Source organism: uncultured Corynebacterium sp. (genome assembly GCF_947253065.1).
Classification (GTDB): domain Bacteria; phylum Actinomycetota; class Actinomycetes; order Mycobacteriales; family Mycobacteriaceae; genus Corynebacterium.
Window position 1 is genome coordinate 1 of record NZ_CAMXWS010000005.1, and the last position, 57,386, is coordinate 57,386.

General features: G+C 60.2%; 54 protein-coding genes and 1 pseudogene (1 of these 55 running past the window's edge). 46 read left to right on the forward strand and 9 right to left on the reverse strand.

Annotated elements, in window-relative coordinates:
* The 11 genes and pseudogenes from Q0X21_RS02195 to Q0X21_RS02245 form a co-directional block, all read left to right on the forward strand.
* A pseudogene (locus tag Q0X21_RS02195) lies at positions 1-182 on the forward strand (MFS transporter); the annotation flags it as partial.
* Positions 183-235: 53 nt separating this feature from the next.
* Entirely contained in the window at positions 236-874 is a 639-nt protein-coding gene (gene hisH / locus Q0X21_RS02200) for an imidazole glycerol phosphate synthase subunit HisH (RefSeq protein ID WP_297850062.1), read from the forward strand.
* A gap of 9 nt (positions 875-883) precedes the next feature.
* Positions 884-1,630 (forward strand): bifunctional 1-(5-phosphoribosyl)-5-((5-phosphoribosylamino)methylideneamino)imidazole-4-carboxamide isomerase/phosphoribosylanthranilate isomerase PriA, encoded by a 747-nt coding sequence (gene priA, locus Q0X21_RS02205; RefSeq protein WP_297850063.1) that lies wholly within the window; start codon positions 884-886, stop codon positions 1,628-1,630.
* Positions 1,631-1,636: 6 nt separating this feature from the next.
* The gene (locus Q0X21_RS02210) at positions 1,637-2,446 is read left to right on the forward strand and encodes an inositol monophosphatase family protein (protein WP_297850064.1); all 810 of its coding nucleotides are present in this window, start codon (positions 1,637-1,639) and stop codon (positions 2,444-2,446) included.
* Between the two features lie 7 nt (positions 2,447-2,453).
* Positions 2,454-3,230, forward strand: coding sequence for an imidazole glycerol phosphate synthase subunit HisF (hisF, locus tag Q0X21_RS02215; RefSeq protein WP_297850065.1), 777 nt, complete (start codon positions 2,454-2,456; stop codon positions 3,228-3,230).
* On the forward strand, positions 3,230-3,619 hold the full coding sequence (gene hisI, locus Q0X21_RS02220) for a phosphoribosyl-AMP cyclohydrolase (protein ID WP_297850066.1): 390 nt from the start codon (positions 3,230-3,232) through the stop codon (positions 3,617-3,619). The genes hisF and hisI overlap by 1 nt, the downstream gene beginning before the upstream one ends.
* A 3-nt stretch (positions 3,620-3,622) precedes the next feature.
* Positions 3,623-4,297 carry a TIGR02234 family membrane protein gene (locus tag Q0X21_RS02225; RefSeq protein ID WP_297850067.1) on the forward strand — a complete coding sequence of 225 codons (675 nt, stop codon included), beginning with the start codon at positions 3,623-3,625 and terminating at the stop codon, positions 4,295-4,297.
* 100 nt (positions 4,298-4,397) lie between these two features.
* Positions 4,398-5,237, forward strand: coding sequence for an indole-3-glycerol-phosphate synthase (locus Q0X21_RS02230; RefSeq protein ID WP_297850068.1), 840 nt, complete (start codon positions 4,398-4,400; stop codon positions 5,235-5,237).
* Positions 5,238-5,287: 50 nt separating this feature from the next.
* Entirely contained in the window at positions 5,288-6,265 is a 978-nt protein-coding gene (gene lgt / locus Q0X21_RS02235) for a prolipoprotein diacylglyceryl transferase (RefSeq protein ID WP_297850069.1), read from the forward strand.
* 83 nt (positions 6,266-6,348) lie between these two features.
* A complete protein-coding gene (pyk, locus tag Q0X21_RS02240) occupies positions 6,349-7,776 on the forward strand; it encodes a pyruvate kinase (RefSeq protein ID WP_297850070.1) in 1,428 nt (475 codons plus the stop codon).
* 27 nt (positions 7,777-7,803) lie between these two features.
* Positions 7,804-10,242 (forward strand): excinuclease ABC subunit UvrA, encoded by a 2,439-nt coding sequence (locus Q0X21_RS02245; protein ID WP_297850071.1) that lies wholly within the window; start codon positions 7,804-7,806, stop codon positions 10,240-10,242.
* On the opposite strand, the gene Q0X21_RS02250 is transcribed toward Q0X21_RS02245, so the two are convergent.
* From Q0X21_RS02250 to Q0X21_RS02260, 3 genes are all read right to left on the reverse strand, one after another.
* A complete protein-coding gene (locus Q0X21_RS02250; protein WP_297850072.1) occupies positions 10,235-12,622 on the reverse strand; it encodes a glycogen/starch/alpha-glucan phosphorylase in 2,388 nt (795 codons plus the stop codon). The two genes, Q0X21_RS02245 and Q0X21_RS02250, sit on opposite strands and share 8 nt — an antisense overlap.
* A 98-nt stretch (positions 12,623-12,720) precedes the next feature.
* Positions 12,721-14,046: an amidohydrolase gene (locus Q0X21_RS02255; protein ID WP_297850073.1), complete on the reverse strand. Its 1,326-nt coding sequence runs from the start codon at positions 14,044-14,046 to the stop codon at positions 12,721-12,723.
* 60 nt (positions 14,047-14,106) lie between these two features.
* Positions 14,107-15,447 carry a DUF4921 family protein gene (locus tag Q0X21_RS02260; protein ID WP_297850140.1) on the reverse strand — a complete coding sequence of 447 codons (1,341 nt, stop codon included), beginning with the start codon at positions 15,445-15,447 and terminating at the stop codon, positions 14,107-14,109.
* A 64-nt stretch (positions 15,448-15,511) separates the two neighbouring features.
* On the opposite strand from Q0X21_RS02260, the gene Q0X21_RS02265 reads away from it, so the two are divergent.
* On the forward strand, positions 15,512-15,907 hold the full coding sequence (locus Q0X21_RS02265) for a hypothetical protein (RefSeq protein ID WP_297850074.1): 396 nt from the start codon (positions 15,512-15,514) through the stop codon (positions 15,905-15,907).
* Here the strand turns inward: Q0X21_RS02265 and Q0X21_RS02270 are convergent.
* Entirely contained in the window at positions 15,877-16,986 is a 1,110-nt protein-coding gene (locus Q0X21_RS02270; RefSeq protein WP_297850142.1) for a glycerate kinase, read from the reverse strand. The genes Q0X21_RS02265 and Q0X21_RS02270 overlap by 31 nt on opposite strands.
* 257 nt (positions 16,987-17,243) lie before the next feature.
* On the opposite strand from Q0X21_RS02270, the gene gdhA reads away from it, so the two are divergent.
* The 8 genes from gdhA to smc all read left to right on the forward strand — a co-directional run bounded on the left by gdhA (position 17,244) and on the right by smc (position 27,222).
* Positions 17,244-18,590 (forward strand): NADP-specific glutamate dehydrogenase, encoded by a 1,347-nt coding sequence (gene gdhA / locus Q0X21_RS02275; protein WP_297850075.1) that lies wholly within the window; start codon positions 17,244-17,246, stop codon positions 18,588-18,590.
* Positions 18,591-18,677: 87 nt separating this feature from the next.
* Complete coding sequence (locus tag Q0X21_RS02280) at positions 18,678-19,424, forward strand: DivIVA domain-containing protein (protein ID WP_297850076.1); 747 nt, start codon at positions 18,678-18,680, stop codon at positions 19,422-19,424.
* 47 nt (positions 19,425-19,471) lie between these two features.
* Positions 19,472-20,050, forward strand: a complete 579-nt coding sequence (locus tag Q0X21_RS02285; protein ID WP_297850077.1) for a DUF177 domain-containing protein — start codon at positions 19,472-19,474, stop codon at positions 20,048-20,050.
* 11 nt (positions 20,051-20,061) lie between these two features.
* Entirely contained in the window at positions 20,062-20,820 is a 759-nt protein-coding gene (rnc, locus tag Q0X21_RS02290; protein WP_297850078.1) for a ribonuclease III, read from the forward strand.
* A 6-nt stretch (positions 20,821-20,826) separates the two neighbouring features.
* Complete coding sequence (mutM, locus tag Q0X21_RS02295; protein ID WP_297850079.1) at positions 20,827-21,681, forward strand: bifunctional DNA-formamidopyrimidine glycosylase/DNA-(apurinic or apyrimidinic site) lyase; 855 nt, start codon at positions 20,827-20,829, stop codon at positions 21,679-21,681.
* A gap of 71 nt (positions 21,682-21,752) precedes the next feature.
* A complete protein-coding gene (locus Q0X21_RS02300; protein ID WP_297850080.1) occupies positions 21,753-23,303 on the forward strand; it encodes a sodium:alanine symporter family protein in 1,551 nt (516 codons plus the stop codon).
* A gap of 10 nt (positions 23,304-23,313) precedes the next feature.
* Complete coding sequence (locus Q0X21_RS02305; RefSeq protein WP_297850081.1) at positions 23,314-23,598, forward strand: acylphosphatase; 285 nt, start codon at positions 23,314-23,316, stop codon at positions 23,596-23,598.
* Between the two features lie 165 nt (positions 23,599-23,763).
* The gene (smc, locus tag Q0X21_RS02310) at positions 23,764-27,222 is read left to right on the forward strand and encodes a chromosome segregation protein SMC (protein ID WP_297850082.1); all 3,459 of its coding nucleotides are present in this window, start codon (positions 23,764-23,766) and stop codon (positions 27,220-27,222) included.
* Here smc and Q0X21_RS02315 read toward each other — a convergent pair.
* Complete coding sequence (locus Q0X21_RS02315) at positions 27,219-27,737, reverse strand: hypothetical protein (protein WP_297850083.1); 519 nt, start codon at positions 27,735-27,737, stop codon at positions 27,219-27,221. The genes smc and Q0X21_RS02315 overlap by 4 nt on opposite strands.
* A 115-nt stretch (positions 27,738-27,852) precedes the next feature.
* On the opposite strand from Q0X21_RS02315, the gene ftsY reads away from it, so the two are divergent.
* The 3 genes from ftsY (at position 27,853) to ffh (ending at position 31,835) form a co-directional block, all read left to right on the forward strand.
* Positions 27,853-29,604, forward strand: a complete 1,752-nt coding sequence (gene ftsY / locus Q0X21_RS02320; protein WP_297850144.1) for a signal recognition particle-docking protein FtsY — start codon at positions 27,853-27,855, stop codon at positions 29,602-29,604.
* A gap of 345 nt (positions 29,605-29,949) precedes the next feature.
* Complete coding sequence (locus Q0X21_RS02325) at positions 29,950-30,039, forward strand: P-II family nitrogen regulator (protein ID WP_297850146.1); 90 nt, start codon at positions 29,950-29,952, stop codon at positions 30,037-30,039.
* 173 nt (positions 30,040-30,212) lie between these two features.
* Positions 30,213-31,835 (forward strand): signal recognition particle protein, encoded by a 1,623-nt coding sequence (gene ffh / locus Q0X21_RS02330; protein ID WP_297850084.1) that lies wholly within the window; start codon positions 30,213-30,215, stop codon positions 31,833-31,835.
* Positions 31,836-31,896: 61 nt separating this feature from the next.
* Here the strand turns inward: ffh and Q0X21_RS02335 are convergent, their stop codons facing one another.
* Positions 31,897-34,167 carry an acyltransferase family protein gene (locus Q0X21_RS02335; protein WP_297850085.1) on the reverse strand — a complete coding sequence of 757 codons (2,271 nt, stop codon included), beginning with the start codon at positions 34,165-34,167 and terminating at the stop codon, positions 31,897-31,899.
* A 391-nt stretch (positions 34,168-34,558) separates the two neighbouring features.
* Here Q0X21_RS02335 and rpsP point away from each other — a divergent pair, with 391 nt between their 5' ends.
* The 12 genes from rpsP (at position 34,559) to Q0X21_RS02395 (ending at position 44,107) form a co-directional block, all read left to right on the forward strand.
* A complete protein-coding gene (rpsP, locus tag Q0X21_RS02340; RefSeq protein WP_297850086.1) occupies positions 34,559-35,080 on the forward strand; it encodes a 30S ribosomal protein S16 in 522 nt (173 codons plus the stop codon).
* A gap of 93 nt (positions 35,081-35,173) precedes the next feature.
* Positions 35,174-35,953 carry an SDR family oxidoreductase gene (locus Q0X21_RS02345; RefSeq protein WP_297850087.1) on the forward strand — a complete coding sequence of 260 codons (780 nt, stop codon included), beginning with the start codon at positions 35,174-35,176 and terminating at the stop codon, positions 35,951-35,953.
* A 67-nt stretch (positions 35,954-36,020) separates the two neighbouring features.
* Positions 36,021-36,521 carry a ribosome maturation factor RimM gene (rimM, locus tag Q0X21_RS02350; RefSeq protein WP_297850088.1) on the forward strand — a complete coding sequence of 167 codons (501 nt, stop codon included), beginning with the start codon at positions 36,021-36,023 and terminating at the stop codon, positions 36,519-36,521.
* A 7-nt stretch (positions 36,522-36,528) separates the two neighbouring features.
* A complete protein-coding gene (trmD, locus tag Q0X21_RS02355; RefSeq protein WP_297850148.1) occupies positions 36,529-37,692 on the forward strand; it encodes a tRNA (guanosine(37)-N1)-methyltransferase TrmD in 1,164 nt (387 codons plus the stop codon).
* A 130-nt stretch (positions 37,693-37,822) separates the two neighbouring features.
* A complete protein-coding gene (gene rplS, locus Q0X21_RS02360; RefSeq protein ID WP_297850089.1) occupies positions 37,823-38,170 on the forward strand; it encodes a 50S ribosomal protein L19 in 348 nt (115 codons plus the stop codon).
* A 165-nt stretch (positions 38,171-38,335) separates the two neighbouring features.
* Complete coding sequence (lepB, locus tag Q0X21_RS02365; protein WP_297850150.1) at positions 38,336-39,025, forward strand: signal peptidase I; 690 nt, start codon at positions 38,336-38,338, stop codon at positions 39,023-39,025.
* A gap of 8 nt (positions 39,026-39,033) precedes the next feature.
* The gene (locus Q0X21_RS02370) at positions 39,034-39,687 is read left to right on the forward strand and encodes a ribonuclease HII (protein ID WP_297850090.1); all 654 of its coding nucleotides are present in this window, start codon (positions 39,034-39,036) and stop codon (positions 39,685-39,687) included.
* Entirely contained in the window at positions 39,677-39,982 is a 306-nt protein-coding gene (locus tag Q0X21_RS02375) for a DUF2469 domain-containing protein (RefSeq protein WP_297850091.1), read from the forward strand. The genes Q0X21_RS02370 and Q0X21_RS02375 overlap by 11 nt, the downstream gene beginning before the upstream one ends.
* Before the next feature lie 82 nt (positions 39,983-40,064).
* A complete protein-coding gene (locus Q0X21_RS02380; protein ID WP_297850092.1) occupies positions 40,065-40,439 on the forward strand; it encodes a YraN family protein in 375 nt (124 codons plus the stop codon).
* Positions 40,426-41,952 carry a YifB family Mg chelatase-like AAA ATPase gene (locus tag Q0X21_RS02385; RefSeq protein WP_297850152.1) on the forward strand — a complete coding sequence of 509 codons (1,527 nt, stop codon included), beginning with the start codon at positions 40,426-40,428 and terminating at the stop codon, positions 41,950-41,952. Before Q0X21_RS02380 ends, Q0X21_RS02385 begins: the two co-directional genes overlap by 14 nt.
* Entirely contained in the window at positions 41,949-43,103 is a 1,155-nt protein-coding gene (gene dprA, locus Q0X21_RS02390) for a DNA-processing protein DprA (RefSeq protein WP_297850093.1), read from the forward strand. The genes Q0X21_RS02385 and dprA overlap by 4 nt, the downstream gene beginning before the upstream one ends.
* Before the next feature lie 107 nt (positions 43,104-43,210).
* A complete protein-coding gene (locus Q0X21_RS02395; RefSeq protein WP_297850094.1) occupies positions 43,211-44,107 on the forward strand; it encodes a tyrosine recombinase XerC in 897 nt (298 codons plus the stop codon).
* Here the strand turns inward: Q0X21_RS02395 and Q0X21_RS02400 are convergent.
* A complete protein-coding gene (locus Q0X21_RS02400) occupies positions 44,070-44,582 on the reverse strand; it encodes a M23 family metallopeptidase (protein ID WP_297850095.1) in 513 nt (170 codons plus the stop codon). The genes Q0X21_RS02395 and Q0X21_RS02400 overlap by 38 nt on opposite strands.
* Before the next feature lie 313 nt (positions 44,583-44,895).
* Between Q0X21_RS02400 and rpsB the strand changes: the two genes are divergently transcribed.
* From rpsB to Q0X21_RS02420, 4 genes are all read left to right on the forward strand, one after another.
* Positions 44,896-45,723, forward strand: a complete 828-nt coding sequence (gene rpsB, locus Q0X21_RS02405; RefSeq protein ID WP_297850096.1) for a 30S ribosomal protein S2 — start codon at positions 44,896-44,898, stop codon at positions 45,721-45,723.
* A 231-nt stretch (positions 45,724-45,954) separates the two neighbouring features.
* Positions 45,955-46,773, forward strand: a complete 819-nt coding sequence (gene tsf / locus Q0X21_RS02410; protein ID WP_297850097.1) for a translation elongation factor Ts — start codon at positions 45,955-45,957, stop codon at positions 46,771-46,773.
* 200 nt (positions 46,774-46,973) lie between these two features.
* Positions 46,974-47,657, forward strand: a complete 684-nt coding sequence (gene pyrH / locus Q0X21_RS02415) for a UMP kinase (protein ID WP_297850154.1) — start codon at positions 46,974-46,976, stop codon at positions 47,655-47,657.
* A complete protein-coding gene (locus Q0X21_RS02420) occupies positions 47,658-48,587 on the forward strand; it encodes a DMT family transporter (RefSeq protein WP_297850098.1) in 930 nt (309 codons plus the stop codon). It begins immediately after the preceding gene.
* Here the strand turns inward: Q0X21_RS02420 and Q0X21_RS02425 are convergent.
* The gene (locus Q0X21_RS02425) at positions 48,570-49,670 is read right to left on the reverse strand and encodes an amidase (protein ID WP_297850099.1); all 1,101 of its coding nucleotides are present in this window, start codon (positions 49,668-49,670) and stop codon (positions 48,570-48,572) included. The genes Q0X21_RS02420 and Q0X21_RS02425 overlap by 18 nt on opposite strands.
* An 86-nt stretch (positions 49,671-49,756) precedes the next feature.
* Between Q0X21_RS02425 and frr the strand changes: the two genes are divergently transcribed.
* Genes frr through rlmN form a run of 3 tightly spaced genes read left to right on the forward strand, consistent with a single transcriptional unit; the run spans position 49,757 to position 52,380 of the window.
* Positions 49,757-50,314: a ribosome recycling factor gene (frr, locus tag Q0X21_RS02430; RefSeq protein WP_297850100.1), complete on the forward strand. Its 558-nt coding sequence runs from the start codon at positions 49,757-49,759 to the stop codon at positions 50,312-50,314.
* 3 nt (positions 50,315-50,317) lie between these two features.
* On the forward strand, positions 50,318-51,220 hold the full coding sequence (locus Q0X21_RS02435) for a phosphatidate cytidylyltransferase (protein ID WP_297850101.1): 903 nt from the start codon (positions 50,318-50,320) through the stop codon (positions 51,218-51,220).
* Positions 51,221-51,270: 50 nt separating this feature from the next.
* A complete protein-coding gene (gene rlmN / locus Q0X21_RS02440; protein ID WP_297850102.1) occupies positions 51,271-52,380 on the forward strand; it encodes a 23S rRNA (adenine(2503)-C(2))-methyltransferase RlmN in 1,110 nt (369 codons plus the stop codon).
* Positions 52,381-52,445: 65 nt separating this feature from the next.
* On the opposite strand, the gene Q0X21_RS02445 is transcribed toward rlmN, so the two are convergent.
* Positions 52,446-52,847 carry a DUF2631 domain-containing protein gene (locus Q0X21_RS02445; RefSeq protein ID WP_297850103.1) on the reverse strand — a complete coding sequence of 134 codons (402 nt, stop codon included), beginning with the start codon at positions 52,845-52,847 and terminating at the stop codon, positions 52,446-52,448.
* A gap of 149 nt (positions 52,848-52,996) precedes the next feature.
* Here Q0X21_RS02445 and dxr point away from each other — a divergent pair, with 149 nt between their 5' ends.
* The 4 genes from dxr to Q0X21_RS02465 form a co-directional block, all read left to right on the forward strand.
* Positions 52,997-54,148: a 1-deoxy-D-xylulose-5-phosphate reductoisomerase gene (gene dxr, locus Q0X21_RS02450; protein ID WP_297850105.1), complete on the forward strand. Its 1,152-nt coding sequence runs from the start codon at positions 52,997-52,999 to the stop codon at positions 54,146-54,148.
* 18 nt (positions 54,149-54,166) lie between these two features.
* A complete protein-coding gene (locus Q0X21_RS02455; protein WP_297850106.1) occupies positions 54,167-55,378 on the forward strand; it encodes an RIP metalloprotease in 1,212 nt (403 codons plus the stop codon).
* A 31-nt stretch (positions 55,379-55,409) separates the two neighbouring features.
* The gene (gene ispG, locus Q0X21_RS02460) at positions 55,410-56,573 is read left to right on the forward strand and encodes a flavodoxin-dependent (E)-4-hydroxy-3-methylbut-2-enyl-diphosphate synthase (protein ID WP_297850108.1); all 1,164 of its coding nucleotides are present in this window, start codon (positions 55,410-55,412) and stop codon (positions 56,571-56,573) included.
* A gap of 62 nt (positions 56,574-56,635) precedes the next feature.
* A protein-coding gene (locus Q0X21_RS02465; protein ID WP_297850109.1) for a penicillin-binding transpeptidase domain-containing protein crosses the window boundary here: on the forward strand, positions 56,636-57,386 show its start. 1,079 nt of this gene lie beyond the right edge of the window; the window shows 751 of its 1,830 coding nt (coding positions 1-751); the start codon lies at positions 56,636-56,638; its stop codon lies beyond the right edge, outside the window.

Genomic DNA, 57,386 nt, shown 5'->3' on the forward strand with positions numbered 1-57,386 from the left:
CTTCTGCTGTGTGGAATGTCGGCTTTGATGGTGGTCAAGGTGTCGGTTCGTTCGTCTTCGGCGGCATTATCGCTGGAGTTGGTGCGCCAGGTGCCTTCACTGCCTCGGCACTGGTTATCGTCGCAGGCATTGTGATGACTACCGCGGACTGGCTCATTGGCAAACGCCGCCTCGGCCGGTAATGGCAACGGTGCTGACGTAACTGGGTGAGACGGGAGCGCTACACTTTCCACTCATGAGCAACGTGGTGGCACTCCTTGATTACGGCGCAGGAAATCTTCGATCAGCACAGCGTGCGCTGGAGCACGTTGGCGCAGACGTTGTAGTCACGCGAGATCCGCTGATCGCGGTGGAAGCTGACGGACTAGTAGTGCCAGGGGTCGGTGCATTCGACGCGTGCATGCGTGGGCTGAAGGACGTCGCTGGACCACGGTTGATCGGGCAGCGCTTGGCGGGGGACCGACCGGTATTGGGCATCTGTGTTGGCCTGCAGGTGATGTTTGAAAAGGGCGTTGAGCACGGCATTGAGGCGGAAGGCTGTGGGGAGTGGCCGGGGGTCGTCGAAAAGCTTGATGCACCGGTGCTTCCGCACATGGGCTGGAACACCGTCGATGTGGCAAGTGGTTCTGAAATGTTCGCCGGACTCGATGAGGATGCACGGTTCTACTTTGTGCATTCCTACGGTGTGCAGAAATGGGAGATGGCGGAGGATGAGTTCATCGCCGCCCCCAAAGTCTCCTGGTCGGAGCACGGCAATTCGCGCTTCGTCGCAGCCGTGGAAAACGGTCCGTTGTGGGCGACACAGTTCCACCCGGAGAAGTCCGGGGATGCCGGGTTGACGTTATTACAGAATTGGGTCGGTCATCTGAATTAGACTGCGCATATGAGTTTCACTGTTCTGCCCGCAGTAGATGTCGTCGACGGCCAGGCGGTCCGCCTTGACCAGGGGGAAGCTGGTACGGAGAAGAATTACGGAGCGCCGCTGGATGCGGCACTCCAATGGCAAGCAGAGGGCGCGGAGTGGCTGCACTTCGTGGACCTGGATGCGGCATTTGGGCGTGGTTCGAACCACGAGCTGATGGCAGAAATCACGCGTGAGCTGTCCATCAATGTTGAACTGACCGGTGGAATTCGTGATGATGCGACTCTTGAACGTGCGTTGGCTACTGGCGCGAAGCGTGTGAATATCGGCACCGCTGCGCTGGAGAACCCTGAGTGGGCGGCAGCGGCGATCAAGAAGCACGGTGATGCGATCGCTGTGGATATTGCTGTGCGCGAAGAAGCAGGGCAGTGGCGCACCAAGGGGCGTGGTTGGACCTCTGATGGCGGTGACCTGTGGGAGGTTCTCGAATATTTTGACGCGGCTGGCTGCACGCGTTTCGTGGTCACCGATGTGAGCAAAGACGGCACCTTGGCGGGGCCGAATGTTGAATTACTCCGCGATGTCTCCGCAGCCACCGATGCTGCAGTGACCGCCTCCGGTGGTGTGTCTTCGGTTGCCGATATTGCAGAGATCGCTCGCTACGCTGACGAGGGCATCGACAGCGTCATCGTGGGAAAGGCGCTGTATGAGAAGCGCTTCACGCTGCGTGAGGCACTGGAGATCGCAGCGAATGCGGGGGACAAGTAGAGCGCAATGCAGGCAGACGAGTTGAACAGGTTCCTCGGCGTTGCCGAGGAAGCAGCGGATGTCGCCCGCTGGCAGTTCGTCGAAGGTCTCGGGGCAGCACCTGCGCTGTACAAGAGCACTAATGATTTCGCCACAGAGGTAGACCTGCAGATTGAAACGACGCTGCGCAAGCACCTCGTTGAATCCACTGGCATTCCGGTGCTGGGTGAAGAAAAAGGCGGCCAGGAACAAAGCCGCATCCTATGGGTGGTTGACCCGATCGATGGAACGGCAAATTTCTCTTCCGGTAATCCGAATTGCGCGGTACTGATTTCGCTCGTCGTCGATGAGCAGCCCGTGGTGGCAGTGACGGATTTGCCGTTGCTGAATATGCGGCTCACAGCTGTTGAAGGGTCGCGCGTGACATTCAATGGTGCCGTGTTACCGCGTATCGACGAAGTCGCGCCGGTTAGCAATCAAATCGGCGTCGGCTCTGTCGGAACGGAGGACTCCGACAGGGTTCCGCCCGATAGTCGCTTGAAGCTGCTCAAGGCATTGCAATACGAGAAGATGCGTCCACGCATCAGCGGCTCAGTGGGGCTGGATCTCGCATTCGTCGCGCAAGGAATTTTCGAGGCAGCGGTGAGTTTCTCGCCGTTCCCCTGGGATAATGCCGCCGGCGTGCTGTTGTCACGTTGCGCAGGTGCGGTGGTCACCGACATCGACGGGGAGCCGTGGTCTTTGGGGTCACTCGGCGTGATCGCTGGGTCCCCTGACGTGCATGAAACGGTGCTGCGTACGATGAAGTCCATTCAGCGTGACGCCGGAAGGAAGTGATGTGGCGATGGCCGTAGCAACCAGGGTGATTCCATGTCTGGACGTGGATAACGGCAGGGTGGTCAAAGGTGTCAATTTTGAGAATCTGCGTGATGCCGGCGACCCCGTGGAATTAGCAAAGCTTTATGGCGAGCAAGGCGCAGATGAGCTGACCTTTTTGGATGTCACCGCTTCGAAGCAAGGGCGTGGCACGATGCTGGACGTCGTGCGTCGTACAGCAGACCAGGTGTTCATTCCGCTCACCGTCGGTGGTGGCGTGCGCACGGAGGAGGATGTGCGTGAGCTGCTTCGTGCCGGTGCCGACAAGGTCTCGGTGAACACGTCCGCGATCGCGCGGCCGGAGTTGCTCAAAGAGTTGTCCGAGGTTTTCGGCGCGCAGTGCATTGTTCTTTCTGTCGACGCGCGCCGGGTGCCGGAGGGCGGTACGCCGCAGCCTTCCGGTTTTGAGGTGACCACTCACGGTGGCACGAAGTCCGCTGAGCTAGACGCGATCGAATGGGCAGTCACGGGTGAAAAGCTCGGAGTGGGGGAGATCCTGCTCAATTCGATGGACGGGGATGGCACGAAGGAAGGCTTCGACATCGAGCTGATTAAGCGCGTGCGCGAGGCGGTTTCGATTCCGGTGATCGCATCTGGTGGTGCCGGCAAGGCTGAACACTTCCCGCCAGCTGTCCAGGCCGGTGCGGATGCAGTGTTGGCCGCATCCATTTTTCACTTCCGCGAGGTGAGCATTGCGCAGGTCAAGCAAGCGCTTGCCGACGCTGGGTGTGAGGTGCGCAGGTAATGGCACAGCAACCCGCAGATGAACTCCGCCCCGAAGACGCCGAACTGACTGCTGATCTTCGTTCACGGGTGCACTTCAACGATGCAGGGCTTGTCCCCGCGATCGTCCAAGCTGCCGGTACCGGTGAAGTTTTGATGATGGCGTGGATGGATGACCACGCATTGGCATACACATTGGCGACTCGGAAGGGCACCTATTTCTCCCGTTCCCGGCAGGAGTACTGGGTCAAAGGATTGACCAGTGGGAATACTCAGCATGTGACAGAAGTTCGGCTCGACTGCGACGGAGACACAGTGCTGATGAAGGTGGAACAGCGCGGTGGTGCGTGCCATACCGGTGACCGCACGTGTTTTGATGCTGATCTGCTTCTCGCCCAGGAGGAAGGATAAGCAGTGAGTGATTCGTCTGCGGAGAAGCGCTTTGCCCGTATCGGTGCATTGCTGATGGGACTCGGAGCTTTGGTGCTCTGGCTGGCATCGCGAGTGACCTGGATGACGGTGAATTATTCCGATGACCGGACCGGCGATGGATCCGTCGATGTCAATGGTGCGACGTGGTCGACTGAGGTCACCGCTGTTGTCTTAGTGCTGCTCGCCGCGTCTGTCGCGGGGTTGGCACTGCGTCGGTTGGGGCGTCGTCTTGTCGGTGCGGTCGGTGCAGTGCTCGCTGCAGCTGTGGTTGTTCCGCCGTTGGGCGTTCTGTTTGGCTCACCGGATCCGGAGCGTGCCAAGGCACTTCTCACGCTGGGTGGCGAGGAAACCACGATCGGCAGCACCGTCGGTGAGACTGCGATTCCGGAATGGGCGACCATCTCCAGTATCGATGTGGCAGCGCTCGGCCCAGCCGTTGCTGTGTTGGGTGCGCTGGTGGCTGTCGCTGGTGGTGTGCTTTTGGCTGTGCGTCCTGGTCAGGATGCTGCGACGGTGAATAAGTACGAGAAGGCTTCGCAGCGCCGCGAGAAGATTGAACACGACCTGGAAGCCGAACCTGATTCGGGGCGTGTGCTGTGGGATGCCATTGATGCAGATATGGATCCGACGGATTCTCCGTCGCAGTCGAAAGATTAGAGACATTGACTAGTCAGGGATGATGCGGTCTTTGGCGATTACATTCTTGTGAAAGTCGCTTGATTTCGTGGACTGAACGAGACCGGATAATCTCATAAGCATGACCGCGGCGCAGGACAAGGCTCAGCTGGTCACCGACGCGACACTCAATCCAGTTGTCGCGGGTGTGCTGGCTGATGTTGCGGAGCGCGAAGCACAAATTCCGTTCAAGGAAATCAAGGCTCGTTCGCGCGATATGCCTGAAACCAGAGATGTTCGTGCCGCACTTTTAGGCCCCGGATGCGGGATCATTGTTGAGATCAAACGTACGTCGCCAGTCTTCGGGCCCACGGGCGTGATCAATTCCATGGCGGATCTCGGCGCGGAGATTGAGGCTGGGGGAGCCGCACTCATCGCATGCCAGACGGAGCGCCTGCGTTTCGATGGCTCGTTGAACGACATGGAGCAGGCCCGCAATGCCACGAGGCTGCCGATGGTGTGCCGCGATGTGATCGTTGACCCGTACCAGATCCATGAGGCCCGCTGCTACGGCGCCGATATGGTGCCGCTGCAGGTGGGACTGCTGGAACAAGCTCGTCTAGAAAGCCTTTTGGACCGCGTGGAATCCCTTGGCATGGTCGGTATGGCCGAGGTGCGCACGATTGAAGAGGCTGATCGGGCATTGCATGCGGGGGCTTCTGTCATCGGTGTGAATTCGTGGACTTTTGACACGAATGATTTGAACCGTGAGGCATTTGGTGAAATTGAACCGGGCCTGCCGGAGAGCGTTCTGCGGATCAGTCTTGGCGGTGTGCGCAATGCGCGGGATGTGATCTCGGCGGCGTCGATAGGCGCGGATGCGGTGCTTGCTGGTGAAGCCGTGATGACAAGCACCAATGTGACCGCTGCAACGCGACGGCTTGTGGCAGCGGGGCAGCATCCCGCCTGCCCATCGCGTTGAATGTGCGCGGGCTATCGCCAAGAGCGCGTTAATCAGGCAAACTGTCTTGCGTGGTTACACAGATCCTGGCTAATTTTCCGTCGCCCCCGCAGGGCGTGTGGCACCTCGGGCCAATCCCGATCCGTGCGTACGCACTGTGCATCATCACCGGCATTATTGTCGCGCTGGCACTAACCCTGCGGCGCTACAAAACTCGCGGTGGGGATCCTGACATGGTGTGGGATGCAGCGATTGTGGCGATCCCAGCTGGCATTATCGGTGGGCGTTTGTACCACGTGATTACGGATCACGACAAGTATTTCGGCCCTGGTAAGGACCCGTGGCAGGTATTCAATTTCTCCGCTGGTGGTTTGGGCATCATGGGCGCGGTCGCGCTGGGCACGCTCGCGGTGTGGGCGCTGTTCAAATTCAAAAAGGTGCCGCTCGCGCCTTTCGCTGATTCTGTGGCACCTGGCATCATCTTGGCGCAGGCAGTCGGGCGTTTGGGGAACTATTTCAACCAGGAGCTCTACGGTCGCCCAACGGATGTGCCGTGGGCGCTGGATATCTTCTACCGCGTCGATGCCAACGGTAATTTCGCTCCGCTGACGGGGCGTTCAACCGGGGAGATCGTCACCAGTGTCCACCCGACATTCCTCTACGAGATGCTGTGGAATCTCGCAGTGTTTGCGTTCTTGCTGTGGGCGGAGCGTCGTTTCCGTTTGGGGCATGGCCGCGTATTTGTTCTCTATATCGCGATGTACAGCTTGGGGCGTATCTTCATGGAAACGATGCGTGATGATGCCGCGAATACGATTTTCGGTCTCCGCGTGAATTTCGTTGTTTCATCTGTGATTTTCATCGCAGCCATTATCGTGTTCTTCCTTATGCGTCGTGGTCGGGAAACCTCGGAAGAGGTCGATCCGCGCGAGGGGAAAGAGCAAGGATTAGCTGCGTCGGAAGATACGGAGACTGCGTCTGACGGCACCGCAACGGCGGTTGCTGGGGCGTCTGCGCGCAAACAGGCGCAAAAGCGAAAGCAGAAGTGATTCGGTAGCGTGGGGTCCGTATCCAATCCTTAACCGGCCAGTTGAGAATGTGAGCTGGCCGCACAGATTAGAAGAAGGAAGCTGTGGATAGACGCACCAAGATTGTTTGCACTCTCGGACCTGCAGTAGCCAGCAAGGACGCAATCGTTGGACTCGTGCGTGACGGCATGAATGTCGCCCGCCTGAACTTCTCGCACGGTGATTACCCGGACCACGAGCAAAACTACAAGTGGGTGCGCGAAGCAACCGATGAGACGGGCCATGCAGTCGGTATTCTTGCCGATCTTCAGGGCCCGAAGATTCGTCTGGGCCGCTTCGAGGGCGACGGTAAGACTTACTGGGAGACCGGTGAGACCGTCCGCATCACGGTCGATGATGTCGTGGGTACGCATGACCGTGTGTCCACCACGTACAAGAATCTTGCAGAGGACGCGAAGCCGGGCGACCGCCTGCTCGTTGACGACGGCAAGGTGGCCTTGGTCTGCAAGGAAGTCGACGGCAACGATGTCGTTTGCGAAGTGACTGAGGGCGGCCCTGTTTCCAATAACAAGGGTGTCTCCCTGCCGGGCATGAACATCTCCGTTCCGGCGCTGAGCGAAAAGGATAAGGCGGACCTGCGCTTTGCTTTGAAGCTCGGTGTGGATTTCATCGCGCTGTCGTTCGTGCGTTCCCCGTCGGATGTGGATCTCGTTCACGAGATCATGGATGAGGAAGGCCGTCGCGTCCCCGTGATCGCCAAGCTGGAGAAGCCAGAAGCAGTTGATGCGCTTGAATCGATCATTCTGGCTTTCGACGCTGTCATGGTTGCCCGCGGTGACCTGGGCGTGGAGATCGCACTTGAGCAGGTGCCGCTGGTGCAGAAGCGCGTGATCCAGATTGCGCGTGAGAACGCCAAGCCGGTGATTGTGGCTACGCAGATGCTCGATTCGATGATCGATAATTCGCGTCCGACTCGTGCAGAGGCATCTGACGTTGCAAACGCGGTGCTTGACGGCACGGACGCTGTGATGCTCTCCGGTGAGACGTCGGTCGGTGTGGACCCGCACAATGTGGTTCGCACCATGGACCGCATCGTTCGTGTGGCCGAGTCGATGGGCTCTGTCCCGCCGCTCAACCATATTCCACGTACCAAGCGTGGCGTGATCTCTTATTCGGCGCGCGATATTGCAGAGCGCCTGAACTCTCGTGCGCTCGTCGCGTTCACCAGCTCGGGTGAGACCGCACGTCGTCTGGCACGTCTGCATTCCCACCTGCCGCTGTTGGTCTTCACTCCGAACCAGGAGGTGCGCTCGCAGCTCGCACTAACGTGGGGTGCGGAGACCTTCCTGTGCCAGAAGGTGGACAACACGGACGAGATGATGGAAGTCGTCGATGCCTCGCTGCTTTCGATTGAGAAGTACAAGGAAGGCGACACCATGGTCATCGTGGCTGGCACCCCGCCGGGAGTCGCTGGCACGACGAACATGATTCACGTGCACCAGCTGGGCGAGGACACGCGCAAGCCGCGCTAAGGACGAGTCCTCGTTACGCTGGAGGGCATGCCTGAAAACACTGAGATTTCTCAGATCGCTGCCGGAATCCATGTCAGGGATGCCCACCTGCACAATTTGAAGAATGTCGACGTAGACATTCCCCGTGGCACGCTCGTCGCAGTGACGGGTGTGTCCGGTTCCGGCAAATCTTCTCTCGCTTTTGGCACGATCCATGGTGAGGGGCAAAGGCGCTACCTCGAATCAGTGGCGCCTTTTGCGCGCCGTCTCATCGGTTCTGCCGTTGACCCACAAGTCAGTGAGATCGAAGGCCTGCCGCCGACGGTGGCTTTGCAGCAATCCACCTCTGGCGGTGGTGCGCGATCCACTGTGGGGACGGTGTCTGCTTTGTCGAATAGTATTCGCCTGCTGTACTCACGCGCCGGGGATAACCCCAAGGGTCTGTACTCCGATTCGTTCTCGCCGAATACGCCGGAGGGCATGTGCCCAACGTGTCAGGGAACGGGCATCGTGCATGAACCGACTGAAGAGTCGATGGTGCCGGACCCCACACTGTCGATTGAGGATGGCGCGATCAAGGCCTGGCCGGGTGCATGGGCAGGGAAGAATTTTCACGACATCCTGCAAACACTGGGCTATGACTTGGATAGCCCGTGGCAGGACTTGTCCAAGAAAGATCGTGACTGGATTCTGTTCACCGATGAACGCCCAGTGGTGACGGTCAAGCCGTTGCGTGGCGCGGATCAGATCCAGCGCAATTATCAGGGCACGTGGCGTTCAGTGGCCAGCTATTTGACCAATACGCTCGCCGAAACACAGTCGGACACGCTGCGTAAGCGAGTGCTGTCCTACATGGAGTCGCGCACGTGTGAGACGTGCAACGGCCGTCGCCTCAACCCTGAGGCACTCAAAGTGACGTACGCGGGTTTGCCTATCGACGAACTCGGGGCCCTGCCGTTAGATCGCGTTTATTCCGTGCTTTCGGGGCAAGAACCTGAGGAGAACTCAGCAGAGGATCTGTTGCTCAAGCAGATCTTGCCCGCGCTGCAGTCTGCGCTGGACCTCGGGTTGGCGCATTTGAGTCTTGACCGCCCGGCGCCGACGCTTTCGGCAGGAGAGTTGCAGCGTATTCGGTTGGCTGCGCAGCTGCGCTCGGGGCTCTTCGGCGTGGCATACGTGTTGGATGAGCCTTCGGCAGGTTTGCACCCAGCGGAGCGTGGTGCAGTGCTTGATATTTGCCGTCGTTTCATTGACGCAGGCAATTCGGTACTGCTCGTCGAGCATGACATGGAGCTAGTTGCGCAGACCGATTGGCTCGTCGATGTGGGACCCCTGGCGGGCGTAAAGGGCGGTGAGGTGGTCTACTCCGGTCCCACCGCGGACTACGACTTGGATACACCGACGGCGAATGCGCTCAATCACCGCGCGCTCACGCTGAATGACGCACCTCGCGACGCAGCTGGAACGCTTTTGCTCGAAGGAGTCCAGGCACGTTCTATTGATGGGCTTGATGTGGACTTCGGTCTGGGTCAATTCACCGCTGTTGCGGGTGTCTCCGGTTCTGGTAAATCCACACTTGTCAGTACCGTGCTCGCTGGGATTTTGCGCGAGGCTGCCTCAACCGTTGCGGATGATGAGGACGACAGCGCGCAGGAGACAGGGGAGTGGAGTGTGAATAAGCACTCCGGCTTCGACACAGTGAGCCGCGTCGTGCAGATCACGCAGAAGCCGATCGGCCGCACCCCGCGTTCAACACTGGCTACCTACACCGGGCTTTTCGACGGCGTGCGTAAACTCTTCGCATCCACACCCGAAGCGAAGAAGCGGAAATGGACGGTCTCCCGATTCTCCTACAACGTCAAGCAGGGGCAATGTCCGACCTGTGGTGGCGCCGGCAAGATCGAAGTCGAGCTGGTGTTCCTTCCGGGGGCGTACACCACATGCCCGGATTGTCATGGTGCCCGCTACAACGACGAGACCCTCGAGATCACTTGGGCTGGTCGCACGATCGCCGACGTGTTGGCTCTAACCGTCGATGAAGCCGCGGAGGTATTCGCTGAGGAACCGAAGATTCTTCGCGCGGTGGAGACCCTTCAGGCGGTCGGTCTGGGCTATCTGACCCTTGGCCAGGGCGCGCCAGAGCTTTCAGGCGGGGAGGCACAGCGCATCAAGCTCGCCACAGAGTTGCAGCGCTCCCGCAACTCGCGCCGGGGCCACACGGTGTACCTGCTGGACGAGCCGACAACGGGCCTGCACCCGGCTGATATTCAACTCTTGGTTACAGAGCTCAATGGACTTGTCGACGCAGGGCAGACCGTGATCGTCGTCGAGCACGACCTCTCGGTGATTGCGCAAGCCGACCGTGTCATTGAGATGGGGCCAGGTGCGGGTGCTGAAGGCGGAAAGATCATTGCTGAAGGAACGCCAAACGCCCTGGCGCAGCATGAAACTGCGACAGGGCGTGTGCTGAACGCGCGGACTAGTTGATCGGCGTCGGCTCGATCTTCCAGACCTCGTTCGCGTAATCACGGATCGTGCGGTCAGAGGAGAAGCGGCCGGATTCGCAGATGTTGATCCAGCACATACGTGCCCACTGCAGTGGGTCGGAGTAGTACTCCTTAGCCATGCGGTCGCGGGTCTCCTTGTAGGAGTCGAAGTCACCCAGGACGTAGTACGGGTCCGGGGTGTTCCAGCCACCGTCGATAAGCAGGGAGTCGCGCAGATCGGAGAACGCGCCGGTGTGGTTGTCGTCCAACGTGCCGTCGATAAGCGCATCGAGCACGCGCTTGATCGCCGGGTTGTTCTCGTAGACCTCGGTCGGGTTGTAGGACTTCTTCAGCTCCGGCAGTTCCTCTTCGCGAGCGCCGAAGATGTAGGCATTGTCCTCGCCGACAGAATCGACGATCTCCACGTTCGCGCCGTCCATCGTGCCCAAGGTGAGCGCGCCGTTCATCATGAACTTCATGTTCGACGTACCGGAAGCTTCCTTGCCGGCGGTGGAAATCTGTTCGGAGACGTCCGTGGCAGGAATGATGTGCTCGGCAGGCGAGACGTTGTAGTTTTCAATGAACACAACGCGGATGTACTTGGATACCTCTGGGTCGTTGTTCACCAGCTCGCCGATGGTGTTGATCAGCTTGATGATCGCCTTGGCTCGGACATAGCCAGGAGCTGCCTTCGCACCGAAGATGAACGTGCGCTTCGGCACATCCTTCTCACCATCCTTGATGCGGAAGTACAGGTCAAGGATGTACATGGCATTGAGCAGCTGACGCTTGTACTCATGCAGGCGCTTGATCTGCGTGTCGTAGATCGACTCCGGATCAATCTCCACATCTTCGTGGACGCGGACCCAGTCAGCGAAATCCTTCTTATTCGCTGCCTTGATCTCGCTGAGCTCCTTCATCACCGCATCATCTTCGGCGTAGTGCCGCAGCTCCTTGAGCTTGTCCATGTCGGTGACCCACTCATCGGAGCCGACCAGGCGGTCGAGCAGCTCAGACAGGCGCGGGTTGCACATGCGCAGCCAACGACGCGGGGTCACACCGTTGGTCTTGTTGTTGAATTTCTGCGGGTACAGCTCGTACCAGTAGTTCAACGTGTCGCGCTTGAGGATGTCGGTGTGGATCGCAGCGACACCATTGATGGAGTAGGAGGCATAGCACGCGATCCACGCCATGTGGACCTTGCCATCGTGAACAGGGGAGTAGTGGTGGATCGTCTCCGGCTCTAGGCCACGGGACGCCATGTCCTCGCGGTAGCGGCGGTCGATCTCCACCACGATTTCCCAAATGCGGTTGAAGAGCTGCTGGAAGATGGACACATCCCAGGTCTCCAGAGCCTCCTCGAGCACCGTGTGGTTGGTGTAGGCGAAGGTCTTGGTGGTGACCTCCCAGGCATCTTCCCAGGACATCCCGTGATCGTCGAGAAGCAGGCGCATCAGCTCCGGAATGCCCAGCACCGGGTGGGTGTCATTGAGCTGCACGGAGTTGTACTTAGCAAAGTCGCGCAGGTCCTCGCCGTGGTGCGCGATGTAGTTGTCGATCATCTCCTGCAGTGAAGCGGAGACGAAGAAGTACTGCTGGCGGACACGCAGCACCTTGCCCTCGTAGGTGGTGTCATTCGGGTACAGCACACGCGTGATGTCGTGGACTGCCTCGCGCTCCAGGATTGCGTCAGCGAAACGCTGGGAGTTGAATGCGTCGTAGTCGAACTCTCGCATCGGGGATGCGTCCCACAGGCGCAGCGTGCCCACGTTGTCTGTGCCATAGCCGGTGATCGGCATGTCATAGGGGATCGCGCGGACGTGCATGTCATCGAATTTCACGATGCGCTGCTGGGAGCCACGACGGACGATGAAGGGGTAGAAGCTCTCCTTCCATGCATCCGGGTGCTCCTTCTGGAAGCCGTCTTCGATTTCCTGACGGAACAGGCCGTAGCGGTACAGCAGGCCGTAGCCGGTGACCGGGTAGTCCTGCGTGACAGCCGAGTCCAGGAAGCAGGCAGCCAGGCGGCCCAGGCCTCCGTTGCCGAGCGCTGCATCGTGCTCAGCCTCCAAGACGTTCAGGAAGTCCTGGCCGTTTTCTTCTGCAGCCTTGATCGCGTCATCGACGAGACCCAGGTTGGTCAGGTTGTTCAGCAGGGCACGGCCCATCAGGAACTCAGCGGAGAAGTAGGCCTGCTGGCGAGTAGCCGAGTAGGCCTCGCGGGTGGCATCCCAGTTATCGGAGAACTGCTCCATCGCAGCCAGGGACAGGCCCGTCCAGAACTTCTTGCGAGTGGAGGCCTCTGGAGTGGAACCAGAGACGGAACGGACGTGACCACCAACAGTGTCAATGAATGCTGGTGGGTGAGCTGGCAAATTCATGCGTTGAATACCTCACGTAGTCAAATCGTTGGATCATCTGAAAAGGATCGCTAACGATCGCCACTCTACCGTTAAACCACTTCCGGCTGCGTTCGCAGCTACCTGGCCAGCGGACGCGTGGCGGGAGTGTGCTCCGGAATCGCCAGATAGGTCAACACTGCCGCCGCAGCTGCATTCGTTGCAGCATTCACTGTTGGTTCGTACTCCGGAAGGAATGTCGGCATGTGGTTGACGGGAACATCCGTGATCACGCGATTTTCTGCGACAGCCTTGTCCCAGACGGTGCGGGGAGTGGAGCCGATCAGCCAGAAAATATATGGCACGCCGAAGGCCAGTGGAATATTCGCGAAATCTTCCGACACAGTAGATGGCTCAGCATCCACAGAATCCGGGCCGAAGACTTCATCGAAGGTGGAGCGCACCGTCATGAATGCGCCACGGTCATTGTCCAGCAGCTCACCGTGGGCGAAGTATTCGAAGTGTGGCTCTTCCTTGATCCCGGAGGCATCGCATTCAGCGATGACGACGCGTTGGATGGCTTCGTAGACCTTGTTCTTTACTGCGTCGTTGTAGAAACGGCAGTTCACGACCAGCTCAGCGTGGTCCGGGATGATGTTATTAGTTGTGCCTGCCTTGACCTGGCCGACGGAGACCACAGCGAAATCACTGGGATTCACTTCACGGCCGACAATGCCCTGAAGGCGAAGAATGATGTGAGCGGCGGTGTACGTCGGATCGATAGCGGCGTGCGGCATCGAACCGTGTGCACCACGGCCGGGGATGCGGATCCGGATGGAGTCGCAGGCAGCGAACTGGGGGCCGGGCTTGGTCTGCACCTGCCCAGCACGACCAGGCATGACGTGCTGACCCAAGCAAATGTCCGGGCGGGGGATGCGATCGGTCAGCCCATCGGTGACCATCGCGGTCGCGCCCTGGCCGATCTCCTCAGCGGGCTGGAACAGCGCGATGAAGGAGCCTGCCCAATGCTCACGGTTGTTATCCATGATGTCGCACAGACCGAGCAGCGCGGTCACGTGCATGTCGTGGCCGCAGGCGTGCATGAGGCCTGTAACGGTGCCGTCGTCACGCGTGGCGGTGTCTTTTGATGCGTATGGTGCGCCGGTGGTTTCGGTGACGGGCAGGCCGTCGAAATCGGCGCGGAAAAGAACCGTGGGCCCTGCTGAGCCGCTGATTGCTTCACCGTTGTGGAATACCGCGACAATGCCGTAGCCGCCGATCGGTGCGATCACACGGCAATTGAAACGCTCCAACTCTTTCAGGATCCGTGCATGAGTGTTCTTCTCCTGCATGGACAACTCGGGATGGGCGTGCAGGTGCTCGTACAGCTCACGCTGCCATGCGGGATCCACCGTGTAGTTCTGCAGGATCTCCTTGATCGCGCTCGGATCGGCATGGACAGGCATGGGGACCGGGGCCTCCTTGAAGGATGAGAAAAATAGTTAGCACTTCTGGTGCATTCAACGTTATCGATTCAACACTGGGTTGTAGCGCAACGCATTAACCACCGGGGCACACTCGGTAGCAATGCGGATATCGGCAGCCACCTTTCCTTCGTCGCGAAGTTTGTACAAGCGGCTGACCATGCGGTCGCGAATATCGTACGGCGACAACGTGTTCACGTAGACCTTCGTTCCACCTTCAAAGCCTGCGAGAGTGGACACGCGCCACTTAATGTTGATGCGCCACGGCATCGGCAAATCCAAGTCGATCGGCTTGTGGTGCCACTCCTCATTGCACGGAACTTCTGGGCCGGTGCCGGCGTGCGCAGCGTGGAGCAGGTCAGCCATGCCGTTAACTTCTTCTTCTGCTTGAAGCCACGGCTCCGGCGTAGCGGACTTGGAATAGACGCTGATGGTGGGGTAGCGGTGGCCAATTCCCGCGCACATGATCGCCTGGTCATTCTCGGCGATGATCAGGTTGTGGTAGCTCGAATAATTGATGCCCCACTCGTTGTACATATTCGGATTTTGTCGCAGTTTCGCGATCTCCAGGTCGGCCTGGACACCGCGTTCGTCGATAGCAACGAGCTGCTTGTGAAGGTGATCGAATGATGCGCCAGCGGGGGCGAGCCAATTCTGGAACACCGATACATATGGCGCGTAGCGGTTGCGCTCGTAGAGATCACGCAGGGAATCGATGGTGAAGGCGATGAACGCGCGGTGCTCATCCAACGGGAGCGTGCCGGAGGATGCGAGCTGGCTTGAATCGGACGCATCGTCAACAAAGTGACGCCGTGCAATGATCACATCATGCCCGCCACCGAAATATGCCGGCACGTGGGCAAGCAATTCGTCTTCGCTCGGATTGCCATCGTGTCCCGATGCCTTTAACCGCGTGCGCACAATATCAAAAACATGGCGCCGCCCGGCATCGTCGGCGAGGTAACGCTCCATATGGTCATGCCGCGACTCGTCCATGCTGAAGCCGTAATTTTGCGCCCAGTAGTCATAAGAGACGATCTCGAAAAGATTAGGCACGCGTCGAAACGCAGCTTCAGTGCAGCCAAGCTCGTGGGGGAGAAGGTCACGCAGGATTTCCCATTTCCCGTTCGTGCGCACCATGCGCGATTTTTCAGGCGGCGTATTGAGCTGCTTATCGACGCAGAAATTACAGCTCGCCGTGAAATCATGCGGTTCGAGTGCATGTGGGTCAGTCTTCGGCACCTTGAGAGGGCGATTGCCGCGTCCCGGCACAGTCCACACCTGGGTTCCGGAGAATGGATTGAGCTGCTTGATGGTGCCATCTGCCATCGTGGTCAGTGGCGTGCGTGATACCGACAGCGAGGCTGCCTCGAGATGAGACATGGGATTCGGTGTGGGAATGGTCGTCTCTGTCATAAGACTCAAGGCTATTAGCTAGTCTGTCTGCATGCCGACGATCCAGTTTGACGTGCTTGTTCCCGATGATGCAGCAGGCAAGCAAGTAGAAGATGCTTTTGCCAGTGCAGTTGAAATCCTGGTCCGCCATGAGCGACTGACCTCTGGTGAGGTGACTCGTGATGTGGCGCCGGATGTCCGGGAGGACACGCTTGCGCAATTACGTCAGGCCTTTGAGGAAGAGCGAGGCGAGGAGCCAGGGGATGCGATCGTGCAGCGCTACCTCATCACCGCCGAGGGGGCGAGTTCGATGAATCAACTGGCCATGGGGCTTTCCCGCGTGCTCACCCCGAAGGCGGAACTGCCCAAGGACCCAGTGGCGTTGGAGCGCCAGCTGGATTTTGAGCTGCCTGCTGTTTATCCCTGGGCTGTTGAGGTATTGAGGTAGTCCACCGCCGCCTGCGCACCAGCTTGGACAAGTTGGGCACGGACATCTGGGAACTCTGACTGTTTGCCCAGCTCGACTGCTAAGACGCCTTCCGGGACATCAGTCTCAAATGTGCCTGCGACAATCGCTGCAGTCGTACCGGACTCAGCAGCTAGGTCCGTGATCACCGACGCGACCTTGCCTGCGACGGACTGCCCGTCATATTTGCCCTCGCCAGTAACGACAAAATTGGCTGCGGCGATTTTTTCCTTCAGCCCCTGCGCAGCCGCAACGGTGCGTGCGCCGGAAACGACGCTGACATGCTCAGTATTACCGTGCATGAGTTCAGACAGCCACGTAATGCCGATCGGCAGGCCGCCTGCTGCCCCGTAGCCAGGCTGAGTCGGATCCACACCGGTCACCTCGCAGAGGTGCTGTAGCGCCGCATCGACCTTCTCAACATCCTCAGGCGAAGCCCCCTTCTGCGGGCCGAATACATGAGCTGCGCCCTGGGGGCCGGTGGCAGGGAAGGCGGTATCAGACAGCAAGAGCCAGTCGACGGAGGCTGCCGGGATATTCACCTTCGCAGTGTCGAAGCTGTCCAGCTCGCCGAGCGCGCCACCACCATGACGCAGGGGATGGCCATCGGCATTGAGCGGGTTCGCGCCGAGCGCGACCAAAATGCCTGTGCCACCATCGATCGTTGCGGATCCGCCCAGACCAAGCACGATGCGGCGTGCGCCACGCGTTTGCGCATCGGCGATGAGAACGCCGGTGCCATACGTATCACCGGTGAGCGGAACTGGATTGTCCTTCACCGCAGGTAAACCGCTTGCGGCAGCGACATCAATATAGGCCGTTTCTTCAGTGGCGTTATAGACATAGCTTGCTTCGGTCAGGCGGCCCGCAGCATCGGTTGTGGGCAGTGTGATGGTTTCGCCACTAAAGAGCCCAGCTGTTCCCTCGCCCCCATCAGCCATGGCAATGTGTTCAATGTCACAGTCTACGATGATCGAGCGGATTCCTTCCGAGATCCACTCGGCAGCATCGGCTGCGCTGGCCGATCCCTTGAAAGAGTCTGGTGCGACGACTATCCGCATAGTTTCCGCATCAGCGACAAAATTCGCTGGTAAGCCCGCAGTTTCTTCGTCAACGGAAGAAGTGGAGGAAATTGGGTCAGTGTTCACCATGGCTGGCGTGCTCCTTTGTTTTCCAGTGGGCGAAGAGATGTCGACAAGTTTGTCCGATTCGCTAAGACGCTATCAATTTGGCCAGATTGATTTGTGATATAGGCCTCATATCGCCTTGACCAGACTATAGTTTCGTAGTTGTTGAGCAGTCAGAAGAAAGGATTGATATGACATCCAGCGAAGACCAGATCTCGGGCTATTACAACAAACTTCTGAAGCGCAATGCCGGCGAACCGGAATTCCACCAAGCGGTCGCCGAAGTTCTTGATTCCCTGAAGATTGTCCTGAATAAGGATCCTCACTACAACGACTACGGCCTCATTGAGCGTCTCTGTGAGCCCGAGCGCCAGATCATTTTCCGTGTTCCGTGGGTCGGAGACGACGGTGAAGTTCGCGTCAACCGTGGCTTCCGCGTCCAGTTCAACTCCGCGCTCGGCCCCTACAAGGGTGGCCTACGTTTCCACCCAAGCGTGAACCTAGGCATCATCAAGTTCCTGGGCTTTGAGCAAATCTTTAAGAACTCCTTGACCGGCCTGCCGATCGGTGGCGGCAAGGGCGGCTCTGACTTTGACCCGAAGGGCAAGTCTGATGCAGAGATCATGCGTTTCTGCCAGTCGTTCATGACAGAGCTGCACCGCCACATCGGTGAGTACCGCGATGTTCCCGCTGGCGATATCGGTGTAGGAGGCCGTGAGATCGGCTTCCTCTTTGGCCAGTACCGTCGCCTGACCAACGAGCACGAGTCTGGTGTCCTTACCGGCAAGGGCCTGACCTGGGGCGGTTCCCTGGTCCGCACCGAGGCAACCGGCTTCGGTGCCGTCTACATCACCAACAAGATGATGGCAGCCCACGGTGATTCCCTCGACGGCGCCAAGGTCATTGTCTCTGGTTCCGGCAACGTGGCTATCCACGCGATCTCCAAGGCGCAGGAGCTTGGCGCAACCGTCGTTGGATTCTCTGATTCCTCCGGTTGGGTAGAAACGCCGAACGGTGTTGATGTTGAGCTGCTGAAGGAGATCAAGGAAGTCCGTCGCGGTCGCGTTAGCGAGTATGTCGAAGAGTCCGAAGGTGCAACCTTCCATGATGACGGTTCTATCTGGGACATCAAGGCCGATGTCGCTCTGCCATGTGCGACCCAAAACGAGCTCGACGGTGAGCATGCACAGAAGCTCGTGGATAACGGCGTCAAGTATGTTGCCGAGGGTGCGAATATGCCGTCTACTGCTGAAGCAATCGAGATCTACCGCAAGAACAACGTCCACTTCCTGCCAGGCAAGGCAGCGAATGCTGGTGGCGTGGCAACCTCTGCACTTGAGATGCAGCAGAATGCTTCGCGTGACTCGTGGAATTTCGAGTACACCGACGCACGCCTGAAGGACATCATGGAGAACATCTTCCGCCACACTTCGGCTACTGCAGCTGAGTACGACCATGAAGGTGACTATGTTGTCGGTGCAAATATCGCTGGCTTCAAGAAGGTTGCTGACGCAATGTTTGCGCAAGGCGTGGTCTAAGCCCGCCTAGATTTTCCTCCGAGACCTTTTCGGACACGCGCCCCGGCTTGCCGGGGCGTTCGTTGTTTCGCCAGTACTGTTGGGCTCATGTACCGCGTATTTGAAGCTCTCGATGAACTGGTCAACACCGTCGAACAAGCCTACGGCGTTCCGATGACGTCGAATTGCATGGTTCCGCGCAACGAAGTGCTCGCGCTTCTCGATGACATCCGTAATGCCTTCCCCGTCGAGATCGACGACGCGCAGGATGTTCTGGATAAGCAAGATGAAATCCTTCGCGGTGCTGAGGACCGCGCTGATGCGATCATTGGAGACGCAGAAGCGGAGGCCCAGCGCCTGGTTACTGATGCTCACAATGAATCCGAATCTATGCTGAGCGATGCTCAGCAGCGTTCGACGTTGATGGTTTCCAATGCTGAAGAGGATGCGGATAACACCGTCTCTCGCGCACGTGAAGAGGCGGAGCAGATGGTGGAGCGTGCTCGTCGAGAAGCCGAGCGCCTTGTTGCAGACGGTAACGAGTCCTACGACCGTTCCGTGGCTGAAGGCCTGGAAGAGCAGCAGCGCCTTGTCTCCGAGGCTGAGGTCACCCGCCGTGCCGATGAAGAGGCACACCGGATCGTGGAATCTGCCCACGCCGAGTCCAGTCGCCTGCGCGGTGAGTGCGATGAATACGTGGACGGCAAGCTTGCCGAATTTGAGGAAACTCTGAGTGGTGTACTGCGCACCGTCACCTCCGATCGTTCCGCTCTGCGCCACGGCGCCGGCGCTTCCGGCCGCTACGAGCGTGAGGTGCGCGGCGACCGCGGTGAGCGTGGCGGCTACGCACGCTAACTCTCCCGGCGCTCGGGCAATGACCGCAATGTATTGTGGGGTGCGTTATGGCTACTAACCCGTTTGTTGTGGATGTGTCGGAAGCCCTGCATGGCGATGGACTTCCGGTGACCACCACCCAGACCGGCCCGGCGCCCTCGCGCATCGGCCCGGAAATGATCGCCATCCCCGAAGGCCAAGAGGTTTCCATCGAGTCGACCATCACCCCGCTTGGCGGGGGAGTGCTCGTCGATGCAACCGCTACTGCCCAGCTCAAAGGCCAGTGTGTGCGCTGCCTGCGTGAGCTGACCCCGACGGAGGAGATTCGTGTCTCGCAGGTCTTCTCAGGCTCCGATGACTTCATTACCGGCGATGCTGCTGATGAGGAAGATGATGGTTCTGGCGACGATGTCGCGCAGATCATCGATGACACTGTGAACCTCGAGCAGGCTTTCATCGACGAGGTGGGCTTGAATCTGCCGTTCAACCCGGTCTGCGAGCCGGCTTGCCCCGAGGATTCGGATGTCCCCGCCGCTGACGGTGTGTCGGGTGAACGGAACGACCTGGTGGATCCGCGCTGGGCTGGGCTGGAGAAATTCCTCACGTCCGAAGACAGCGACGATGCTGGTTCTTCTTCCGAGAAATAGCTGGAGGGGACGTGCCACGCGCAAAGAAAAATAAGATCCCTGGCGATCAGGCTTTGGCCCAGGCATTCGCCGCGGTTGATCACACCCCGTTGCTGGAACAGCTCGGTGTGGAGATCAACCCGGACCACCTGTGCTTGGCGTTGACGCACCGTTCGTTCGCGAATGAGCACGGGACGTTGCCGAATAACGAGCGCCTTGAATTCGTCGGCGACGCGGTGCTCGGGTTGACTATCGCGAATGCCCTGTTCGAGAAATTCCCTTCCCGCCCCGAGTCGGATTTGTCGCCGATGCGTGCGCGCATCGTGTCGCGCTATGGGCTCGCCGAGGTTGCTCGCGAAATCGGGTTGGGAAATCACGTTTTGCTGGGCAAAGGCGAAGAAACCACAGGTGGCCGCGACAAGGACTCGATTCTTGCAGACACGACTGAGGCTGTGCTCGGCGCGATTTACCGCCAGCATGGCTTCAACACCACGCGCGATGTGATCTTGCGTCTTTTTGAAGACAAGATCGACAACGCTCACTGGATCCAGGACTGGAAGACCGAGCTGCAGGAGCGTGTAGCCGAGCTGGGTGGGCACCCGCCGGTATACACAGCCACGGCCGAAGGTCCCGAACACGAGCAGGTTTTCACCGCGCAAGCGCTTATCGACGGCACGTCGCGCGGCACTGGCCGTGGCCACAACAAGAAGACTGCTGAGCAGAATGCGGCACGTGAAGCCTTCTTCTTCCTCAAGGATCACCCCGAGACGATCGCGTTGCGGAAGGGGTAAGGGGGAGTGCCGGAACTCCCAGAGGTGGAAGTAGTCCGTCGTGGACTCGATGTTCACGTGGTCGGTTCGACATTCCGCAGCGTTGAGGTGCTTCACCCGCGCGCAGTACGTGACAATGATGTCGATCTGGCAGAGATCCTTCCTGGACTGACCATTACCGGCACTGATCGCCGCGGAAAATTCTTGTGGCTCACGCTTTCCGACGGCGCAGCCCTGCTTGTTCACCTCCGCATGTCCGGCCAGATGCTCGTGGGCGACCCCGGCATGGTTGATAGCCCGCACCTGCGGATCCGGGCTGAGATCAAAGGACACGAAGGCGTGAAAGAGCTCGCCTTCGTGGACCAGCGCACGTTCGGGTCGTGGCAGTATGTTCCGCTGACCACTCCGGAGCCAGGAGCAGGTAGGCCAGTTCCGGTGACGATCCCGCACATTGCACCGGATCCTTTTGAGCCAGAGTTCGATGTGGTTGCCACCGCCAGAAGAATGCGCACAAAGAACGTGGCAGCGAAGACTCTTCTGCTTGACCAATCTGTGGTCAGCGGCATCGGTTCGATCTATGCCGATGAAGCAATGTGGGCAGCAGGGGTCAAACCGATTCGCAAGGGCAGAGCTCTGCGCCAGCGTGATGCCGTGGCATTGCTCGAAGAGTCCCGGGCTGTGATGGCCCGTGCACTCGAAGCTGGTGGCACCAGTTTTGATTCGCTCTACGTCAACGTCAATGGTGCGAGCGGATACTTCGCACGTTCTCTGAATGCTTATGGCCGGGCAGATGAGCCTTGCGCACGGTGCGGCACCCCGATCGCTCGGACTGTGATCAATGGCCGGTCGAGCTATTACTGCCCGAGCTGCCAAACACGTTGATGTCACCCGAATCCTAGAAATCGGCCCCCGGAAATAATGGGGCCAATCACATGCCGTATAGAATTTTCGGCATGGAAAAACTCGAGTCGTTTGTGGCAGACTCTGTCAACGACAACCTCTGGAAAGTCATCCCATTCCTGCTTCTCGCAGCGGGCATCTACTTTGGCCTTCGCACGATTTTTGTGCAGGTCCGCATGGTTCCGGACATGTTCAAGGCAGTGGCCGAAAGCCCGAAGGGCAAGGACCGCGACGGGCGCGACCTTGATGAAGAATATGGCGGCATTTCTGCCTTCAAGGCATTCACCATTTCGGCTGCCTCACGCGTGGGCACCGGCAATATTGCCGGTGTTGCGCTGGCTATCACCATGGGTGGCCCAGGTGCAGTGTTCTGGATGTGGATCATCGCGATTGTCGGCGGTGCCACGGCTTTCGTCGAGTCGACGCTGGCTCAGCTGTGGAAAACCAAGGACGCGGACGGCAACTACCACGGTGGCCCTGCGTACTACATCACCCGCGGCTTGGGTGAGAAGTGGAAGCCACTGGCAGTGATCTTCGCGCTGGCGATCTCGATCACCTACGGCTTCATCTACAACGCGATTCAGACCAACTCCATCGTGGAGGCAGTCGGCGGTTCTTTGAATAATGACTCGAATACGTTGAAGACGGTCGTTGCACTTTCCCTCGCTGCTGTGACTGCTTTGATCATCTTCGGTGGTGTGACCCGCATTGCGAATGTAACTCAGGTGGTCGTGCCGTTCATGGCAGGCGCCTACATCATCGTTGGCATCCTGGTGCTTGTTGTGAACTACAGGGAGATCCCGGGGATGTTCTCGCTCATCGTTGAGCACGCTCTGGGCATCAAGGAGATCGCTGGTGCGACCGTCGGTTATGCATTCATGAACGGTATGCGCCGCGGTCTGTTCTCCAATGAGGCTGGCCAGGGCTCTGCACCGAATGCTGCGGCAACGGCTACCGTTTCGCACCCGGTCAAGCAGGGGCTTGTTCAGACCCTTGGCGTGTACTTTGACACCCTCGTGGTGTGCACGATTACCGCGTTCATCGTCCTGCTCGGCCCGGCTCCGATTTACGGCGAGGAAATTCAGGGCGCGGCACTGACCCAGTCGTCGCTGTCTGATTCGGTTGGCGCTTGGGGCACGCACTTTGTCACCTTTGTTTTGTTCTTCTTGGCATTCTCTTCCGTGCTCGGCAATTACTATCTTGCGCAGGCGAATGTGGAGTATCTGACCAAGAAGAAGTCGGTGCTGACCGCTTTCCGCATCGGTGTTGTCGGCTTTGTCATCTTCGGTGCATTCGGTTCCCTGCCGCTGGTGTGGGCGCTCGGCGACACGATGACGGCCACCATGGTGTTCATCAATCTCATCGCGATCATCCCTCTCGGTGGCATTGCCTTCAAGCTGCTCAAGAACTTCAGCGAGCAGCGTGCCCAGGGCATTGATCCGGTCTTCCACCGTGACATGCTGCCGGAGCTGAAGAATGTCGAGTTCTGGGACGGCTCCGACCCGGTCACTCGCCGCAGCGCCGAGGACCGCGTCACCGTTGACGAAGCACGCCGCGATGGTGCTGCTGAAGATACCGATGAGGGTGGTCTGACCCGCATCTAAGATGGTGCCCATGAGCACCACACGCATGACAGCTTTTGTCACCGGCCACGTTCAGGGCGTCGGCTTTCGCTGGTGGACCCGCAGTCGGGCCCTCGAACTCGGTTTGGCTGGTTATGCGAAAAACCTGCGCGACGGCAGGGTGGAAGTAGTGGCGGAAGGGGAGCGGCAGGACGTCGATAAGCTTCTTGTTTTGCTTGAGGAGCAACCTTCGTCCGCCGACCGCCCTGGATCGGTGAGCGTTGTCGTGCCGCAATACTCCGAACCGAAGGGCGCAACTGGTTTTGAGGAGCGGTAGAAACTACCGCTTCAATAAATCAAGCACCAAGGCAGGCAGCCCCATGCGCCGCGTGACATCTGAGGAGGGGGACAGCTGGGGGTCGGATTCTTCAGAACTGGACTCACGGTAGTCATCGCTGCGCAGAGGCGAGCAGCCTAAAGCTCGTTGGGTAAGATCAGCACAATGCACCTGACTTCGCTGACGCTCAAAGGATTCAAGTCCTTTGCGTCTGCGACGACGATGAAATTCGAGCCGGGTATTTGCGCGGTTGTCGGACCGAATGGCTCAGGAAAATCGAATGTGGTTGACGCGCTCGCGTGGGTGATGGGCGAGCAAGGCGCGAAGAATCTGCGCGGCGGGAAGATGGAAGATGTCATCTTCGCTGGCGCGGGGGAGCGCAAGCAGCTTGGCCGCGCGGAGGTGACGCTGACCTTCGATAACACGGATGGTCGCTTGCCCATTGAATATTCCGAGGTTGCTATCACGCGTCGTATGTTCCGCGACGGCGCCAGCGAGTATGAGATCAATGGCTCCAAAGCACGCCTGATGGATATCCAGGAGCTGCTCAGCGATTCGGGCATTGGCCGCGAGATGCACATCATTGTCGGCCAGGGCAAGCTCAACGAGATCCTCGAATCGCGTCCGGAAGATCGTCGCGCGTTCATCGAGGAAGCCGCGGGTGTGCTCAAACACCGTCGGCGCCGAGAGAAGGCGCAGCGCAAACTCACCGGTATGCAGGCGAACCTCGACCGCCTCACTGACCTCACCGACGAGCTCGGCAAGCAGCTCAAACCACTTGCACGCCAAGCAGAGGCCGCACAGCGCGCGGCGACGGTCCAGGCGGATGTCCGCGACGCACGCTTGCGCCTTGCGGGCCACCGGGTGGTCACGCTGAGAGCATCGCTTGACGACGCTTCCCGTACCGCCCACCTCCAAGCCCAGCAAGTTGAAACCGTGACCGAACAGCTGACTGAAGCGGAGACGCACCAGTCTGAGGTTGAAGAATTGCATCAGGTAGCCTCCGCGAATTCGGAACGGGCGCAGCAATTGTGGTTCGGGCTGTCCTCACTCGCTGAGCGCACATCGGCGACATTGCGTATCGCTACTGAACGTGCGTCCCACGTCGGTGACACGACTGAGTATCGTGGCCAGGATCCTGATGAGTTGATTGCGCGTGCTGAACGTGCAGAACAGCAGCATGCGGAAGCGCACGCGGAATTTGAAAAGGCAGAGGCCCACCGCAAAGAGATCGCGCAGCGGGTCGAAGAGCTCGCCGAAAAAGCTCGCGCTGCTGAGGCTGAACACATGGCGCAGGTGCGCGCGATTGCTGACCGTCGTGAAGGCGTCGTGCGCTTACTCGCCCAGGAGGAGAGCCAAGTAGCAGCGGTGGAATCCGCAAAGCAGGAGATTGAACGGCTCGCCGCTGCCGCGGAGGAAACCAGAGCCCGTGCCCAGGAAGCGGACGCGGAAGCCCAAGCAGCTGCAGAAAAGGTCACTGAGATTGCGCGTGGACGTGAACCACTCGAGAACGCACATGTTCGTGCCACCGCCGAGACCGATGCTGCTGAGCAGCGCCTGGAGCAGCTCCGTGCGGAGCAAAAGGCGAGGGAGAAGACCGTCTATTCGCTCTCCGCACGCATTGCCACGCTGAGTGAGACTGCGCCGGTCGCGGAAGCAGCAGATGTCCTGGGTGAGAACTTCTCGCCCGTTGCGGACCGCATGAAGCCGAATCAGGGCGTGGAAAAAGCCCTCGCCGCGGCGCTCGGGGCACATGCCGAAGCACTCGCCGGAAATATCGACGATAAAGCTCTCGCAGAAGAGCTCGGTAATGCCTCCCGCGTGGTGGTCGTCGATAGTGCTTCGGGCGGACAGTCTTGGCGCCTCGACGGAAAGCCTCCCGCTGGCACGACCTGGCTCCTTGATCACGTGAACCTCGACGATGACGTGGTCGGCCCAATTACTCGCATCCTCGTCGATGTTGTGCTTGCCGACGATGTTGCTTCTGCGCGCCGGGCCGTTGCCGATGATCCGCGCTTGCGTGCTGTGACTCCAGACGGTGTCATTGTCGGTGAGGGCTGGCTGGCAGCCGGTTCCGGCGGAGCATCCAGCGTGGAGGTGGCAGCTCAGATCGAGGCGGCCACGACAGAACTCGAAGAGGCACAGGCAAAGCTCGATGAGCTCTCCGGCACCTTTGAAGGCGCGAAGATCGCAGCTGAAGAAGCTCGCGTGGCAGCGGCATCCGCGAAGGCCGCGTTGAAAGAGCACGACGCGCAGGCTGAATCCTGGAAGCGCGATCACCAGCGGTTGGTCAAGCAAGCGGAGCAGGCAAAGAAGCAGCACGAAGCTTCAGCGAAGCAGGCGAATGAGGCGGATATTCGGCTTAGTGGACGTGAGAAATCACTCGCTGAGACTCGCGATCGACTTTCCCGCGTTGAGCGCCCGGATTCCGATGAGGAAGCTGATGCGACAGCACGTGATGAAGCGAATGCTGCACTGACGCAGGCGCGCTCGCAGGAGATGGAGGCGACGCTTAACGCGCGTTCGGCGCAACAAGCGGTCGATAATGTCGCGGGTAGGGGAGCGGCGCTGCGTCGGCAAGCTGAACACGAGCGACAGGCAAAGGCCCGACATGACGCAGCGATGGCACGTAAGCGTGCACAAGCGCAGCTCGCGCAGGCCGTCGCGGAACACGCACGGGATCTCGCCGCGCGTATCGCAGAATCGCTCGAGCACGCCACCGAGCGTCGCGATACCCTCGCCACGGACGTGAAACAGCTCGCCGCCCGCCAGTCCCAGGCGCGCGATAAAGTCAGCGCGCTACGGCAACAGCTTGCCCGGCTCGGCGACACATCGCATGCCGCGGATATCGCGCGCGAGCAGGCACAAGTGCGTATCGACGAAGCCGAAACCAAGATCGTCGAACAGCTCGGAATCGCCATTGATGATCTGTTGGCCGATTACACGCCTGCCGAGGATTTCAACGAGGCAGAAGAAAAGAAGCGCCTGAAGAAAGCGGAGAAAGATCTCGCCGCTCTGGGCAAGGTCAACCCTCTCGCGCTTGAGGAGTACAAAGCGCTCGAGGAACGCTACAGCTTCTTATCCACCCAACTCGCCGATGTGGTCCAGGCAAGGAAGGACTTGGCTGGGGTGATCGATGACGTCGATAAGCAAATCTTGCAGCTTTTCACTGATGCCTGGCACGACGTCGAACGCGAATTTCCGCGCGTGTTCCAAACCTTGTTCCCGGGCGGCGAGGCGCGCCTTCTGCTCACCGACCCATCCGACATGCTCACCACCGGCATTGAGATTGAAGCGCGCCCGCCCGGTAAAAAGGTCAAGCGTCTGTCGCTTTTGTCCGGCGGCGAGAAATCACTCACCGCGCTGGCGATGCTCGTGGCTATTTTCCGCGCGCGTCCCAGCCCGTTCTACGTGCTCGATGAGGTCGAAGCGGCGCTTGATGATGTCAATCTTCGTCGCCTCATCGCCCTGCTTGAAGAGCTCCGAGAGGACTCGCAGCTCATCGTGATCACGCACCAGAAGCCCACGATGGATGTCGCGAATGTGCTCTACGGCGTGACCATGCGTGGCGACGGCGTCACCCGCGTCATCTCCCAGCGCATGAACCCCGCGCCACGCGATTAGTGCGCCGGGCGAAGCTTCAGGCCCTTGCCCGCTTTGCCCAGGTACGCGTGCGTGCCATCGACGTAGAACGTATTGCCGCGAACCAGCGCCCCGCGCACTGCGGAATCATAAAGCTCAAGCTCAATCGGGCACCCCTTCATGGTCACGGGGCGGTCTTCAAACGTGTACGTTGCACGCTGCTTATCCACGACGAGCGCCACCCCGAACCCATTGCACGCCCCGCCTTGGACGAGGTACGTATCTTGGTGCGACGCTTCGTCACTGCGCGAAAAAGCAATCGTGTCGCCCATCGGCTGCGATGCCGTCTGCCATTGACCGCGGAGGATCTCCTCGACCTGCTCAGGAGTGGCCTTCTGCGCATTCGCAGGCAAGGGAACCACAAGTTCTGTCGACTCAGCTTCTTTCGGCGATCTGAACGCGCCGAAACCAGCCGCAGCAGCTAGCGCAACAACCAATGTGGTGATCACCGAGATGGCGATGGCGAAGATGGGGTTTTTCAGCACGTTCAGATTCATAACCAGTAGCCTAGTCTCTTCATGCTGGTCATCGCGTGATATTGCATATTCTGCTGGGGCGGGGGGGATCCGAAGGCAGACTGTTCGCACGATCGGTGGCACACTGGTGCGCATGATGAATTCAACTGTTCTGTGGGTCGTCGTCGCCGTCGTCGTGGTGCTCCTCGTCGTTGTGGGCATCCTCGTCGTCGTTGGCAACAACCGAAAGAAGTCGAAGACTGTCTCCTTTGACAAGAAGGAACTGGATGGGCAGAAAGAGCTCACCCAGCAGGAGAAATCCGGCAATTACCAGGCCAAGGGTGGCTTCAACTTCGCTCCCGCCGGCGCGCCGACCTCTGAAAAAGAGCCCGTGCGTGTCGACGAACCGTTGAACCCCAACACCCCCACCGAGACCGAGCAGATCGCCCCGACTCCCGATGCCGACGTCGATCCCGTCGCTGCCGGCGAGACCGAGACCGAATTGATCGAACCCGATCCGGCAGAGGTCGAACCACTTAATGCGGAAAAGCCCGCTGAACCGGAGACACCTGAAGAGTCTGAAGCGCCTGCAGAACCAGTAGCGGACGAGGCACCGGAAGAGCCAGCAGAACCTGTCGTGGAAGAAGCACCGGAAGAGAAGCCGGCAGAGGTTGAGCCGGAGTCTGCGCCGGAACCGGAGCCACAGCCTGAGCTTGATAGCGAGGCTGAGGCGCAGGAAGCCGCAGAAGCAGCGCAGTCTGCGGTTGATGCGGCTGAGGAAGCCCGCGAGCAAACCCCGGCGCCGACCGGTAAGACTGCAGCAGCTGCTGGGAGCGCAGCGGCCGCCGGCGCGGCTGGTGCAGCTGTCGCCGGTGCGGAGTCCGAAAAGGCTGAAGAAGCAGCAGAAGAGCCTTCGGCGGAAACGGAAGAGACTGAAGCAAGCGTTATCGAGACCGAACCGGTCCCAGAGGAGAAGCTGGACGATATTGAGCCGGCAACGGGGCGCATCGGCAAGCTGCGTGGCCGCCTGTCCCGCTCACAGAATGCGATTGGTCAAGGCCTACTGGGCATTCTCACCGCGGGTGACCTTGATGAGGATGCGTGGGAGGAGATCGAGGACACGCTGATCATGGCGGACCTCGGCGCAGAACTGACCATGAAGGTCACCGAATCGCTGCGCAAGAAGATCGCGGAGCGCGGTGTGTCCACCGAGGCCGAGGCACGCGCAATGCTGCGTGAAACCCTCATCGAAGCAGGCAAGCCGGAACTGGACCGCTCGATCAAGGCAATGCCGAACGATGGCAAGCCCGCTGTCATTCTCGTCGTGGGTGTCAACGGCACGGGCAAGACCACGACTACGGGCAAGCTCGCACGCGTACTCATTTCTATGGGCCACAGTGTTGTGCTCGGCGCCGCGGATACATTCCGCGCGGCAGCGGCCGACCAGCTGGAAACATGGGGTCGCCGCGTTGGCGCTTCCACGGTTCGTGGCAAGGAAGGTGCAGACCCAGCATCGGTGGCTTTCGACGCAGTCAAGACCGGTGTGGAGCAGCAAGCAGATGTCGTGCTCGTCGATACTGCTGGTCGCCTGCACACCTCGACTGGTCTGATGGATCAGCTGGGCAAGGTCAAGCGCGTCGTCGAAAAGAAATCGCAGGTCGACGAAGTCTTGCTGGTGCTTGATGCCACCGTCGGCCAGAACGGTCTGACCCAGGCGCGTGTGTTCAAGGACGTCGTGGAAATCACCGGTGTGGTGCTGACCAAACTGGACGGTACTGCCAAGGGTGGCATCGTGTTCCAGGTTCAGGAAGAGCTCGGTGTGCCGGTCAAGCTCGTCGGTCTGGGTGAGGGTGCAGATGACCTGGCACCGTTCGAGGTAGAAGGCTTCGTTGACGCCTTGCTGGGCTAAAAACTTTCAGAAGCAAACAGAATATTAATGCGGCATAGAGAGTGATCTGTGTCGCATTTTTTTCCGCCGAATCTCACTGGGGCTCTAGGTTTACGGTTATTTCGGTCAAAACGACCACAACCGAAAACCCAAAGAGATCTTGTGAGGTGATGAAGGTGATACCCGATCAAACTGCCACGATGGCAGGAAACGCAAGCTGGGTGCTTGCATCAGCAGCGGTGCGTACATCGTCGGGGCAAATGGTTATGCAAACGTCATTGACATTGTTTTCCAGCTCGCATTCGCGGTGATTTCAGCTGCGATTATTTCGGCGCGATCGCGAGCCGCGTCAAGATCAAGCTTGAAATCGTTGTCACCGACGAGCAAGAAAAAGCCGCAGTGGACGCGATTCTTCAGGCTGCTCACACTGGCGAGGTCGGCGACGGGAAAATCTAGGTCACTCCTGTTGAACGGGTGATTCGGGTGCGCACGGGGGAGACGGACGAGGACGCGATCGTCGATTAGCACCGTGCTTAAGCCCTTTGCTTATCGGCTCCGAACACCGGCACGCTAGGGTATAGGGAAGATTTTGTAAAACCTCTACCGTCCTTCCAAGGAGCGTGCCACTCGTGTTCGAGTCATTGTCCGACCGCCTGCAAACAGCGCTCAAAGGTCTGCGCGGCAAGGGCAAACTCACGGAAGAGGACATCAACGCCACCGCCCGTGAGATTCGCATCGCCCTGCTCGAGGCCGATGTCTCCCTGCCCGTTGTCCGTGCATTCATCAAGCGAGTCAAAGAGCGTGCACTCGGTGCGGATGTCTCTGAAGCGCTGAATCCGGCGCAGCAGGTCATCAAGATTGTCGACGAGGAACTGACCAATATCCTCGGCGGTGAGACCCGCAGGCTGAACCTGGCAAAGAACCCGCCGACAGTGATCATGCTGGCTGGTCTGCAGGGCGCTGGTAAGACCACCCTGGCCGGAAAGCTGGCGCTGCACCTGTCCAAGAAGGGGCACACCCCGATGCTGGTCGCGTGTGACTTGCAGCGTCCGGGGGCCGTGCAGCAGCTGGAGATCGTCGGTAAGCGTGCTGGCGTTCCTACCTTCGCGCCGGACCCGGGCACCTCCCTGGACTCCAGCGAGCACGAAATGGGCACCTCGCACGGTGACCCAGTCGATGTGGCGAAAGCGTCCATTGAGGAAGCACGCCGCACGCAGGCTGACGTGGTCATCATCGATACCGCAGGTCGCCTTGGTATCGACGAGACGCTCATGACCCAGGCTCGCAATATCCGCGATGCCGTCAACCCGGATGAAGTTCTTTTCGTCATCGATTCCATGATTGGTCAGGACGCGGTGTCAACCGCGCAAGCCTTCGCTGATGGCGTCGACTTCACTGGTGTCGTGCTGACCAAGCTCGACGGTGATGCCCGCGGTGGCGCCGCCCTTTCGATCCGTGAGGTCACCGGCAAACCGATCCTGTACGCGTCGACGGGCGAGAAGCTCGAAGACTTCGACATCTTCCACCCAGACCGTATGTCCAGCCGAATCCTCGGCATGGGTGATCTGCTTTCGCTCATCGAGCAAGCAGAAGCAACGATGGATCAGAAGAAGGCGGAAGAAGCCGCCATGAAGCTGGGCTCGGGCGAACTCACGCTCGAGGACTTCCTTGATCAGCTCCTCATGATTCGTCGCATGGGGCCGATCGGCAATCTGCTCAAGATGATGCCGGGTGGCAAGCAGATGAACGAGATGGCCGACATGGTCGACGAGAAGCAGCTCGACCGCATCCAGGCCATCATCCGCGGTATGACGCCAGCTGAGCGCGAGGACCCGAAGATTCTCAACGCTTCACGTCGCAAGCGCATCGCTAACGGTTCCGGTGTCACTGTCGCTGAGGTGAACAAGCTTGTCGAGCGTTTCTTTGAGGCGAAGAAGATGATGGGCAAGATGGCCAACCAATTTGGCCTCGGCGGGATGCCGGGCATGCCGGGAATGGGCGGCCGTTCCGCGACGAAGAAGAAGCCGAAGGGCCGCAAGGGCAAGAACGGCAAGCGCAAGCCCGCGAAGCGCGGTGGCGGCGGCCCGAAGATGCCGGGCATGCCGGGAATGGGCGGTATGCCAGGAATGCCGGGCATGGACCCCAACGCGATGCGAAAGATGCAGGAGCAGCTTCCGGCAGGCATGGAAGGCATCGATTTGAATAACCTTGATTTCAACGAGGCCATGAAGCGCATGGGGAAGGGCAAATAAAAGCCCGCTTATCGACGTAACGCCCGACCGCAACACGCGGCCGGGCGTTTTCTGTTGCGCCTTATTGGGCGCCTAGTTCAGGAAGAATCTCTGGGTTTTGTTCCAGACTTGGCTCACCGACGCCACCGGCATTCGGGTCAGCGACCGGTTCCTCCGGCAGATCGGCCTTGTCCGGGTCGACCTCCGTCTCGGCTGCTGCATCGCCGACGTTGATGCCCAGCTCAGTGAAAATTTCCTGCAGCTTCGCCCACAGCAATGGGGCAGTGGAAGCCGCGAAGGCATTAGAGACATGGTTCTGGTCGCGGTAGACGTAGATATTGCCGATGATCGGCGGGCACAGCTCTTCCTCGCAGTACCAATCAGCGGTGTCCAAACCCCACTGCTTGTTTTCGGGGAACAGGAACTGGGGCATGGGATCGCCTTCACCGAAGACGGTCGAGCGCAAAGTCGAGCACGCCTCGATGACATTACCAGCAATCATGCACTCATTCGGGTCCATGTGGGCGCCTTCGCGGCTGAAGACCCATGGGTTATCGCGCAGGCCGAGGAATGGGATGTCATTCGCTTGGAGTTCTTCCCACACCGTTGCGTAAGAGAACGGAACAATATCTGGGCCCGGGCTGCCTTCACCGGCGCGACCTTCCGGACGGGTGGCGGTAGAAATCGCCAGGTCGGGGTTGATTTCCACGATCTTTTTGAACGCGTTGCGGGACCATTCGGCGCACTCGGGGCTGACGGTGTCGGCGTCGTCAAGCACCATGGGGCAGGCCTGACGGACGAAAGGAATGACCTTGAAACCGTGCTCCTTGCCCAGCTCATCCAGCGGGACCAGCCACGGTTCGGAATGTGAACCGCCGAAGAGAACCACGGTAGTCTCAGCTTCCTTGTCGCCGTAAATGCAGTCGGCCCCCGGCATGAGATCAGATGGCTGGTCCATGAAAATCATGCAGCCATCGGTCACGGTCGGCGGGTAGATATCCGCGATCACCGTCGGATCCGGCTTCGGCTTCGCGTTGGGCACCTCGGCACCAAAGTGAGCCATGGCGCCCGGGTATGTATCCGACGCCAAATTGAAATTAGCGTTGTTCACCTCGCGTGCCCACAGCGGCTGAATGGCCAACACGCCAGCGATGATCGCGGCGATCAAAGCGCCACCGACGGCACGTCCACGACCCTCTGAGGTGGACAGGCTTGCACGTGCAGCCTTGACCGGCTTGTCACCTGCCTTCGGGCGCTTGCCGTGCTGACGCAGCGGATCCTCCACCAGCGTGTAGGTGAGGTGCGCCAGACACAGAGACAGCGCGATGACCAAGATGCCAAGACCGATCGTCGGGGTCGGGCGACCCGACTTCACCGTGAACAAGATCAGCAACGGCCAGTGCCACAGGTACAGCGAGTACGCGATCTTGCCCAGCCACAGGATTGGGCCCGAAGAAAGGACACGCGCCACCTTATGGTCGGGTCCGCTCATGACCACCAGTGCAGCACCGAGCAGCGGCAGCAATGCAGCCGGGCCCGGGAATGCCAGGGAGGTCGAAATAACGATGCCGGTCACAGCGATTGCTGCGACACCGAGGCCAGCTGCCACACCGCGGGCCTTTTCAGGGATCACATTCGCCAACGGCAGCATTGCAAGGAGGGCACCGAACGCCAGCTCCCACATGCGCGACGGGAACGCGTAATAGTTCTCAGGGGTGCCCACCAAACCGAAACGAGAGGCATACGCGAACGACGCCACAGCAGTCACCGCCAAAACGACGATGATGCCGCGACGCAGAATCTTGTTGCTCACACCCAGCCGGGAAGCAAGGAAAGCCACGATGATGCCGAAGGTGATAGCAACGACATAGAACTGTCCCTGCACACTCATCGACCACAAGTGCTGCAGCGGAGAAGTATCAGAGCCCGCAGCTGCATAATCAAGGTTCTGCGCTGCCAATTCGTAGTTTTGGTAGTACAGAATCGACGCAGTGAACTGGCGTGCCAGCTCATTGCTCATGATCTCTGGGGTGAGTAGACGGATTCCGGCATAAATCGCCGCAAGCACCAACGCCAAAGCAGGCAACAGACGACGCGCAGTACGCCAGAATGGCCACCACGGATTCAACGATGGGTTCGGGCGCATTGCGTAGCGCAGCTGGGAGCCCATGAAGAAGTAGCCTGACAACAGCAAGAACACGTCCACGCCACCGGACACGCGTCCAACGAAGACGTGGAACAGCACTACGAGGGCGATGGCAAGGCCACGCAAACCGTCAAGATCATTGCGGTAGACCTGTTTCGGCGCTGGCTTCGTGTCCTGTGATTGCTGGGCGGTAACCGTTGTCGTCATTGCGTCAATAATCCGTAGAAAACTAGAAAATCCGTGGAGTTGGTAAATGCGAAAGAACGGCGACGGGCCGTGCCGAAAAGCACGCCGATTAGTATTCACCCTGTGTCGTTCTGTGCAGACCTTACCGCTGAATAATGCAGAACCTGTTATCCCGCACGTCGTTTTGGCGTGGGACTAAAAGCGGGGGTAGAGTATCTCGGGTTGAAGCACGCCCACTGAACGTGAGTGTGCCGCAACAGAAGCTGCGTTAGCGCCGGACCCGGCAGGGAACCATCACATGGACCCGTACCGACCGGCCAGTCACACGCAGGTGAAATTGAAGGGTTGAACCGGCTCGTCGATAAGCGGCGAGCGTCTGCACTGCCCAGTGACCAGTAAAGGACTTTTAAACATGGCTGTAAAGATCAAGCTGCAGCGCGTGGGCAAGATCCGCAACGCCCAGTACCGCGTTGTTGTTGCTGATGCCCGCACCCGTCGCGATGGCCGCGTCATCGAGAACATCGGCATCTACCACCCGAAGGAAGAGCCGTCCCTGATCAAGATCGATTCCGAGCGCGCTCAGTACTGGCTCGGCGTTGGCGCTCAGCCGACCGAGCCCGTTGCTGCACTGCTCAAGGTGACCGGCGACTGGCAGAAGCACAAGGGTGAGGAAGGCGCCGAGGGCACCCTCAAGGTTGCCGAGGAGAAGCCGTCCAAGCTTGACCTGTTCAACCAGGCTCTCGAGGAAGCTTCCAACGGTCCGACCGCTGAGGCCATCACCGAGAAGCGCAAGAAGGCCAAGGAAGAGGCAGAGGCTAAGGCAGCTGCTGAGGCTGAGGCTGAGGCCAAGGCTGCCGCTGAGGCAGAGGCCGCTGAGGCTGCTGAGGAAGAGGCAGCTGAGGAAGCTCCGGCCGAGGAGTCCGAGGAGAACTAAGCTCCTGTAGCTCCTCGCCCAAACGGGTGATCACCCCTTTTAGCTGCGTACACTGGAAGAGAAAGTGTTGCACAGCTAGAAGGGGTGTTTTTCATGTCTCGTACATATCTGGTCACTGGTGGTACCGGTGGAATCGGTGGTGCGACGGCAGAGCTGCTGCGCTCCCGTGGGCACAAGGTGATCACTGCGGATCTCAAGGGCGCAGACATCAACTGTGACTTGACGTCCGAAGCGGGCCGCAAGGAGCTCGCAGAGAAGGCTCGTGAGCTCAGCGGTGGGCAGCTGAATGCTGTCATCGCAAATGCTGGCATGCAAGCCTCGACGCCGAAGACCGTCCAGCTCAACTATTTTGGCGCCATCGCCACGGTGGAGGGCGTGCGCGATCTGCTCGCCGCTTCCGACAATCCGCGCGCGGTGATCACCGCTTCGATGGCTTCGCTGCAGGACACCGACCAGCAGCTTCTCGACGCATTGTTGGCCGGCGACGAAGCCGCCGCCACCGAGCGCGGCCAGGCATTGGCAGATCAGGGCCCGGAGGCTGGGTACGCGAATTATTCGGCCTCGAAGCAGGCGATTGCTCGTTGGGTGCGTAAAAATGCGCCTACGGAGCAGTGGGCAGGCGCTGGCATCGCACTGAACGCGATCGCACCGGCTGTGGTCGTCTCGCCGATGACTGAGCAGTTGCGTAATACCGAAGAAGGCCTGGCACAGCTCGCTCAGGTGCCCATGCCGTTGAATGGTTGGACTGAGCCGATCCAGGTAGCCAAGCTGCTGGCGTGGCTGACCAGCGAGGAGAACACACACCTGTGTGGCCAGGTCGTGTTCGTCGATGGTGGCTTTGATGCAACCGTTCGTGGTGATTCGACCTGGTAAACACCACGTACGCTAACTGCCATGCGCCGAGCCAAGTGAAGGTTCGGCGCTGGTAGCCTTGGCTGCCATGGAATTGCTGATCGGCCGGGTAGTCAAGTCCCATGGCGTGAAGGGGGAGGTCGCCGTTGAGGTGACCACAGATGAACCGGAGGTACGGTTCGCGGTCGGGGAGGTCCTTACCGGCCGGCAAGCGGGCAAAGAGCGTGAGCTGACCATCAAGACAGTGCGCGCGCATCAGCAGCGTTTGCTCGTCAGCTTCGAGGAAGTGCCGGACCGCACGCAGGCAGATTCCTTGCGCGGCATGAAATTCTTCGCCGCACCGCTTGAGCGCGAGGAGGAATCCGACGAGTACTACGACCATGAGCTCATCGGGCTTAACGTGCTTCACGACGACGCACAGGCCGGCACCGTCACCGGCATCATGGACACCCCGAACCGAAAGATCCTGGAGATCGATTACCAGGGCAAGGATGTTCTTGTGCCTTTCGTGATGGAGTTCGTCCCGGAGATTGATCTGGATGAGGGATATTTGGTGATCACCCCGCCGGAAGGGCTGTTGGATGTCTGATCACTCGTTGCGGATCGACGTTGTCACGATCTTCCCGGAGTACCTTGACCCGTTGCGTCACGCGCTTTTGGGTAAGGCGATCGAGCAGGGAATTCTCTCGGTCGGAGTGCATGACCTGCGAGACTGGGCGACCGGAAACCACAAATCCGTGGATGCGCCGCCGCTCGGTGGAGGGCCAGGCATGGTCATGTTGCCGGAGGTGTGGGGCAATGCTCTCGACGATGTTGCCTCCGGCCGTGCCGGTACGGAATTGGAAACAGCCGCGGCGCACCGGAATGACAAATTGCGGCACGACGATGTCGCAGAGATCGCACCCCGCCCATATGACGCACCCATGAGTGACAATGCGGACAAGCCTTTGCTGCTCGTCCCGACGCCGGCAGGCAAGCCTTTCACCCAAGCTGATGCGCAGGCATGGTCGCGCGAAGAGCACATCGTTTTCGCGTGTGGCCGCTATGAAGGTATCGATCAGCGGGTCTTCGAGGACGCGCAGAAGAAATACCGCGTCCAGGAAGTCTCCATCGGTGACTATGTGCTCATTGGTGGGGAAGTAGCGGTGCTCGTGATCGCGGAAGCTGTCACGCGCCTTATTCCTGGTGTGCTGGGCAATACCGAGAGCCACGAAGAGGACAGCTTTTCGGACGGGCTGCTCGAAGGGCCGTCGTACACAAAGCCGCGACAGTGGCGTGGCCTCGATGCGCCGGAGATTCTGCTTTCGGGCGACCACGGCAAGATCGCACGCTGGCGGCGCGACCAATCTTTGGAACGCACCCGACGCGTGCGACCCGAGCTGATTGAGAAGGCGAGGGAAGAAGGGGCCCTGGACGCAGATGACCTGTTCACTCTTGACGCAGCCGAGCTATCAACAGATATCGGTGTGATCATGAATGTGGTGACGTGGGAAAAGAACCAATCCAAGGTGGCCAAGAAGCTTCGTCGTGCCGGGTATTTCGCCGACACGATCCAGGTTGAGCTTATGGACACGCGCTGCGAGCCAGACAACGTGCTGGTCAACCAGTACCACGCCACTGAAGACGGTCCGTTGCTTGATCCTGTGTACCGCGTGGTCGTTGAGGGGCGCACGACGTTGAGCCCGCAACAAGCTACAGCGGCAGTGGTGAAAGCTCTTCCCGGTGTTGAGCATTGGTACGGGACGACGCGCCGCAAATAAGCGGATTTGGGAAGCTACCGGCTCGTATGCAAGAATGTCTGGGTCATGTAGCCGACATGAACCAGTTGAGCGCCCCAGGAGGGGAAGTGCCGCTAGGGTCCTCTGTCCAAATCTGAAAAGGAATTCTGCCATGTCCAACGGCATTATCGACAAGGTCGACGCAGGCCAGCTGCGCGACGACATCCCGGACTTCCGTCCCGGTGACACCCTCGGCGTTCACGTCAAGGTTATCGAGGGCAACGTCACCCGTACCCAGCTCTTCGAGGGCTTCGTAGTCCGCCGTCAGGGCGGTGGCATCCGTGAGACCTTCACGGTACGCAAGATCTCCTTCGGTATCGGCGTTGAGCGTACCTTCCCGGTTCACTCCCCGAATATCGACCGCATTGAGGTGCTGCGTCGCGGCCGTGTCCGCCGCGCGAAGCTGTACTACATGCGCGATCTGCGCGGTAAGGCAGCCCGCATCAAGGAGCGTCGCTAAGCGACGCGTCACGCCCCCTCCCGTTCCACTTTTCGTAAGCGAACGGGAGGGGGTGTTTTGTTTTTCGCGCTGATAAAGTGATGTGCCGTGACTTCTAACCCGCAGTACCGTCCCCGTCCCGCACGCCGCAAGCGTGCAGAGGAAGAAAGCACCACCCCCTGGTACATCGAGATCCCCGTGGTCATCCTGTTGACCTTGGCGTTGATCTTTGTGCTGCAGACTTTCGTGGGTCGCGTCTACCTCATTCCGTCGGCGTCGATGGAGCCGACGCTGCACGGTTGTGACGGCTGCAACGGTGACCGCATTTTCGTGCAGAAGCTCAGCTACTACTTCTCCGACCCGGAGCCAGGCGATGTCGTCGTCTTCGAGGGCACGCCGTCATGGAACACAGATTATGTGTCTAACCGTTCCGATAATTCGTTTGTGGCCGGGCTGCAGCAGCTCGGCTCGTACGTGGGCTTGGTCGCGCCGGATGAGAATGACTTGGTGAAGCGCGTCGTGGCTACAGGTGGCCAGACTGTCTCGTGCCAGGCGGGCGACCCGTCGGTCATGGTCGATGGAAAGCCGACGGACCAGTCCTTCATTCTTGACCCGCCCGCAAATCCGGCTGTGGGTGAGGATGGCTCCGCGGAGTGCGGCGGCAAGTTCTTCGGTCCGCTCACGGTGCCGGAAGGAAATATCTTCGTCATGGGTGACAACCGCACCAATTCCGCTGACTCGCGTTACCACTCAGGTGATGAATTTCAGGGCACGATCCCCGTGGACAATGTGCGCGGCAAGGTCTCCTTCATTATTCTGCCGTTGACCCGCATCGGGCCGGTGAAGAACGGCGACGTCGAACTCCAGCAGCAGTAACGTCGCATATGCGCAGGCTCAAACAGCTGCGCACCTACGAGGTCGCGCTGGACAAAGCAGGTCTCGGGCCTGTCGCGGGGATCGATGAAGCAGGGCGCGGCGCATGTTTCGGTCCCATCACCATCGCGGCGTGTGTCCTCCCGCCGCAGCCGATCGCAGCGCTTGAAGGGCTCACCGATTCCAAGAAGCTCACGCCGAAGAGGCGGGAGGAGCTTTATGAGGTGGTCGTCGATAAGGCGCTCGCGCACACTGTCGTGCATATTTCCGCAGCGGATATTGACCGACGTGGCATCCAAAACGCCAACCTCGACGGTGCACGCCGCGCGATCGCCACGCTCGACATCGCCCCCGGCTACGTGCTTGTCGACGCCTTCTATGTCCCCGGCCTCACCTCACCCCAACTGCCTGTCATCGGTGGCGATTACACCGCCCGCTGCATCGCCGCTGCGAGTGTGCTGGCCAAAGTGAGCCGCGACCGGTTGGTGACGGAAATGGGGGATAGGTACCCGGGGTATGGCGTCGATAAGCACAAAGGCTATTCCACGCGCGCGCACATGGACGCGGTGCGCCGTCACGGTGCGAGTGCTGAGCATCGCTACACTTATGCCAACGTTGCTGCCGCCCACGAGAAATACCTGAGGAGCATCCACGATGAGCGCTGAGGACCTGGACAATTACGAGGCCGAGGTCGAGCTGTCCCTGTACCGCGAATACCGCGATGTGGTCAGTCAATTCTCGTACGTGGTGGAGACGGATCGCCGCTTCTACCTGGCCAATGCCGTCGAGCTCATCCCGCACACTGAAGGCAAGGACGTCTACTACGAAGTCCGCATGTCTGATGCGTGGGTGTGGGACATGTACCGCGCCGTCCGTTTCGTGCGCTACGTGCGTGTGATCACGTACAAGGACGTCAACATCGAGGAGCTGGATAAGCCTGAGATGGTCATCCCCGACTAGTTTTTCGCTTCTCGACGGATCCTTCCGCCCCTTCCCCTCGTCTAACTAAGTGCAACCACTTAATAGACAGAGGGGATTTTTCATGACCATCACACAAGACCAATATGCGCTGGGTGTGTGCGGTGAATCGAGCGTGGCCGCCTGGTACGAGGAAATGGGCTATGAGATAGTCCAACTGCGTTATCGCGCCCGCAGGGGAGAGGTCGATGTGATCGCGCGGACTCCCGGCGGAACCATTGTTTTCGTCGAAGTGAAAACCCGCCGTGGCCGGAGTTTCGGCGCTGTGGAAGCGGTGACCGCAACGAAGCTGCAACGGATCCGCGCGGCCGCTTCGCAATGGCTTTCTGAAAACACGAGCGGTTACGTCGACGTGCGCTTCGATGTCGTCGAGGTGCTTTTCGACGGCGTCAACGTCTCCTCCCGCATGTACCAGGGGGTCGATGATGCCGCTTGCTAGTACTTTTTCCGCGACCGTTGAGGGAATTGGTGCGCACCGCGTCACTGTTGAGGCGAATGTCGGCCCTGGCTTGCCAGGCATGCACATCGTGGGCTTGGGTGATAAAGCAGTCGGCGAATCTCGTGATCGGATCCGCACAGCTGTAGCGAATTCAACACTGCCGTGGCCACGCACCAAGATCATGGTGTCTTTGTCGCCGGCGAATCTTCCTAAATCGGGCTCTCAATTCGATCTTGCTGTGGCCCTGGCGGTGTTGGCCAGCATGGATCCGCGTGCCGAGCGTCGTCTCAAGCGCAGCCTCATCGTTGGTGAGCTCGGCCTGGGCGGCCAGTTGCGGCGCGTGGACGGCATCCTCCAAATCATTCTGGAAGCCCTCAAAGACATCGAGCATGTGATCATTCCTGCTGAGAATGCCACCGAAGCTGCCTTGGTCGGGCACCCGTCCGTGAAGACTGCTCGGAGCTTGACCGAGGCGTGGCAGTGGGCGACCGGGGAGCGGGAATTGCCAGGTTTGGAGACCATCACGCACACCGTGCAGCCCGCTTTCGTGCCGGATTTTCGTGACATCGTCGGCCAGGAGCGTGAACGCTACGCGATGGAAGTCGCCGCAGCTGGCGCCCACCACGTGTTCATGACCGGCTCGCCAGGGTCAGGGAAGTCGATGCTGGCGGAAAGACTCCCGTCGATCCTGCCGGATCTCTCACCCCAACAAGTCGTCGAAGCCACCGCGATCCATTCGATCTCTGGGAATTCCACTGGTGAAGTGATCATGCAAGCACCCTTTGTGGCGCCGCACCCTTCACTCGGGCGGGCAGCGCTGATCGGCGGTGGCTCCGGCATTCCACGTCCCGGCGCGGTCAGTCATGCGCACCACGGCGTGTTGTTTCTCGACGAAGTCAGTGAGATCGACGCGCACACTCTCGATTCCCTCCGCGTCCCGTTAGAAAAAGGCGAAGTCCGCCTCACTCGTGCGCGCCGAGAAGTTGTCTACCCAGCTGATTTTCAACTGGTCATGGCTGCCAATCCGTGCCGGTGTGGAGTGGATAATGCGGCGAAATGCACGTGTTCGTCGGCAGATCGGGCGAGGTACCTCCGCAATATTTCTGGTCCGCTGCGTGACCGGGTGGATATCTTCCTGACCACGTCCAGCGTCGGTGCGGTGGTCGCGCCCTCTGATACGGAGGTCAACGAGTCTTCTGCAACGATTGCTCAGCGCGTACTGGCTGCCCGGGACCGCGCTGCGTACAGGTGGGCGCGCGCAGGTCTGAGCACGAGGACGAATGCGCGTGTCCCCGGGGCAGTGCTGCGCCGTGATTTCCCCGCGAATAAAGAGGGCATGAGCGTGATCAGTAAGAAGCTTGCGGATGGTCAGCTCACTCAACGAGGCGTCGACCGGGTCTTGAAGTTGGCGTGGACAGTGGCGGATCTAGGGGGCGTCGATAAGCCGCGTCTTGCTGAGGTGATGGACGCCCTTGACTTGCGCGCCAAGCAGGAAGCGGGGGTGCTGGCATGAGCTCGCTTGAATCCTGGGCATACCTGAACCGTGTGGTCGAGGGGCCGAACCGGCACGTGCAAGCGTTGCTGGCGGCCGGGCGCGACGCCGATGAAATCGCCCACGGCATCCGCACACGTGCCAGCTGGCTCGGCGAACTTGGGCCCGCGACCGAAGCGCGCTACACCTGGGACCAGCCCGCTGAAGACCTCGCCGCTGCACAACGCGAGGGCTACACCTTGCTCACTCCGCGCTCGCACGAGTGGCCGCAAGAAGCTATCGACGCCTCCTTCACCGCCGCCCACGCCAAAGCGGAAAAGCTTCCCTCTGACGCCTATCCGCCGCACGCCTTGTGGGTGCGCGGAAACACCAACCTTGCACAACTTTTTGCCAGTGCAGTCGGGATCGTGGGCACTCGCGCCGCATCGGCGTATGGGCACCACGCCACCGCAGACCTGTGCACGGGACTCGTGAGGCACCAGCACACGATCGTCTCCGGCGGTGCTTTGGGGATCGATACCGTGGCGCACACGACCGCGCTGGATGCTGGGGGAGCCACTGTTGTCGTCGCTGCCTGCGGTGCCGGGCAGGTCTATCCGCGGCGTAATGAAGGGCTATTTGACAGGATCGCTGCGGAAGGCGGTGCGATTATTACTGAATACCCGCCAGGCGTCACACCGGATCGGCACCGTTTTCTCACCCGCAACCGTCTCGTTGCAGCTTTGACGCAGGGCACCATCGTTGTGGAAGCAGCGTTTCGGTCAGGTGCACTGAACACGCTCAAATGGGTCGAAGCCTTCAAGCGCGTAGGCATGGCTGTGCCCGGGCCGATCCTGGGGCCGGGCTCGTTGGGGACGAACCTGGCCATCCGCGACGGGCGTGCCAACATGGTCTTGAGTGCCGACGACGCCCACGAACAACTCAGCCCCATTGGCACATCGGATGTCGACGGCCAGTACGAAATTGACTTTGCTGCCGACGCGATCCAGAAGCTCTCTCGCAATGAGCTACGCGTCTACGATTCGCTCCCGCTCACCGACACCGGTGGACTCGAAGCCAGCTACGTAGCCCAAGCATGCGGGTTCAGCATCGGACTGACCGTGCATCTGCTCATGGACCTCTCCGGCAAGGGGCTGGTCGCCAGGACTGGGCAGGTCTGGCGACGCGTGTAGCCAACGCCAACCAAACCCGCCGAACTATACTGCCGCGCAGACACCTTCTTTCAGGAGAGGGGTCGGTGCGGCAGTTTTTCAATATTTCTCAAACAGGGCAGGCGGACGTGGCAGAGCGGATCACACAGCTCGAAGCAGCGATCGATGACTTTGCTGACTACGCGCTGCTGGTCAAAGGGCGCTCCGCGGCGACAGTGAAGGGGTACCGCAGCGACCTGCGCACACTGGTGCCTTTTGTAGAGACTTTCGCCGACTTCACACTGCCCAATCTCAGGTCCTGGCTGGCTAGCGCGATGCGTGAGGGGCTTGCGCGTTCCACGATGGCGCGACGCACCGCGGCCGCGCGCGCTTTTTCCACGTGGGCCTATGAACGCGGGCACCTCGCCTCGGACGTCGCGGCGCGACTGGCCACGCCCCAGGTGAACCGCCACCTGCCAGACGTGGTCACCCCAGTACGCGCCGGGCAGCTCGTCGAAGCGCAGATCAACGCGGACACCGACTCGCCTGAAGCCGCGCGCGACCGTGCGATGCTCGAGCTCCTCTACGCCACTGGCATGCGTGTTGCGGAACTCACCGGCCTCAACATGGCAGACATTGATGCTTCTCGACGCCTCGCCCGCGTCACCGGCAAAGGCAACAAACAACGCGTCGTCCCCTTCGGCGAGAACGCTGCGACGGCGATTGAGGCGTGGCAGGACAGGCGCGGGGAATTACTCAAATCACGCGACGAGACTGCTCTCTTCCTCGGTTCCCGTGGTGGGCGTATTGACCAACGCCAAGTCCGTCGCGTCGTGGAGCGCGCTGCCCAGCGCACAGGCGACAGTGACTTAAGCCCCCACGCCCTTCGCCATAGCGCTGCAACGCACATGCTCGAAGGGGGAGCGGACCTGCGCGTTGTCCAGGAGCTGCTTGGGCATTCGTCGCTTCAGACCACACAGATCTACACCCACGTTTCGGCGCAGCGCCTCAAGAGCGTGTACGACCAGGCGCATCCACGGGCTTGAGGCGGATCGGGGGAGCGTCGAGCAGCGAGAGCGGATTGATATAAGAATCCTTTCCCGTCAACGCACCCCAGTGCAGACCAGCGTGATCACCCGCAGGTGGTGCCATCCGTCCGATCGGATCGCCTTCTGTTACACGGTCGCCGACCTTCACAATGGCGTGCACCGGCTGATATGTCGTCCGGATCCCATCAGCATGATCCACCGAGACCACCGGCACGCCCGCCACTACGCCAGTAAAAGCCACCACACCGTCCTCCGCGGACACGATTGTCTGCCCCGTCCGCGCCGCCAGATCAACGCCACGATGCCCAGGCAGCCAGTTCTTCTCCGGGATATCTGCACGCCGCGTCACATTGCTCGCATGCGCTTCCCCCGTCACCGGATCCACATACGCCCACGCCGGCGGAGCTGAGCCCAACAAAGCAAGAAAAACAGTCAACACACAGGAGCGCGGTAAAAAATGCGAAGTTTTCATGGTGCTCATTGTGGCGGGGAGGGGGACCACGGGGCGTCGATAAGCGAAATGCCTGTGGATAACTCCCCGCGCGCCGCGAATTGGCGCACACCCAGCAACGATGTAAGCTTGGTGCCCAGCAGTGTGTCCGCTCTGGAGGCACTGACTACGCGCGGCGAAAATGCCTGGTCACAGCTGTGGCAGGGTGCTGCACTCCGCAACGGTCCTCCCACGCAACGTGGAAGGCGCGGATCCAGCTCGCCGCTAGGGTGTGGGCAAAACCCGCACAAACTGTAAGAAACCGAACAACTTTAACTCCCAAGGAGACATTCCCATGGCAGTCGTAACCATGCGTGAACTCCTCGACGCAGGTGTCCACTTCGGCCACCAGACGCGTCGTTGGAACCCGAAGATGCGTCGCTTCATCTTCACCGACCGCAACGGCATCTACATCATCGACCTGCAGCAGACGCTGACCTACATCGATGAGGCATACGAATTCGTCAAGGAGACCGTCGCACACGGCGGCACCATCCTCTTCGTTGGTACCAAGAAGCAGGCTCAGGAGCCGGTCCAGGAAGAGGCCGAGCGCGTGGGCATGCCGTACGTCAACCACCGCTGGCTCGGCGGCATGCTGACCAACTTCCAGACCGTTTCCAAGCGCCTTGCCCGCATGAAGGAACTGCAGGCAATGGACGCAGCCGAGGACGGCTACGCAGGTCGCGGCAAGAAGGAAATCCTCATGCTCACCCGCGAGCGCACCAAGCTCGAGCGCGTGCTGGGTGGCATTTCCGACATGACCAAGACCCCGTCCGCTCTGTGGATCGTCGACACCAACAAGGAGCACATCGCTGTCTCCGAGGCGCAGAAGCTGCGCATTCCGGTTGTTGCAATCCTGGACACCAACTGCGACCCGGACCTCGTCGACTACCCGATCCCGGGCAACGACGACGCAATCCGCTCCGTCAAGCTGCTCACCCACATCGTGGGCGAGGCAGTTGTTGCTGGTAAGCAGCAGCGCGAGGAGCGTCAGCTGGCTAAGGCCCGCGAGGCAGCCGGCGACGCACCAGCCGAGCAGGCAGCACAGCCGGAGACCCCGGCAGCTGAGGCAACCGAGAAGACCGAGGCAGCCCCGGCCGAAAAGGCTGAGGCAGACAAGTAAGTCGACTCCGCTTCACCAACGATGACGGCGCAGGCTTAATCGCCTCGCCGACATCACGCAGCAGCCCCCGCGTCCCCACCACGACGTCCTAATTTCATGTCAGGACGCGGGTCGCGGGGGCTTTTGCTTGCGACATGACAGCACGGACTGCCGCGGCGCGGTTAGTCCACTACGCTGTCAGATGACCTTTACACAATCTTTAGTCCCACTTACGAGGAGGGTCGCCCAACTATGGCGAACTACACCGCTGCAGACGTGAAGAAGCTGCGCGAAACCACCGGTTCCGGCATGCTCGACTGCAAGAAGGCCCTGGAGGAATCGGCCGGCGATTTCGAGAAGGCTGTTGAGATCCTGCGCATCAAGGGTGCAAAGGACGTGGGCAAGCGCGCTGAGCGCAACGCTCTCGAGGGCCTCGTTGCTGTTTCCGGCAACACGATCGTGGAGATTAACTCCGAGACCGACTTCGTGGCTAAGAACGACGAGTTCAAGCAGCTTGCCGACGATATCGCTGCAGGCGCTGCCGCCGTCAAGGCCAACACCCCGGAGGAGCTCGCTTCCGCTGATGTCAAGGGCCAGACCGCTGAGGACGCTCTTCAGGCTCTGTCCGCCAAGATCGGCGAGAAGCTGGAGCTGCGTCGTGCCGCCACCATCGAGGGCGACAAGGTCGAGGTGTACCTGCACCAGAAGGCTGCTGACCTGCCGCCGGCTGTTGGCGTGCTCGTCGCTTACACCGGTGACAGCGCTGAGGCTGCACACCAGGTCGCTCTGCAGATCGCTGCGATGAAGGCTCGTTACCTGTCCAAGGAGTCCATCCCGGCTGACGTCGTCGAGAAGGAGCGTGCAGTCCAGGAGGAGATCACCCGCGGCGAGGGCAAGCCGGAGGCTGCGATCGAGAAGATCGTCGAGGGCCGTCTGGGTGGCTTCTTCAAGGATGTCGCTCTGCTTGAGCAGCCGTCCCTGGCTGATTCCAAGAAGACCGTCCGTCAGTTCGCTGAGGAGAACGGCATTGAGGTCACTGACTTCATCCGCTTCGAGGTTGGCCAGCAGTAAGCATTAGCTTGCACGAAGGATCTCGGTTGCACCGCTTATCGACGGTGGACTGAGATCCTTTTCTTTTGCCGCCCCCACATCACGCTAGAATCGGTTGATGAATTTTCGCAGCTTTAATTAAGGAGTTTTCGGTGACCGACCACGGGACTGTCAACAGCAACGACACGGATTCCACGAGCCGCCACGGGTATAAGCGCGTCATGTTGAAGCTCGGTGGCGAGATGTTCGGCGGTGGCAATGTCGGCATCGACCCGGATGTGGTTGAGAACGTGGCGAAGCAGATCGCTGAAGTCGTCGAGCAAGGTGCCGAGGTCGCTGTGGTCATCGGTGGCGGCAATTTCTTCCGTGGTGCGCAGCTCTCGCAGCGTGGCATGGACCGCGCTCGCTCGGACTACATGGGCATGCTCGGCACCGTGATGAATTGTCTGGCGCTGCAGGACTTCCTGCAGCAGTTGGGTGTCGATTGCCGTGTGCAGACGGCGATCAACATGGCGCAGATCGCGGAGCCGTATTTGCCGCTGCGTGCTGCCCGTCACTTGGAGAAGGGACGTGTTGTCATCTTCGGTGCGGGCATGGGTATGCCGTACTTCTCCACCGACACCACGGCTGCGCAGCGTGCCCTGGAGATCGGCTGCGAGGTGCTCTTGATGGCCAAGGCCGTTGATGGCGTGTACTCCGATGACCCGCGCACCAACCCGGACGCGGAGTTCTACAGCGAGATCAGCCCGCGTGAGGCGATTGAGAAGGGTCTTAAGGTCGCCGATGCCACCGCCTTCAGCCTGTGCATGGACAATAAGATGCCGATTTTGGTGTTCAACCTGCTCAAGGAAGGCAATATCGCTCGTGCGGTGTCGGGTGAGCAGATCGGCACGCTCGTTCAGTAAATGTTAACTGCAGCTGCCATGGGCGCGGGTGCTGTCATCCCCGCCCAAACCGCGGTGAATGCACGTCTGCGCGCCAGTATTGGTGCGCCGATTCCCGCGGCGTTCATTTCGTTTCTGATCGCGTTCGTCTGCGCTGTTGTTCTCGCTGGAGTCTTGGCGCTGACAACAGGACCGTCGATTGACCTCACGCAAGCTTTTGGCGAGCCGTGGTGGGTGTGGATCGGCGGCCTCATGGGCGTCATCTTCATCACCGGCAACGTGATCTTGTTCCCCAAGATCGGCAGTGTGGAAACGGTCGTCCTGCCGATTCTGGGGCAGGTGATCATGGCATTGGTGATCGATAATTTCGGTCTCTTTGGTGCTGCGGTCACACCGGTGAATTTTGCTCGCGTACTCGGTGCCTTGATCGTCGTGGCAGGCATCGTCCTTGTTCACGTGGTGGGCAAGGATGCCACAGCGACAGGGGACACGCACGCTCCTGGTGCCCTCGCCGCGTGGCGAGCCTTCGGCGTCTTCATGGGCATGTGCTCTGCCAGCCAGACCGCCGCGAACGGCTATCTCGGCGAAGTCCTGGGCAGCTCCATTCAGGCGGGCGCTGTCAATCTTGGCGTCGGCGTGACGCTGCTCTTCCTGCTCAGCATTCTGTTGAAGGATTCCCGCACGGCTCTCCTTTCCGGCATTGAGCCTGGCCCGTGGTGGATGTGGCTCGGCGGTGTCTTCGGCGCGATCTTCGTGGTGGGAGCAGCGACATTGTCACCGCTGATCGGCACGGGCGCGACCGTCATCGGAATTCTGGCAGGCACGATTCTCGCAGGCCAGATCATTGAGAGGTTCGGTCTCTTCGGGGCTCCACGCAGCGTGCTTAAGCCGGTGCGTGTGCTGGGCCTCGTGCTTGTCTTCGCGGGCGCAGTGCTAGTCCGCGCGCTGTAGTTTCCAATCAGACACGATCGGCTCGACCACTGAAGCACATTCAAGCACCGTCGCATCGTCGACCGTGATCCCACCAATCTGAACTGGTCCGACGGCGATCGCGGGAGCACCCGTCAGGTTGAATAGGGAACCCCAAGGTGACCATTGCGTCTGGGCCTCGAAGCTGTCGGCAGGAGACAGCGATGGGAAGAACCCCAACGGCGGGGGATCGGTGGTGATCATGGGGGTGAGCACGACATCGACACCCCACTGCATACGCAGGATTTCCGGCAACGCAGCAATATGGCGAGCGGCTTCCGCGAGTTGGGTGCGCGAGACTGCCCGGCCTTGGTTGCGCAGCCACGCGATATAGGCGCTATCAAAAGGATCCGCATCGGCGAAGGCATGCTTGATGCGCGTCGAGAAGTGCTGGTAAGTCTGCGTCGCGCCGGCATAGGGCGTGAGCTCGCGGACGTCGCACACATCGGACAAGGCCTCGGCGACGCGCTCCACCACAGCGATACGATCAGCAGCCACGTGCGCATCCGGGGTGAATAGGGGAGCAGTGAGTACGCCGACGGTCAACCCTTCAAGGTCGCGGGATCCGCAGCCCCACACGGCAATTTGGTCAGCGACGGTCGCGGTGATGAACCCATCGACGGACTCCGCGACACCGCCAGGTTTGAAGCCCACCACCTCGCACGCAGCAGCGGGCACGCGCAAGGAGCCACCTGCGTCGCTGCCGTGGGCGGCGCGGCACAATCCTTCAGCTACAACCACAGCCGCACCCGTTGACGACCCACCCGGCGTGCAGCCGGGATAGGCGGGGGAGGACAAGAGCGGAAGATCTTCCCGCTCGGCATAGATCGTCGCGCCCAGCTCCGATGTCACGGTTTTGCCGCGCACCACGGCACCTTCGCGCAACATCCATTCCACAAAAGGGCTCGTCTTTTGCGCTTCTCGACGCCTCCTCGGACTACCCCAACCCGTCGGCCACCCCGCCACATCTGCAGTGTCCTTGGCAGGGATAATCCACCCATCAAGCCGGCCGCCCGGAACGCGCGGGGCAGGTGAGTCAGCGAGGTAAGAAAAAGCGGGATGCATGGCAAGTGACAGTGTAGGAGGAGGGGCGTTCGTCGATAAGCAATGCGCTGCTAAATTGGATGAAGACATAGCGAAAGGATGACAACATGATCGACGACGTACTTCTCGACGCCGAGGACCGCATGACCAGCTCCGTAGAGCACACCCGCAACGAACTGGTCACCATCCGTACCGGACGCGCCAACCCGGCAATGTTCAACGGTGTTGTGGCCGATTTCTACGGCGCACCCACCCCGATCAACCAGATGGCTACCGTTTCTGTCCCGGAGCCACGCATGCTGATCATCAAGCCGTTCGACCCGTCCACCATGGGCGAAATCGAGAATGCGATCCGCAATTCCGACCTGGGTGTCAACCCGACTGACGACGGTCACGTCATCCGTGTCACCATCCCGCAGCTCACCGAAGAGCGCCGCCGTGACCTGGTCAAGCAGGCCAAGGCGAAGGGCGAAGACGGAAAGATCGCTATCCGCAACGTTCGTCGTTCCGGCATGGACGCGCTGAAGAAGATCCAGAAGGACGGCGACGCAGGCGAGGACGAGGTCAACGCAGCAGAGAAGGAGCTGGACAAGACCACCTCCAAGTACGTCGACGAAATCGACGAGCTGGTTTCCCGCAAGGAAGCCGAGCTGCTCGAGGTTTAAGCAGTGACGAATTCGCGGCAGGACGGGGAGCGTGACGACGTAGCGTCGAAACGCGTTCGCGTGCTGCGCCCCAAAAACTCTGCTGGCCGAAACCTGCCTGTCGCCATCGCTGTTGGCGTTGCGCTGGCAGCACTCGTGCTCGTGGCCATCTACGTTGGCCCCGCCATGTGGTACCCGGTGGTGTGCGCCGCCGTTGGTCTGGCGATGTGGGAAGTGCTCACTCGACTCCGCGAGGCCGGATACGGCGTGTACCGCTTCGTGGTCATCGTGCTCGGCCAATGCATGATCATCTCAACCTGGCAGTTCGGCTATCCCGGGTTGCTCGCGACCTTCACCGTCAGTGCGCTAATGATCATGTTCGCGCGGCTATTCTTCCATGGGCGACACACCCCGCCGCGCAACTATGTGCGCGATACGGCGGTGAGCATCTTCATCCTTGTTTGGATCGGGCTGTTCGGCTCATTCGCCGCGATGATCTCCAGGCTGGAGACCGGCAGTGCGGCTGGCAGTCACTTCATCGTGACGTTCATGCTGTGCGTTGTTGCCTCCGATGTCGGCGGATATGTCACTGGCGTGCTGTTCGGCTCCCACCCGATGGCACCTGCGGTGAGTCCGAAGAAATCGTGGGAAGGCTTCGCCGGCTCCGTGAGTTTCGGCGCCATCGCCGGTGTGCTCAGCGGTATCTATCTGTTGGGCAGCCCGTGGTGGGCGGGACTCGTGTTCGGCCTTGGCATCGTCGTGTGCGCGACCTTGGGCGATCTGGTGGAAAGCCAATTCAAACGCGAGCTTGGGCTCAAGGACATGTCGCGGATGATCCCGGGCCACGGTGGTCTCATGGATCGCCTCGACGGCATCCTGCCTGCAGCGGCAGCGACGTGGCTGCTGATGAACGTCGTGGTTCTGTAGCCACCGTGGATTAGAAAACCGCGGTGCGACGTGCCAGAATAGGGCACGTCATGAGTGATTTTCCGAAGATCCAGTTGCTCTCGCCTAAGCGCGGGATGCCCCCGAAGCACTTCGCGGACCTGAACAAGCAGGAGCGTATCGACGCATTAGCCGAGCTCGGCCTGCCCAAATTCCGCGCCGATCAAATTGCCCGCCACTACTACGGTCGCTTTGAGGCTGATCCGTCGACGATGACGGACCTGCCTGCTGCGCAGCGTGAACTGGTGAAGGACGCGCTCTTCCCGCGTCTACTCACGCCGGTCCGCAGCGTCGAGACCGACGAGGGCGATACCACCAAGACCCTGTGGCGCCTGCACGACGGCATTCTGCTCGAGTCTGTGCTGATGCGTTACCCGGGTCGTGCAACGCTGTGTATTTCTTCGCAGGCTGGCTGCGGCATGGCGTGCCCGTTCTGCGCGACCGGCCAGGGCGGTCTGGACCGCAACCTGTCTACGGCGGAGATCGTCGACCAGGTGCGTGCGGCTGCCGCGATGATGGAGGCTGAGGGTGGTCGCCTCACCAATGTCGTGTTCATGGGCATGGGTGAGCCGCTGGCTAATTACAACCGCGTGGTGTCGGCGGTGCGTCAGATTGTGTCGCCGTCGCCGGACGGCTTCGGAATTTCGCAGCGCAACGTGACGGTGTCCACGGTTGGCTTGGCGCCAGCGATCCGCAAGCTTGCCGACGAAGGCCTGAACGTCACCCTCGCTGTCTCCCTCCACACCCCTGACGACGAGCTGCGAGACACCCTCGTGCCGATGAATAACCGCTTCAGCGTCGAGGACGTGTTGACCGCTGCGCGTTATTACGCAGACCAGACTGGTCGCCGTGTGTCGATCGAGTACGCCTTGATCCGCGACATCAACGACCACGATTTCCGTGCGGACATGCTGGGGCGCAAGCTTCACGACGCATTGGGGCCACTGGTTCACGTCAACCTCATCCCGTTGAACCCGACACCGGGATCGAAATGGGATGCATCGCCACGTGAGCGTCAGGACGAGTTCGTTCGTCGAGTTATTGCTCAGGGCGTGACATGCACCGTGCGCGATACGAAGGGCCAAGAGATCGCTGCCGCGTGTGGCCAGCTCGCCGCAGACGAGAAGCAAACAGGCGCCTAAGACAACAAAAACGCTCCGGGGAGCAGTTCATTCACAACTCCCTGGAGCGTTTTTCTTATGTCTTTTTAGCGACCCTGCGATGCCGGATCAATGTTGAGCGCACGCAGCTGGCTCTCGGACAGTTCAGCGTAGCGACCGGTCATCGACTGCTGCTCGTAGGTCCAATTCGGCTCGACATGGCCCTCCGGCTTGTTGTGCGCGGTAAGCGTGCGCACCTGGGAGAGTTCCGGACGCAGCGCGAAGAGGATCAAGCCGATAGCGATCAGTGCGGCGGTGGCGACTAGCCAGATGGTCTCAACATGGCCGCGGTGGTTACCGAAGTTCATGCCAAGCAGGAACACCACGGAGATCCAGCCAGCGATCTGGATGGTCTTCGGGGTAAATTCGCTCCAGCCAAGCTTTGCCGACGGGACATCAGCTTCGGAAACACCGTTGTACACCTGGGGTGCATCGTCCTTAGCGCTCACAGCACACTCCTTGCGTGGAATCAGTTCTTGTTCATTATATTGGCACACCGCCTTTACTGCTTGCGATTCATCCCCCCGAAAGTCGATGGGGTGCCAACGTTTGTTTGACCCCGACAGGAATTACAGGGCCTCTGTGTGAGAATGGAACGGTGCGAAAAGTTCTCATTCTCGGTTCGACGGGCTCGATCGGTACGCAAGCATTAGAAGTGATCGCTGCTGCGCCAGAGCAGTTCAAAGTTGTTGGTATAGCTGCTGGCGGGTCTGATCCGCAAGCCACTATTGAGCAGGCGAGGGCTTTGGGGCTGAGGGGGGATCAGGTGGGCGTCGCAAAGCGTGCGTCTGCTGATGTCGTCGCGGAAGCTCTCGGCGAGCCTGTGCGGACCGGCGAGCATGCGGCGGAGGAGCTGGTGCGTGAGACGGACGCTGATGTCGTGCTCAACGCGCTCGTGGGCTCGTTGGGGCTGGCATCGACACTGGCGACGCTGGACAAGGGCGCGGTGCTCGCGCTGGCCAACAAGGAGTCGTTGGTTGCCGGCGGCGATCTAGTCACGGCAACCGGTGGCGAGATCGTCCCCGTTGATTCGGAGCATTCTGCGATGGCCCAATGCCTGCGCGCGGGCCGCGTAGACGAGGTGGACCGTTACGTGCTGACCGCTTCCGGCGGGCCGTTCCGCGGCTGGACGCGCGAACAAATGTGGGACGTCACGCCCGAGCAGGCCGCCGCGCACCCGACGTGGTCGATGGGGCAGATGAACACGCTGAACTCCGCGACGATGGTCAACAAAGGCCTCGAACTGATCGAGGCGACCCTGCTGTTTGGCATCTCCCCGGACATTATTGATGTGGTGGTGCATCCGCAGTCAATCGTGCACTCGATGATCACCTTCGTTGATGGTGCGACGATCGCGCAGGCGTCGCCGCCGTCGATGAAGATGCCGATCGCGCACGCGCTTGCGTGGCCAGGTCGCGTGGCTGGCGCGCAGCCGGCGCTCGACTTCCGGGAGGCGTCCGATTGGCGCTTCGAGCCGCTCGACGAGGAGGCGTTCCCCGCTGTGCGCCTCGCGCGTGAAGTTGCGGCGGCGCGTGGCACGTACCCGGCTGTGTACAACGCGGCCAACGAGGAGGCGGCTGCGGCGTTCCTCGCGGGTCGGATCCGCTTCCCTCAGATCGTGGACATCGTGGCGGAGGTGCTCGATTCAGCGTCGGATTTCGCGGTGGTACCGTCATCGTTCGACGAAATCGTCGAGGTGGAAACGCAGGCGCGGCGTCGCGCCAATTCGCTTATCGACGCCACCTCCTAAACCCAGAAAGCCCCCACCATGCCCGCATTTCTTTTCGGCATCGTTCTGTTCGCCGTGTGTATCGCGGTGTCGATCGCGCTGCATGAGGCTGGCCACATGCTCACCGCGAAGGCTTTTGGCATGCGGGTGCGGCGTTTCTATCTTGGCTTCGGCCCGACTGTCGCGTCGGTTAAGAAGGGCGAGACTGAATACGGTATTGCTGCGCTTCCCTTTGGCGGGTTTTGCGATATCGCGGGAATGACCGCGATGGATCCGCTGACCCCGGAAGAAGAACCTCGGGCGATGTACCGCAAGCCGTGGTGGCAGCGTGTGGCGGTGATGAGCGGTGGCATCGTGATGAACCTGCTACTGGGGTTCATGGTGATCTACTTGCTGGCGGTGTCATCGGGAATTCCGAACCCGTATGCGGACCGGACACCGACCGTAGGGGAGTTGAGCTGTACCTCTGACCAAGTCGATGAAACTTCGCTCGCTGAGTGTTCCGGTGATGGCCCCGCTGCAGCTGCTGGCATGCGCCCGGGCGATAAGGTCCTTGCGGTTGATGGCGAAGAACTCGAGTCGTTCGTGCAGTTGCGCGATTATGTCTTGGAGCGTCCGGGGCAAACCGTGGTTCTGGGCGTTGAGCGCGACGGTGCTGCTCTCGACGTGCCCGTGCAGGTCGATGAGGTCACCCGTTTGAACTCTGAAGGGCAGCCGTTTGCAGCAGGTGCGATCGGCATGTCGAGGGCCCCAGTGAAAGACGCGATGCGGCGCTTTGGCCCCGTTGAAGCAGTCCCGGCTGCAGGCCAGTTGTCGGGGGAGATGCTCAAAGCGAGCGTGCGGGGGTTGATGGAGTTCCCGGGGAAGGTGCCGGGCGTCGTTAAGTCTATTTTCGGTGCTGAGCGCGATGTGGAAGGCCCGATCAGCGTGATCGGCGCGTCCCGCACGGGCGGCGAATTGGTAGAGCAGAGCCAGTGGACGATCTTCTTCTCGCTGCTCGCGTCGCTGAATTTCTTCCTGGCGTTGTTCAACCTGGTGCCATTGCCACCGTTGGACGGTGGACATATCGTCGTGGTCCTGTACGAAGCGATCCGCGACCGCCTGCGTCGACTGCGTGGTCTTCCACCCGGCGGTCCGGTAAATTACGAAAAGCTCATGCCGCTGACCTACACGATGGCGGCGCTTCTCCTCGGCGTTGGTGTCCTAGTGATGATCGCCGATGTGACCAACCCCGTCCGCCTCTTCGGGTAACTCAAGCGTCGGCGGTGTTAATCTGGTGGCTATGAATCAACCTATCGGTTTGGGCATTCCGGAAGGGCCACCGCCGACGCTCGCGTCGCGTCGCAAGACCCGTCAGCTTTTCGTCGGTGATGTGGGGGTGGGGTCTGATCACCCGATTTCCGTGCAGTCGATGACGACGACGAAGACGCACGACATCAACTCGACCTTGCAGCAGATCGCGCAGCTGACGGCGACGGGCTGCGACATCGTGCGTGTTGCGTGCCCGAAGACGGTGGATGCGGAGGCGCTGCCGGCTATTGCGCAAAAGTCGCCAATCCCGGTGATTGCGGATATTCACTTCCAGCCGAAGTACATCTTCGCGGCTATCGACGCGGGCTGTGCCGCCGTGCGCGTCAACCCCGGCAACATCAAGGAATTCGACGGCCGTGTCAAGGAGGTCGCGAAGGCTGCGGGCGATGCGGGCATCCCGATCCGTATCGGTGTCAACGGTGGCTCGCTGGATAAGCGCCTGCTGGAAAAGTACGGCAAGGCGACCCCGGAGGCGCTCGTTGAGTCTGCGATCTGGGAGGCTGGCCTGTTCGAGGAGCACGGCTTCGGCGATATTGCGATCTCTGTGAAGCACTCGGACCCGGTCCTGATGGTTGAGGCGTATCGCCAGCTCGCGGAGAAGACGGATTACCCGCTGCACCTTGGTGTGACGGAGGCGGGCCCGAAGTTCATGGGCACGATCAAGTCTTCGGTCGCGTTCGGTGCTCTGCTTTCCCAGGGGATCGGCGACACCATCCGTGTTTCCCTGTCCGCTGATCCGGTGGAGGAGATCAAGGTCGGCGACCAGATTCTGCAGTCGATGAATCTGCGTCCGCGCAAGCTTGAGATCGTCTCGTGCCCGTCGTGTGGTCGCGCGCAGGTGGATGTGTACAAGCTGGCCGAGGAGGTCACCGCTGGCCTTGAGGGTATGGAGTACCCGCTGCGCGTCGCAGTGATGGGGTGCGTGGTCAATGGTCCGGGTGAGGCTCGTGACGCGGATCTTGGTGTCGCGTCGGGCAATGGTAAGGGCCAGATCTTCGTCAAGGGTGAGGTTGTGGAGACTGTGCCGGAGTCGAAGATTGTGGAGACGTTGATCGCTCACGCTGAGCGCATCGCGGAAGAAGAGGGTCTCGAGGGAATCGAGGGTGCTCGCGCGGAGGTCAAGGTTACAAAGTAGAATTTTTGGGTTCTGCGAGTGGCAGCGTCGGTAAGCGATCCGGCGCTGCTATTTTTACGCCCATGACATCACGGCTTTCGGCGTTTCTTGCGGTCCTTGCAATTGCGTTTGGGGCTGTTGCGTGCACGCCGAAGCCAAACCCCGCGGAGCCTGTCGCGGAGGAGTTCTTGGAGGCGCTGCAAGCTTTCAATTACGAAGCGATGGCAGCGCTTGTCGACGACCCCGCCAAAGCCTCCGACTCCCTTTCCCAGTCCGTTGGTGGTTTGCAGGCAGAGAGTGTGGCGGCGACGCTGAATAACGTCGACCAGCAGGAAAACCTGGCTACTGCGCACTACACGTTGGATTGGGTGCTGCCGCGGGACCGTCACGTGAAATATGACGCGTCGATGACGCTGACACAGCAAAACGACGACTGGACCGTGCGTTGGCAGCCGTCGATCCTGCACCCGCGCCTCGGCGCGAACCAGCACCTGGAGCTGCGGACGGTGCCAGCTGAGCAGGCGAGCGTTGTGTCCTCTGACGGTGTGGCGTTGCTCAGCCCGGGCGTGGCGTACCGCTTGCTGGTGGACACGAATGTGATGGGTGATACGGCGAATACTGCGGCGGCGATCTCGAATGCGCTTGCTGCAGCACACGAGAAAGACCCCGCGGTGCCCACGCGTGATGCTGGTGCCCTTGAAAAGGAGCTCTCGGATGCTTCCGGTGTCTACTCCGTGGCGATGGTTCCGTTGACGTCGCGTGAGGCTGTCGAAGGTGTGGTCGGCGGACTCGAGGGCGTGCGTTTGAATGAGGAAGCGTCCATGGTGGCCAACG

What these genes read in the sequence shown, in the direction of transcription:
- hisH (WP_297850062.1), top strand. Translation starts at nt 236, where the DNA reads ATGAGCAACGTGGTGGCACTCCTTGATTACGGCGCAGGAAATCTTCGA.
- priA (WP_297850063.1), top strand. Translation starts at nt 884, where the DNA reads ATGAGTTTCACTGTTCTGCCCGCAGTAGATGTCGTCGACGGCCAGGCG.
- Q0X21_RS02210 (WP_297850064.1), top strand. Translation starts at nt 1,637, where the DNA reads ATGCAGGCAGACGAGTTGAACAGGTTCCTCGGCGTTGCCGAGGAAGCA.
- hisF (WP_297850065.1), top strand. Translation starts at nt 2,454, where the DNA reads ATGGCCGTAGCAACCAGGGTGATTCCATGTCTGGACGTGGATAACGGC.
- hisI (WP_297850066.1), top strand. Translation starts at nt 3,230, where the DNA reads ATGGCACAGCAACCCGCAGATGAACTCCGCCCCGAAGACGCCGAACTG.
- Q0X21_RS02230 (WP_297850068.1), top strand. Translation starts at nt 4,398, where the DNA reads ATGACCGCGGCGCAGGACAAGGCTCAGCTGGTCACCGACGCGACACTC.
- Q0X21_RS02245 (WP_297850071.1), top strand. Translation starts at nt 7,804, where the DNA reads ATGCCTGAAAACACTGAGATTTCTCAGATCGCTGCCGGAATCCATGTC.
- Q0X21_RS02250 (WP_297850072.1), bottom strand. Translation starts at nt 12,622, where the DNA reads ATGAATTTGCCAGCTCACCCACCAGCATTCATTGACACTGTTGGTGGT.
- Q0X21_RS02255 (WP_297850073.1), bottom strand. Translation starts at nt 14,046, where the DNA reads ATGCCTGTCCATGCCGATCCGAGCGCGATCAAGGAGATCCTGCAGAAC.
- Q0X21_RS02260 (WP_297850140.1), bottom strand. Translation starts at nt 15,447, where the DNA reads ATGTCTCATCTCGAGGCAGCCTCGCTGTCGGTATCACGCACGCCACTG.
- Q0X21_RS02265 (WP_297850074.1), top strand. Translation starts at nt 15,512, where the DNA reads ATGCCGACGATCCAGTTTGACGTGCTTGTTCCCGATGATGCAGCAGGC.
- Q0X21_RS02270 (WP_297850142.1), bottom strand. Translation starts at nt 16,986, where the DNA reads ATGCGGATAGTCGTCGCACCAGACTCTTTCAAGGGATCGGCCAGCGCA.
- gdhA (WP_297850075.1), top strand. Translation starts at nt 17,244, where the DNA reads ATGACATCCAGCGAAGACCAGATCTCGGGCTATTACAACAAACTTCTG.
- Q0X21_RS02280 (WP_297850076.1), top strand. Translation starts at nt 18,678, where the DNA reads ATGTACCGCGTATTTGAAGCTCTCGATGAACTGGTCAACACCGTCGAA.
- Q0X21_RS02285 (WP_297850077.1), top strand. Translation starts at nt 19,472, where the DNA reads ATGGCTACTAACCCGTTTGTTGTGGATGTGTCGGAAGCCCTGCATGGC.
- Q0X21_RS02300 (WP_297850080.1), top strand. Translation starts at nt 21,753, where the DNA reads ATGGAAAAACTCGAGTCGTTTGTGGCAGACTCTGTCAACGACAACCTC.
- Q0X21_RS02305 (WP_297850081.1), top strand. Translation starts at nt 23,314, where the DNA reads ATGAGCACCACACGCATGACAGCTTTTGTCACCGGCCACGTTCAGGGC.
- smc (WP_297850082.1), top strand. Translation starts at nt 23,764, where the DNA reads ATGCACCTGACTTCGCTGACGCTCAAAGGATTCAAGTCCTTTGCGTCT.
- Q0X21_RS02315 (WP_297850083.1), bottom strand. Translation starts at nt 27,737, where the DNA reads ATGAATCTGAACGTGCTGAAAAACCCCATCTTCGCCATCGCCATCTCG.
- ftsY (WP_297850144.1), top strand. Translation starts at nt 27,853, where the DNA reads ATGAATTCAACTGTTCTGTGGGTCGTCGTCGCCGTCGTCGTGGTGCTC.
- Q0X21_RS02335 (WP_297850085.1), bottom strand. Translation starts at nt 34,167, where the DNA reads ATGACGACAACGGTTACCGCCCAGCAATCACAGGACACGAAGCCAGCG.
- rpsP (WP_297850086.1), top strand. Translation starts at nt 34,559, where the DNA reads ATGGCTGTAAAGATCAAGCTGCAGCGCGTGGGCAAGATCCGCAACGCC.
- Q0X21_RS02345 (WP_297850087.1), top strand. Translation starts at nt 35,174, where the DNA reads ATGTCTCGTACATATCTGGTCACTGGTGGTACCGGTGGAATCGGTGGT.
- rimM (WP_297850088.1), top strand. Translation starts at nt 36,021, where the DNA reads ATGGAATTGCTGATCGGCCGGGTAGTCAAGTCCCATGGCGTGAAGGGG.
- rplS (WP_297850089.1), top strand. Translation starts at nt 37,823, where the DNA reads ATGTCCAACGGCATTATCGACAAGGTCGACGCAGGCCAGCTGCGCGAC.
- Q0X21_RS02370 (WP_297850090.1), top strand. Translation starts at nt 39,034, where the DNA reads ATGCGCAGGCTCAAACAGCTGCGCACCTACGAGGTCGCGCTGGACAAA.
- Q0X21_RS02375 (WP_297850091.1), top strand. Translation starts at nt 39,677, where the DNA reads ATGAGCGCTGAGGACCTGGACAATTACGAGGCCGAGGTCGAGCTGTCC.
- Q0X21_RS02380 (WP_297850092.1), top strand. Translation starts at nt 40,065, where the DNA reads ATGACCATCACACAAGACCAATATGCGCTGGGTGTGTGCGGTGAATCG.
- Q0X21_RS02385 (WP_297850152.1), top strand. Translation starts at nt 40,426, where the DNA reads ATGCCGCTTGCTAGTACTTTTTCCGCGACCGTTGAGGGAATTGGTGCG.
- dprA (WP_297850093.1), top strand. Translation starts at nt 41,949, where the DNA reads ATGAGCTCGCTTGAATCCTGGGCATACCTGAACCGTGTGGTCGAGGGG.
- Q0X21_RS02400 (WP_297850095.1), bottom strand. Translation starts at nt 44,582, where the DNA reads ATGAAAACTTCGCATTTTTTACCGCGCTCCTGTGTGTTGACTGTTTTT.
- rpsB (WP_297850096.1), top strand. Translation starts at nt 44,896, where the DNA reads ATGGCAGTCGTAACCATGCGTGAACTCCTCGACGCAGGTGTCCACTTC.
- tsf (WP_297850097.1), top strand. Translation starts at nt 45,955, where the DNA reads ATGGCGAACTACACCGCTGCAGACGTGAAGAAGCTGCGCGAAACCACC.
- pyrH (WP_297850154.1), top strand. Translation starts at nt 46,974, where the DNA reads ATGTTGAAGCTCGGTGGCGAGATGTTCGGCGGTGGCAATGTCGGCATC.
- Q0X21_RS02420 (WP_297850098.1), top strand. Translation starts at nt 47,658, where the DNA reads ATGTTAACTGCAGCTGCCATGGGCGCGGGTGCTGTCATCCCCGCCCAA.
- Q0X21_RS02425 (WP_297850099.1), bottom strand. Translation starts at nt 49,670, where the DNA reads ATGCATCCCGCTTTTTCTTACCTCGCTGACTCACCTGCCCCGCGCGTT.
- frr (WP_297850100.1), top strand. Translation starts at nt 49,757, where the DNA reads ATGATCGACGACGTACTTCTCGACGCCGAGGACCGCATGACCAGCTCC.
- rlmN (WP_297850102.1), top strand. Translation starts at nt 51,271, where the DNA reads ATGAGTGATTTTCCGAAGATCCAGTTGCTCTCGCCTAAGCGCGGGATG.
- Q0X21_RS02455 (WP_297850106.1), top strand. Translation starts at nt 54,167, where the DNA reads ATGCCCGCATTTCTTTTCGGCATCGTTCTGTTCGCCGTGTGTATCGCG.
- ispG (WP_297850108.1), top strand. Translation starts at nt 55,410, where the DNA reads ATGAATCAACCTATCGGTTTGGGCATTCCGGAAGGGCCACCGCCGACG.